Here is a 49,502-nt window from a genome sequence, read left to right as displayed (position 1 = left end):
TGTCATGTCCCCGACGATTGCATTGACCGCCGGCGCCGGGCACTGTTCACCAGTCGCGCCGTGATGCGGGACTTCCTGGACCAGCTACGGAGACGGGCCTGATGGACATCCGGTTGCACAAGAACGCGACCACCACGCCGGCCCGTCGGGCGGCCATCCAGGCCTCGGACAAGCCGGTCCGGGAGCTGGCCCGGGAGTTCGGGGTCTCCGAGGACACCATCCGCCGCTGGCGCAAACGAGAGACCACCGAAGACGGCTCGCATACGGCCCACCGGCTGCGTACGACCCTGACGCCGGAGCAGGAGGCGGTGGTGGTGGCCCTGCGCCGGACGCTGTGGCTGTCCCTGGAGGACATGCTCGCCGTCACCCGGGAGTTCCTCAACGAGAACGCCTCCCGCTCGGCGGTCCATCGGCTGCTCAAACGCCACGGGATCTCGACCATGCCCACCGAGGCGAAGCCGCGGCGGCCGTCCAAGCCCTTCCAGGCCTACGACCCGGGCTATCTGCATGTCGACGTGAAGTACCTCCCGCAGATGGCTGACGAGGACCGGCGGCGGTATCTGTTTGTCGCCATCGACCGGGCCACTCGCTGGGTGTTTGTGGACATCTGCGCTGACAAGAGCGCCTCGACGGCCCGGCGCTTCCTGCGCAAGCTGCACAAGGCCTGCCCGGTCCGTATCCGGACCCTGCTCACCGACAACGGCAAGGAGTTCACCGACCGGCTGTTCGGGGTGCGAGCCAAGGGCGCCTCCGGTGACCACGAGTTCGACCAGCTCTGCGAGGCCCTGGGCATCGAGCACCGGCTGACCCGGCCGAAAACGCCGCAGACCAACGGCATGGTGGAGCGTTTCAACGGCCGCATTAGCGAGGTCCTGGCGACGCACCACTTCGACAGCCGGGCCAGTCTGGAGCAGACGCTCAAGCGGTACGTGCATCTGTACAATCACCACCTACCGCAGAAGGCCCTGGACCACCAGCCGCCCATTCAGGCGATGAAAAGCTGGTACGCCGAGCGGCCCGATCTATTTCATCGAAAGCCACGGAATCACCCGGGACCCGACAGCTACACCGAGTGAAACAACCCGCTTATAGAAGGGGAGTTCCTCTGGACCAAATACTCCAGAGAAAATCAGGGAAAATTGAAGGCCATAAACAAACATTACCACCATCATAAGATAGAACCATCCAATCATGAACCACGCCATAACACGATTGTCTTTGGTCTTCCGGTCGTAGGGTGATTTGTTAGCTTCCTTGGCTTTGGCAGTTACGGTTGCAACTAGGCGCTTTACATCGCTCCACAACTGTTGCACTGGACGTGAATAGAACGAAGAAGCTGAAATGGCTACTGTGCTCATAAAAAAAATAATAACTACTGAGATTTCTGCAAACCAAGGCAATTTCGACCCTGAAAGCCTATCAAACACAAACTGGAAGACCTCTATCATAACAGTCTCTCTCCTTTAGTCCGCCCAACAATCGCCGTGAGCCGCGCACCAAGGAGCGCAGTGTATTGGGCCACCTAGGTCGACGGCGTTGTTAGCGCTCAATTGAGTCTGCGACGCCATGGCGACCCGCCTTCCGAGTTTTTTTGGATATGATCAGCCATAGCGTGGTCTGTATCGACCACCGCCGAAACGATTTTTGCACGATATTCTTCTAGATCGTTTATTCGTATGTATCCCGCATCTCTGCCACGGTGTGCAATATCTCCACGGACTCTAACAAAGTGATCAACCTGTTCCCGTCCGATAGACCAGACCCCAGAGAGTCCCCTTATACCTATAATGCGTTCAAATAACGGATCTATGCGAGTGCTTTTTGGTGTGTTCAAGCTATTAGCGCTTGAGGTCGCGTGGTGGTCATAGACAAGCTCCCAACCGTCACCGGATAGTTCTAATGGCTTCAGTTCATGCTTAGCTTCCTTTACGAGCTTTGCTAACTCTTTCTGCACTGGAAGTGGAAGGTCCCGTGGTGCATCTGTTCGCTGAATGAGGAAACGGGCGCTTTCGACTAATACTTCCTCAAGATATAACTCCCAGGCAGCGCACAACGTCAAGATACCACTTCTGGTGATATGACCGAGGCCCCTTCGGCCCATACCATCGTGGTTTAAATCACCGTGGCTAGATATTAGACGGTCGACGTCTTCCAGCATGTTTCGCTCAAATTTCTGCAAGGCGGCTGACGGCATGGAGATCTCGCTAACGATAAATGGGCGGCCCAAACGCCGCATAACACCCAGACTTGAAAAGCTCTCGACGCAGAATGAGACTGTAGATCAAAGCCTTTTGACGAAGACTAAGACCCTCTCGAGGGGCGTTATACAGCGGTTCGGTCGCATAAGCCCGCACCCGGGCCACGAAAAACGCCCTTTACGTCCGTTAATCGCACGTACCGGAGCCTCAGCGCCTGCGCAGGCTTCGCGTGGCTCACCACGAAGGGGCCGCGTCAGGGCAGCCGGCAACATGACTAGGCCGTACCCATCATGCCCCCGGCACCAGCGGGGGAGCGGGAGGGCTGGTGATGGGGCTTATGGACTGTCCGGGGTTCGGCCGGGCGAATGCCAGCGATTGCAGATTCGGGATGCGGGGTTTGGCGCGCGACTGTTCGTGGGCTACAGGCAGCGTCCATGGTGGCCTCCATCCTTGCTCCATCCGCCATGCCCCTGGTGGTTCGCAATTTCCATCCGCGAGGCGAGGTTGAACCGTGGATTCACGGTACCGCTCGGGGCCCACGGTCGCAATGGGAGATAGACCGCCCATCAAGGCGGCCATCGGCGGTTCTCAGTCGTTCTGGAACCCGGCGATTCGGCGCAGGTCCTCGACGATGGCGTAGAGGCTGGGGATGAGCAGCAGCAGGATGGCGGTGGCGAAGAGGATGCCGTAGCCCAGGGAGATGGCCATGGGGATCATGAAGCGGGCCTGGCGGGAGGTCTCGAAGATCATGGGGGCCAGGCCGCCGAAGGTGGTCAGGGTGGTGAGCATGATGGGGCGGAAGCGTCGTGCGCCAGCCTCGGTCACCGCCTCGATGGGGGAGACCCCCTCCCGCCGCCGGGCGTTGGCGTAGTCGATCATGACCAGGGCGTCGTTGACCACCACGCCGCCCAGGGCGATGACGCCCATGATGGAGATGATGCTCAGGTTGTAGCCCATGAGCAGGTGGCCGAGGATGGCGCCCACCACGCCGAAGGGGATGGCGGCCATGATGATGAGCGGCTGGATGTAGCTGCGGAAGGGGATGGCCAGCAGGGCGTAGATCACCAGCAGCACCAGGGTGACGCTGGTGAAGAAGCTGTTGATGGCGTCCCGCATGCTCTCCTGGCGCCCCTGGAAGCTCCAGGTCAGGCCCGGGTGGTCATCGGTGAGCGCCGGTAGGAGCTCCTGGCGGAGGGTATCCAGGACGCGCTGGGTCTCGCCGGGGGGATCCACATCGGCGGTGACGGTCACTGTCCGCCGGTGATCGCGCCGGGAGATGGTGGTATAGCCCCGGCCGCGCTCGATCTCGGCCACCTCGGTGAGCGGCACCCAGCCGCCATCCGGGATCCGGATGAGCATGTTCTCCACGTCCTCCACGCCGCGGCGCTCCGCCTCGGGCCGCCGTACCAGGACGCGGACCTCGTTGCGCCCGCGCAGGACGCGCAGGGCCTCGGCGCCGTAGAAGGCGTGGCGCACCTGATCGCCGATGTCGGCGGCGGTGAGGCCGAGGCTGCGGGCCGCCTCGGTGATGTCGATGTCGAACTGGCGCTTGCCGGGGGTATAGCCGTCGTCCACGTCGGTGGTCGGCCCCAGGGTCTCCAGCTCGTCCGCCAGCCGTTCACTGGCCTGCTCCAGCATGTCGATATTGGCGTGGGCGAGCTCCACGCTCACCGCCGGTCCGCCCCCGGGGCCGCCGCGGTCCGATTCGTAGCGGACCGATTCCACCCCGGGGATGGTGCCGGCCTCCTCCCGCCACAGCCGCACCACCTCGGCGGTGGAGATGGGCCGCTCCGCCGGGGGGCGCAGGTAGGCGGCGAGGCGGACCCGGTTCTCGTTGATGCTGGCGTAGACGCCGGTGGCCAGCTGGTCGCCGCCGTTGGCGTCGATGACCCGGTGGACGGCCTCCACCATGCGGTCGCGGACGGCCTCAGCGCGATGCATGGGGCTTCCCACCGGTAGCGTGACCGTCGCGTCGGCGCGGTTGCCCTCCACCTTGGGCATGAGGATGAAGCCCATCTTGCCGGAGACCGGCACGGCGAGGGTGACGACGAGGATCGCGAAGGCGGCCGCCGTAGTGACGTAGCGCCAGCGCACGGTAATCGCCAGCAGGGGGCGGTAGCGCCGATCGATGAAGCGGCGGAAGGCGTCGGAGAAGGCCTGCTGCCGCCGATGCAACGCCTCCCGGCTGCGGCGCTCGTCGCGGGTGTGGGCCAGGTGCGCCGGCAGGATGAACAGCGCCTCCACCCAGGAGATGGCGAAGACGGCGATGACCACCGTGGGGATCACCGCCCAGATCTGGCCGAAGGTCCCCGGGATGAAGAGCAGCGGGGCGAAGGCGACCATGTTGGTGAGGATGGAGAAGGTGATGGGGACGGCGATGTCCCGCGCCCCCTGCACCGCCGCCGGGATGAGGTCCATGCCGCGCTGGCGGTACTCGTAGATGTTCTCGCCGGCGACGATGGCGTCGTCCACCACGATGCCCAGGGCGACGATGAAGGCGAACATGGAGACCATGCTGATGGAGACATCCAGCGCCGGCAGGAAGAGGAAGGCGCCCAGGAAGGCGGTGGGGATCCCCACGGTCACCCAGAAGGCGAGCTTGAACTCCAGGAAGAGGGAGAGCAGCACCAGGACCAGCAGCAGCCCCAGAAAGCCGTTGGTGAGCAGCAGGTTCAGGCGCTGGGAGTAGACGTCGGAGTTGTCGTCCTCGATGGTGACGTCGATGCTCGCCGGGAGATCCGCCAGCACCCGCGGCATGGCCGCGTGGACCGCCTCGGAGACGGTGATGGGGGTCTGGTTCTCGACCCGGAAGACCTCCATGCCGATGGTCGGCTCGCCGTTGAAGATCGCCGCCCGGTCGATATTCTCGAAGCCCTCGCGGATGGTGGCGATATCCCCGAGCCGCACCGGGGCGCCGGCCGTCCCGGTGATCACCGGGATGCTCCCGAACTCCCGGGCCCACTCCCGCCGCTCGGTGACCCTCAGGAGGATCTCGCCGCCGCTGGTCTCCACGGAGCCGCCGGCGCGGTCCCGGGCGTAGTCGCGGACGGTCCCGGCCACCTGGCTGCGGGTGAGGCCGTGGGCCCGCAGCTCGCGCTCGGGGATCTCGATGTGGATCTGCAGGCCGCGTACGCCGTCCAGCTCGGCCTGGCTGACGCCGTCGCTGTCCAGCAGCCGGTCGCGGACCTGCTCGGCGGCCTGGCGCAGGGTCCAGGGGTCCACGTCGCCGTGGATCTGGATATCCATGACGTCCACGCGCCGGCTGGAGAGGCTGATCTCCGGCTGGTCGGCATCGGCGGGCAGGGTCGTGATCCGGCCCACCGCCTGCTGGACATCCTGGTAGACGGTCTGGCGGTCGGCGCCGGTGCGCACCTCCAGGGTCACGGTGCCGGAGCCCTCGGCCGCCGTGGCGCGGATCTCCTCTATGCCGTCCAGGCCGGAGACCGCCTCCTCCACCGGCAGGACCACGGCGCGCTCCACCTCTTCGGGGGTGGCCCCGGGGTAGGCGACGGAGACGGCGACGGTATCCAGCTGGAACTCGGGGAAGACCTGCTTCTGGATCTGCAGGCTCATGATGAGCCCGCCCACCAGCAGGGCGAGCATGAGCAGATTGGGGGCCACCCGGTGGCAGACCATCCACCGCAGCGGGCCGGGCGGGATCTCGCTGAGCTTCACGAGCCGGCGGCCTCCCCGTCCTCGCGCCGCAGGGCCATGCCCTCTACCGGTACCGAGAGGTCACTGGTGACCACCCGGTCGCCGGGGGTCAGCCCGCCGCGGACGAGGGCCATCCCGCCGCTGCGATGGAGGACCGCCACCTCGCGGATGGCCAGGGTGTCATCGGCCGCCATGACCCAGACCGTATTACCCTCGCGCAGCCAGCCGGCGTCCAGGCGATAGACGCCGTCGAGCTCGCGGCCGTGGATGGTCCCCTCCACAAAGCTGCCCAGGAGCAGGCGGGGGCCCGCCTCACCGGCGCGATCCAGGGGATCGGGGACGGCCACCAGCACCCGGGCGAGCCGGCCGCCCGCCTCCACGTCGGCGCGCACGCGGATCACCCGGCCCTCGCGGTAGCCATCATCAGTCCAGGAGGCATGCCGGATCCGGACGGTGGAGCCCGGGCGGTCCGGGCCCTGCGGCGCCTCGATCCAGCGCAGGCTCGACTGCGGCAGGGCCAGCTCCACCCACCACTCCTCGGTGCCCACCAGGCGCACCAGGTCGGTACCGGTGGTCGCCCGCGTCCCGCGGTCGACCATGCGCTCGGTCACCCGGGCATCGAAGGGGCTGCGCACGGTGGTCCGCGCCAGGTCCAGGCGCGCCTGATCGCGCTCGGCCTCGGCGCTCGCCACGGCGGCCTCCGCCGACTCTAGCTGGGGCAGGCGCAACATGAGCCGGCGCTGCTCGGGGCGGATGTCCTCCGGCGCGGCGCGCTGGAACTCCGCCTCCGCCACGGCCTGGCGACCGGCCTCCCGGTCGCGCTCGCTGCGCGCCTGGGTGAGTGCGCTCTCCGCCCGCTTGAGGGCCAGCTCGTAGTCGGCCGGGTCGATTCGGACCACGGTGTCCCCCTCGTCCAGGTGGCCGCCGGGCTCCACGCCCTCGCCCAGGGCCAGGACCTCGCCGCTCACCCGCGGGCGCAGGGTGACCTCCCGGGCCGGTGCCACCTCGCCGAAGGCCTCGATGCGCACCCGTTCCCGGCCCGGCTCCACCCGGGTGGTCTCCACCAGCCGCGGGGGCCGCTCGGTCGCGTCGCGCTCGGCGGTGGTGTCGGCCTGCATCATCCAGGCGGCGATGCCGCCGGCGCCGGCGAGGATCGCCACCACCGCGACGGCCGCCACCCAGCGCCGGGGGCCCGTGGGGGTCTCGCTCATGCCGCCTCCTCCTGTTCGTCCATCTCCCAGCCGCCGGCCAGGGCCCGCAGGAGCTGGATCCGATACTCCAGCCGCTGGCGCCGCGCCTCCAGCAGCGAGCGCTCGGCGGCGTGGACCCCGTCCTGGGCATCCAGCACCGCCAGGTGGTCGGCCTCGCCGAAGCGATAGCGCCGCTGCGTGTTCTCCAGCAGGGCGCGGGCGGCGTCGAGCTCGGCGGTCAGGTGGTCCACCCGCTCGGCCTCGCGCGCCTCCCGGGCCAGGGCATCCTCCACCTCGGCCACCGCCTCCAGCACTGCCTGACCGTAGTCTAGGGCGGCGGCCTCCGCCTCCGCCCGGGCGCGATCGACGTCCGCCCGGCGCTCGCCGCCATCGATGAGGGGGAGGGTGAGCTGGGCACCGAGGTTGATGAGCCAGGTGGCCACCATGGCGCTGGCCGACGGCGCCTCGCCGGTAAGCGAGGCCGAGAGATTCAGGCGCGGAAAGCGGCGGGCCACCGCCGCCGCGACGCTGGCATCGGCGGCGACCAGGTCGTGAAAGGCGCGCCGGAGGTCGGGCCGGCGCCGGACCAGTTCGGTCGGCAGGCCGGTCTCGGGGAGGGGGCCGAGGTTCGGAAGGCCATCCCCCTCGGGGGGCTCTAAGCGTATGGCCGGCTCGCCCAGGAGCACCGCCAGTTCGTGATCCAGCGTGGCCAGGCTGGCCCGGGCAGTGCTCACCTGGCCGCGCAGCGCCTCCAGGCTGCGGCGCTGGCGGTGGACATCGGCGATGGCCACCTGTCCCCGGCGATAACGGGTCTCGGTGAGCGCCAGCAGGTCCTCGGCGGTGGCGACCTGGCGCCGGAGGAGGTCCAGGCGGCGCTGCGCCTCCACCCGCCGATACCAGGTGGTGGCGACGTTGCCGGAGAGGCTCACCGCCGCCGCCTGCAGGTCCGCCCGCGCCGCGCCGATACTCGCGGTCGCCGCGGCCTGGCCGGCCCGCACCCGGCCCCAGAGGTCGACCTCGTAGCTCGCCGACAGGCCGGCGCTCACCGTCTCGGTGGCCCCGCTGCCCCGGGCCTGGTCCAGGTCGGTGCCGCGGCCCTGCTCCTGGATCCCGGCATTCGCCTCCACGGAGGGGATGAGCGGGGCGCCCTCCCGGCGCGCCACGGCGCGGGCGCGCTCCAGCCGGGCGCGGGTCGCCTCCAGCGAGAGGTTGCTGTCCAGGGCGCGCTCCACCAGCGCATCCAGGGCCGGATCCTCCAGGCTGCGCCACCAGCGCTGGGGCGCCTCGGCGACCCCGGCCTCGCTGAAGGAGTCGGGGAGTTCAGGGGTGTGGTCGGCGCGCTCCGGCGGTGTCACGGCGCAGCCACCCACCAGCAGGGCGAGCAGGGAGGCGAGGCCGGGCAGGAGCCGGTTCGGGCGCTGGGGAGGGGCGTTCACGGTCCGCTTCCTTGATCGTGGCGCGGGCCTCGTCGGCCCGGGATACAGCGGATTGGACGAGTCTTCCGGGGGGAAAGTTCAACGGTTGCTGCGTTCGGGAACTGTCCCTTCGTTTGGGAGGGTGTTCCACCCCCACAAACGAAGGAACCCCGCCCGGAGGCGGGGTTCCCACTTAGCGGGTCAAGCGGCGCCTATTCGGCGACGACGTTCGCCGCCTGAGGACCCTTCGGGCCCTCCTGGACTTCGAAGTCCACCTTCTGGCCCTCGGTCAGCGACCGGAAGCCGGAGCCCTGGATGGCGGAGAAGTGGACGAAGACGTCGCTCTCGCCGTTATCCCGGGCGATGAACCCGTAGCCCTTGGAATCGTTGAACCACTTGACGGTACCTGTAGCCATTTTCTGCTTACCTTGCTTACGTAGATTAAAAACCAGCGTACTGCCGGAAGGAGGGGCTAGGGGTTCGGGGCGAAAACACCGAGGGTGGGAACGTCCGTAAACTGACCTGCTGCCTTGCTCGCGCAGTACGACACCATGTATAGCAGCCGCCGGAGCACGATACAAGGAAAAGGGGCAAAAAAAGTTCGTCAGCCGGTACCGCCGCCGGCGGCCTCCACGGCCTCTCCGGCCGCCAGCCATTCCTCTTCCGCGTCCGCCAGCTTGCGGGCCAGTTCCCCCTCCCGGCGCTGGAGATCGGCGAGCTCGTCGGCGCGGGCCGGGTCGGTATAGAGCTCGGGCTCGGCCAGCGCCTGCTGGACCCGCTCCCGCTCCTCCCCGGCCTCGGTGAGCGCTCGCTCCGCCTTGCGCAGGCGGTTCTGCAGGGCCTTGAGATCGCCTCCCTTGCCGGCACCCTTGCCGTTGCCCTTGCCACCGCCCTTGCCCTTGCCCGGATCGGGCCCCGGAGCCTTGCCACCCCCGGCCGCCTTCTCGCTGCCGGCGGCCGGGGTGGCGAGGGATTCCCGCAGCCAGCGCCGGTAGTCCTCGAGATCCCCGTCGAAGGGGCGGACCTTCCCGCCGTGGACCAGCAGGAAGTCGTCCACGCTGTCGCGCAGCAGGTGGCGGTCGTGGGTGACCAGGACCACGGTGCCGGAGAACTCCTGCAGCGCCATGTCCAGGGCGTGGCGCATCTCCAGGTCCAGGTGGTTGGTGGGCTCGTCCAGCAGCAGGAGGTTGGGCCGGCGCCAGGCGATGAGCGCCAGGGCCAGCCGGGCGCGCTCGCCGCCGGAGAAGTTCACCACCGGGCTGGTGGCCATGTCCCCGACGAAGCCGAAGCCGCCCAGGAAGTCGCGGTAGCGCTGGTCGGTGGCGCCACCCTCCTGGCGCAGGTGCTCCAGGGGCGAGGCATCGGGATTGAGCGCCTCCAACTGGTGCTGGGCGAAGTAGCCCACCGCCAGGTGTTCCCCGGCGACGCGTTCGCCGTCCAGCAGGGTGCTGCCCTCGGCGATGGCGCGCACCAGGGTGGACTTGCCCGCCCCGTTGGGGCCGAGCAGGCCGATGCGCCGCTCCGGCAGGAGGGTGAGGTCGACACCGGAGAGGACCGGCGTCTCCGGATAACCCAGGGTCGCCTCCTTGATGGCCAGCAGCGGGTTGGAGCTGCGCTCGGAGGCCGGGAAGCTGAACCGGAAGGGCGAGTCGGCGTGGGCCGGGGCGATGGTCTCCATGCGCTCCAGCTCCTTGAGCCGGCTCTGGGCCTGCCGGGCCTTGCTCGCCTGGGCGCGGAAGCGGGCGACGAAGCGCTCGATCTCGGCCACCCGCTGCTGCTGCTTCTCGTACATCGCCTGGCGGCGGGCCATCTCCTCGGCACGCTGACGCTCGAACTCGCTGTAGCCGCCGTTGTAGAGGGTCAGCTCGCCGCCGTCGAAGTGGAGGATGTGGTCGCAGACGCTGTCCAGGAAGTCGCGATCGTGGGCCACCAGCAGCAGGGTGCCGGAGTAGCCGCGCAGCCACTGCTCCAGCCAGTCCACCGTCTCGAGATCCAGGTGGTTGGTGGGCTCGTCCAGCAGCAGGAAGTCGGAGGGCCGAATGAGGGCCCGGGCGAGGTTGAGCCGCATCCGCCAGCCGCCGGAGAAGGAACCCACCGGGGCCCCCATGGCGGTCTCGGAGAAGCCCAGCCCCGCCAGCAGCTGCTCGGCGCGGTTGCGGACCGTGTAGCCGTCGATGGCGTCGAGATCGGCGTAGAGGTGGGCCAGGCGGTGATCATCCCCGGCCGCCTCGGCGGCGGCGATGGCCTCCTGAATGGCCACCCACTCGAAGTGGCCGGCCAGGACATACTCCACCGCCGTCGCCTCCAGATCGGCGATCTCCTGGGCCATCCAGGCGATCCGGGCCCCGTCGGGGAGGGTGACCCGGCCGGCATCGGGGGAGAGTTCCCCCAGCAGCAGGGCAAAGAGGGAGGACTTGCCGCTGCCATTGCGGCCGACCACGCCCACCTTCCACCCGTCGTGGAGGGTGGCCGAGGCCCCCTGCAGCAGCGGCTCGGCCCCCCGGCGGAGTTCGACCTCCTCCAGGGCGAGCATAGGGATCCCCCGCTAGGCGGCCTTGGAGTTGCGCTGGCGCTTGCGCTCGTTCTCGGTGAGGAGCTTCTTGCGCAGCCGGATGCTCTCCGGCGTGACCTCCACCAGCTCGTCGTCCTCGATGAACTCCAGGGCCTGCTCCAGGGTCATGCGCACCGGCGGCACCAGGTCCAGGGCCTCGTCGGTCCCGGCGGAGCGCATGTTGTCGAGCTTCTTGGCCTTGGTGGGGTTCACCGTCATGTCGTCGGGCCGGGAGTTCCCGCCGATGATCATGCCCTCGTAGACCTCCACGCCGGAGTCGATGTAGAGGCGGCCGCGGTCCTGGAGGGTGAACAGGGAGTAGGCCAGCGCCTTGCCGGTGGCCATGGAGACCAGCACGCCGTGGTGGCGCGAGGAGCCGGCCTCCTCCTTGAGCGGACCGTAGTGGTCGAAGCGGCTGTTGAGGATGCCGCTACCGGAGGTCAGGGTCAGGAACTGGCCGCGGAAACCGATGAGGCCGCGAGAGGGGATGATGTAGTCCATGCGCACGCGGCCGTGGCCGTCGGGCTCCATGTTCTTCATGTCGCCCTTGCGCTGGCCCAGCTCTTCCATGACCGCGCCCTGGTGCTGCTCCTCCACGTCCACCATGAGGTCCTCGTAGGGCTCCTCGGGGCCGTTCTCGCCCTCGCGGACGATGACCTCGGGGCGGGAGACGCCCAGCTCGAAGCCCTCCCGGCGCATGCTCTCGATGAGCACGGAGAGGTGGAGTTCGCCGCGGCCGGAGACCTTGAACTTCTCCGCCTCCTCGCCCTGCTCCACGCGCAGGGCGACGTTGTGGACCAGCTCCCTCTCCAGCCGCTCCTTGATGTTGCGGCTGGTGACGTACTTGCCCTCGCGCCCGGCGAAGGGGGAGTCATTGACCTGGAAGGTCATGGAGACGGTGGGCTCGTCCACGGTGAGCGGCGGCCGCGCCTCCGGCTGGGCCGGGTCGCAGAGGGTATCGGAAATGAACAGGCCGTCGATGCCGGTGATGCCGATGATGTCCCCGGCCATGGCGGCGTCCGTCTCCACCCGCGCCAGACCCATGTGGGTCATGACCTTGCCCAGCTTGCCGCGCCGGGTATTGCCGTCGCGATCCACCACGGTGACCTGCTGGCCCGGCGAGGCCTGGCCGCGGGTGATCCGGCCGATGCCGATGACGCCCTGGTAGGTGGAGTAATCCAGGGCGGAGATCTGCATCTGCAGCGGCGAATCGGCGTCCACGTCCGGCGCCGGGACGTTGTCCACGATGGCGTGGAAGAGCGGCTCCATGGAGTCGGTGAGCGCCTCGGCGTCGGTGCCGGCGATACCGCTCAGGGCGGAGGCGTAGATCACGGGGAAGTCGAGCTGCTCGTCGCTGGCCCCCAGGGCGTCGAAGAGGTCGAAGACCTGCTCCACCGCCCGCTCGGGGTCCGCGCCGTCACGGTCGACCTTGTTCACCACCACGATGGGCTTCAGCCCCCAGGCGAAGGCCTTCTCGGTCACGAACCGGGTCTGCGGCATGGGGCCATCCACGGCGTCCACCAGCAGCAGCACCGAGTCCACCATGGACATGACCCGCTCCACCTCGCCACCGAAGTCGGCGTGGCCGGGGGTGTCCACGATGTTGATGCGGTACTCCCCCCACTCCAGGCCGGTGTTCTTGGAGAGGATGGTGATGCCGCGCTCGCGCTCCTGGTCGTTGGAGTCGAGGATGCGGTCGGAATCCTGGTCGCGCCGCTCCAGGGTATTGGACTGGCGCAGGAGCTGGTCGACCAGGGTGGTCTTGCCGTGGTCGACGTGGGCGACGATGGCGATGTTGCGGAGCTTGTCGATCAAGGGAACCTCGGAGGGTGATAACCGGTTAACCCGACCATGATACGCGAGTTTTTCTCCGCTTTCAGCCATCCCGACAGAACGGCAGAGTCGTTCCCGCGACGGCGGGAACCTCGGTGACGAAAAGCCCCCGGCCCGGATCCGCACTACCGGCCTGTTCTCGAGGTTCACGGAGCCTCGGAATCCGGCCGGGTTCACGCTAGGCTTGGGCCATGCGCCTGTTCGCCCTGCTCCTCCTGTTCACCAGTACGGCCGCGACCGCGGACCCCGTCGACGTCCGGATCCCGGCGGGGGAACCGCCGGTCCTGGCGGTCACCGCCGAGGTGGCGGAGTCCCCGGCCGAGCGGCGGGAGGGGTTGATGCACCGGGAGAGCCTGGCGGCCGAAGCCGGGATGCTCTTCATCTACGAGCCGCCCCGGGCGGTCACCATGTGGATGGCGAACACCCTGATCCCGCTGGACATGGTCTTCATCGCCCCCGACTGCCGGGTGCTCCGCGTGGCCCGCGATACCGAGCCGGAGAGCCGGGAGCGGATCCCGGCCGGAGGCGAGACGCGGCTGGTTCTCGAGGTGAACGCCGGCGTAGCGGCGAACGTCGCGCCAGGGATGCGGGTGGTGGTCTCCCCATGGTGTCCGGGGCCCGGGTAGGCCCCACGGGCGACCCCGCGAATGGGCCCGTCAGGTATTGGCGTCGTGGATCAGGGTCTCCAGGTCCACGGTGTACTCGCCGCGACCGGACTGGACCAGGGTCCGCCCCTTGTGGCCGTAGACGCGGCCCACGTCCCGGGCGATCCGGAAGGCAGCGGATTCGTTGTCCGCCGTGGCCACGTGGCGGGCATAGCCCGAGGGGGCGTAGTAGACCACCTCCCAGCCAAAGGGGTACTGCTGGATCTGCAGCGGGAAGTCGGCGGCGTGCGCCTCGGTGATCGCGGGGGTGCTGGCCTGCTGCTCGTCGGACATCCTTCCTGACCTGGACGCTGGGACACCACTCTCAGTCTAGCAAAGGGAGCCGCCCTCATGTCCCGGCCGGGTGGCGGGACTCGAAACGCCGTCATTCCCGCGCAGGCGGGAATCTCGAGAACGCAGCCACCCGGGCCGGGACACCCCGCTCGGGCCTGATCTCGGGGTTCCGGACTGGCGCTGCGCGCCATCCGGAACGACAGGGGGCTAGACCAGGTAGCGGCCGCCGGCGCCGATGGCGATGACGAGGATGCCGAGCAGGGTGTTCCAGCCGACGATCATCCGGATCTGGGCGAGGTGGCGGCCGCCCTCCTGCCAGTCCTCGGCGGCCACGGCGCGGGCGAGCCGGCGATAGGGGGCGAAGAAGACGTGGAGGAAGAGGGCGATCATCACGAAGCCCAGGCCGTTCATGGCGTGGACGTAGAGCCCGGCGCTCCCCATTCCGCCGAAGATCAGGAAGATGTAGCCGTAGCCGCTCACCAGGATGGCGATGATGGTCGCCCAGACCCAGGGGAAGAAGCGGCGGAAGATCCCGTTCCAGAGCTTCAGCCGCTGGGGCGGCTCCAGCGCCTCCACGGCGGCGGGACGGGTGAACATCCAGGCGAAGAACATGCCGCCGACCCAGATGACGACGGAGAGGACGTGCAGGACGATGAGAAGCGACTGGAGCACGGTGGCACCTCCTTCAGGAAGGGATTGGATGGGGCGCGGAGTATGCCACAGGCGACCGGCTACTGGCCGCCCCCCTGGCCTTCGCCGCCATTGCTCCCGGGCGGTGTGAAGTAGCGCTCCAGGTCGTCGGGCCGCTGCTGCCCCTCGCCCTCCTCCTCCGGGGACTCTTCCACCGGCTCCTTGCCGGCGGCCTCGCGCTCGGCGCGGCGGCGCTCGGCGGCCCGCGCCCGGGCGGCCGCCTCCTCCCGGGCGGTACCCAGCCAGCCGGCCACGCGGGTATTTAGCGTGGCCGGGTCCCGGCGGAAGTCTACCAGGCCCTGGATCCGGTCCTGGCGGTAGGCGTCGTTGCCGCCGGCCCGCGCCCGGCGGCTCCGCTCGTCGGCGGTGGTCACCACCTCCCGGCGCCCGGCATCGCCGTAGATATCCAGGACCGGGACGTCGATGGCCTGAAAGGCGCGCAGGACCGCCTCCCCCTCATCTCCGGGCCGGACCAGGGTGTTCACCGCCACCAGGGCGCCCACCGCCGGCTCGCCATCCCGGTTGCCCGCCAGCCAGGTCGCCGTCGCGGCGGCCCCGTGCCCACTGCCGCCCAGGACCAGGAAGGGCTTGCCGCCATCCGGCTCCAGCCGCTGGGCGAGCCATTCCAGGCCGGCCTGGATCCGAGCGTCGTTGCCCCCCCGGTCGCCAGTGGAGGCCATGGACAGCGTCAGCCAGCCCGCGTCGGCCAGCCCGCGGCGCAGGGGGCCGACCGCGCCGGCGGCATTGGCATGCTCCCCGAGCCCGGCCAGCAGGAGGACCCCGCCCCGCGCCCGGGGACGGGCCGGGGCGCGGGCGATGGCGGCGAGGGTCTGGCCGTCGGCCTCCAGCTCCACCACCCGGCCGGCCTCCACCCGCCCGGCCTGGGGGTGGAAGTCGGCGGCCGGGGCCGGGAGGGCCAGCAGCAGCGGCAGGAGCAGAACGGGGAGTGCGGGCATGGCGCGGGCCGATTGGGGTTTGGTGGCCAGTATACGGCCGCCGGTGCGGGTGAAAAAACGCCCCTCTTCGGGTAGAGTACGCGACCATTCGAACCATCATCCGAGGTAGGCAGCCATGGCCCAGCAGGAACCGCTCATCGCCCCCTCCATCCTCTCGGCGGACTTCGCCCGCCTGGGTGAGGAGGTGGACAACGTCCTCAACTCGGGCGCCGACATCGTCCACTTCGATGTCATGGACAACCACTACGTGCCGAACCTGACCATCGGCCCGCCCATCTGCAAGGCGCTGCGGGATCACGGCGTCACCGCGCCCATCGATGTGCACCTGATGGTCAAGCCGGTGGACCGGATCATCCCCGACTTCGCCGAGGCCGGTGCGAGCTACATCACCTTCCACCCGGAGGCCAGCGAGCACGTCCACCGCAGCCTGCAGCTCATCCAGCACCACGGCTGCAAGTCCGGCCTGGTCTTCAATCCGGCCACGCCGCTGGACTACCTGCGCCACGTCATCGACGAGATCGACATGGTCCTCATCATGTCGGTGAACCCCGGCTTCGGCGGCCAGGCCTTCATCCCCGAGGCGCTGAACAAGCTCCGCGAGGCGCGCAAGATCATCGACGACTCCGGCCGCGACATCCGCCTGGAGGTGGACGGCGGCGTGAAGGCGGAGAACATCGGTGAGGTCGCCGCCGCCGGGGCCGATACCTTCGTCGCCGGCTCCGCCATCTTCGGCAAGGATGACTACGCCAAGGTCATCTCCGAGATGCGGTCCGAGATCGCCTCGGCGAAGTAGCCCTTGGCGACCCCGACGATGGATCCGCGACTGGTCATCTTCGACCTGGACGGGACGCTGGTGGACAGCGTCCCCGACCTGGCCCACTGCGTGGACGAGATGATGGCCACCCTGGGGCGCGAGCCCCGGGGCGAGGCCATGGTCAACGAGTGGGTGGGCAACGGCGTGGAGCGCCTGGTCCGCCGCGCGCTCATCGGCCAGCTGGAGGGCGAGCCCGACGAGGACGAGTTCCAGCGCGCCTACCCGCTCTTCCTGGAGTGCTACGCCGCCAACAGCAGCCGCCACAGCCGGGTCTACCCCGGGGTGATGGAGGGGCTGGCGGCCATCCGGGACCGCGGCCTGCCCATGGCCTGCATCACCAACAAGGCGGAGCGGTTCACCACGCCGCTGCTCACGGAACTGGGCCTGGCCCCCTTCTTTGGCCAGGTCCTGGCCGGGGACAGCCTGCCCCGGAGCAAGCCGGACCCGCTGCCGCTGACGCAGACCGCCGCCGATTTCGGCGTGGAGCCGGGACAGGCGCTGATGGTGGGCGACTCGGTCTCCGACGTGAAGGCGGCCCGGGCGGCCGGCACCCCCATCGTCTGCATGACCTACGGCTACAACCACGGCCGGGACATCCGGGAGATGGAGCCGGACGCGGTCATGGACCGGCTGGACGAATTGCCCGCGCTGCTGGATTCCGGCAGACTCCGGTTCTCATGAGGTACGCATTCGGGATCCAGCCCTTCGGGATCCACTCCTCCGGGGGGCAGACAGTACGGCGATGGCGGGGCCGGTAACGACCCCCGCTCGTTGTCGTGTCCGTCCATCGGAGATCCCGCATGAACCCGCAAGCGTTTGATCGTCTCGCCCGCGAGGGCTACAACCGGATCCCCCTCGTCCGCGAGGTCCTCGCCGACCTCGAGACCCCCGTCTCCACCTACCTGAAGCTGGCCGCCGGCCCGTGGACCTATCTCTTCGAGTCGGTCCAGGGGGGCGAGAAGTGGGGGCGCTACTCCATCATCGGCCTGCCGGCCCAGGCGGTGATCCGCGTTACCGGCCACACCGTGGAGGTGGAGGAGGCCGGCGCGGTCATCGAGCGCGCCGAGGTCGCCGACCCCCTGGCCTGGATCGAGGACTACCGCGGCCGCTACCGGGTGGCCGAGGCCGAGGGACTGCCGCGCTTCTTCGGCGGCCTGGTGGGCTGCTTCGGCTACGACACCGTGCGCTACGCCGAGCCGCGTTTGAGCGGGGTGGAGAAGGACGATCCCATCGGCAATCCCGATATCCTGCTCATGCGCTCCGAGGAGGTGGTGGTCTTCGACAACCTCCGGGGCAAGCTCTACCTGGTGGTCCACGTGGACCCGTCCCGGTCGGGGGCGCACGAGGCCGGCGAGGCGCGGCTGGATGAACTCGCCGAGCAGCTCACCCGGCCGCTGACCCCGCCGGAGGCGTCGCCGGGCCGCGCCCGGGTGGAGGAGACCGACTTCGTCTCCGGCTTCTCCCGGGAGGGCTTCGAGGCGGCCGTGGAGCGGGCCCGACAGTACATCGTCGACGGCGACATCATGCAGGTGGTCCTCTCCCAGCGGCTCTCCATCCCCTACGCCGCCGGGGCGCTGGACCTCTACCGCGCCCTGCGCACCCTCAATCCCTCCCCCTACATGTACCTGCTGGACCTGGGGGAGACGCAGGTGGTGGGCTCCTCGCCGGAGATCCTGGCGCGCCTGGAGGACGACACCGTCACCGTGCGCCCCATCGCCGGCACCCGCCACCGCGGCGCCGACGAGGCGGAGGACGCGGCCCTGGCCGACGAGCTGCTGGCCGACCCCAAGGAGCGCGCCGAACACATCATGCTCATGGACCTCGGCCGCAACGACGTGGGCCGGATCAGCGAGACCGGGTCGGTGCGGGTCACCGAGTCCATGGCCATCGAGCGCTACAGCCACGTCATGCACATCGTCTCCAACGTCACCGGCCGGCTGCGGTCGGGGCTGGGGCCCATGGACGTACTCAAGGCGACCTTCCCGGCGGGGACGGTGAGCGGGGCGCCCAAGATCCGGGCCATGGAGATCATCGACGAGCTGGAGCCGGTGAAGCGGGGCCTCTACGCCGGCGCGGTGGGCTACATCGGCTGGGCGGGGAACATGGATACCGCCATCGCCATCCGCACGGCGGTGATCCGCGACGGCCAGCTCCACGTCCAGGCCGGGGCCGGCATCGTCGCCGACTCCGTGCCCGAGCGGGAGTGGGAGGAGACCATGAACAAGGGGCGCGCCCTCTTCCGGGCAGTGGCCATGGCCGAGTCCGGCTTCACCGACCCGCGGCGGCGGGAGGAGTAGGCCATGCTGGCGATGATCGACAACTACGACTCCTTCACCTACAACCTCGTCCAGTATCTCGGCGAGCTCGGGGCGGAGGTGGAGGTCTTCCGCAACGACGCCATCACGGTGGACGAACTGGCCGCCCGGGCGCCGTCGCATATCCTGCTCTCCCCGGGCCCCTGCACGCCGGACGAGGCCGGGATCTCCCTGGAGGTGGTCCGCCGCTTCGCCGGCCATACCCCGATCCTCGGCGTCTGCCTGGGCCACCAGGCCATCGGCCAGGCCTTCGGCGGGCGGGTAGTCCACGCCCGGGAGGTGATGCACGGCAAGACCTCCCCCATCCACCACGACGAGCAAGGGGTCTTCGCCGGCCTGGAGAACCCCTTCGAGGCCACCCGCTACCACTCCCTCGTCGTCGCCCGGGAGGGGCTGCCCACCGAGGAGCTGGTGGAGACGGCGTGGACCAGCGAGGCCGACGGCGGCGAGATCATGGGGCTGCGCCACCGCCGCTATACCGTGGAGGGGGTCCAGTTCCACCCCGAGTCCATCCTGACCCGCCACGGCCACGACCTGCTGCAGAACTTCCTCGCCTTCCGCGGCGGGGAGTGGAATCGGTAACTCGCGCCCACGTTGACCCGAGCGCGGCCGGGCCGGAGAATCCAGCCGAGCCGCGCCGTAACGGGCCCGTCACGGAGAATCATCATGGATATCAAGGAGGCCATTCGCGCCGTCACCGAACACCGCGATCTGGACGTCGAGTCCATGACCGCGGTGATGCGACAGGTGATGACCGGGGAAGCGACGCCGGCGCAGATCGGCGCCTTCCTGGTGGGCCTGCGCATGAAGGGCGAGACGGTGGGCGAGATCGCCGCCGCCGCCGGGGTCATGCGGGAGCTGGCCACGCGGGTGGAGGTCGGCGACGTACCCCACCTGGTGGATACCTGCGGCACCGGCGGGGACGGCGCCAGCACCTTCAACATCTCCACCGCCGCGGCCTTCGTGGCCGCTGCCGCCGGGGCCCACGTGGCCAAGCACGGCAACCGCTCGGTCTCCAGCCGCACCGGTAGCGCCGATGTGCTGGAGGCCGCCGGCATCAACCTGGACATCGACGCCGCCAGCGTCGCCCGCTGTATCCGCGAGACCGGCGTCGGCTTCATGTTCGCCCCGGCCCACCACGGCGCCATGAAACACGCCGTGGGCCCGCGCCGGGAGATCGGCGCGCGGACCCTGTTCAACGTCCTGGGGCCGCTCACCAACCCGGCCAACGCCCCGTACCAGCTTCTGGGCGTCTACGACGAGTCCTGGCTGGAGCCCCTGGCCCAGGTCCTGGGCCGGCTGGGGAGCCGCCACGTCCTGGTAGTCCACGCCGAGGACGGCCTGGACGAGATCTCCATCTCTGCCCCCACCCAGGTGGCGGAGCTGCGCGGCGGGACCCTGGAGCGCTACGCCATCACCCCGGAGCAGTTCGGCCTGGAGCGCGGCGATCTGCAACGGCTGGTAGTGGACCGGCCGGAGCAGAGCCTGGCCATCACCCGGGAGGTCCTTAATGACCAGCCCGGCCCGGCGCGGGATATCGTCATCCTCAACGCCGGGGCGGCGCTGTACGCCGCCGACGTGGTGGAGACACTGGCCGAGGGGGTGGAGGCCGCCCGCGCGGCCATCAGCGACGGCCGGGCGCGGGAGCGGATGGAGGCCCTGACGCGGCTGTCCACGGAGATCGCGGCTGCATGAGCGACCAGACCCCGGACATCCTGCGCCGGATCGTGGCGCGCAAGGAGGAGGAGGTCGCCGCCGGCAGGGCGCAGCGGCCCCAGGCCGAACTCCAGGCGGCGGCCGCCGACGCCCCGGAGCCGCGCGGCTTCGAGACCGAGCTGGCCGAGGCGGAGGCCACCGACGGCCCCGGGATCATCGCCGAGATCAAGCGCGCCTCCCCCAGCCGTGGCGTGATCCGCGAAGATTTCGACCCGGCGGCCATCGCGGCCTCCTACGCCGCCGCCGGGGCCACCTGCCTCTCCGTCCTCACCGACCGCGACTTCTTCCAGGGGACGCCGGACTACCTCCAGCAGGCCCGGGAGGCCTGCGACCGGCCGGTGCTGCGCAAGGACTTCATCATCGACCCGTGGCAGGTGGTGGAGTCCCGCGCCATGGGGGCCGACTGCATCCTGCTCATCGCCGCCATCCTCAGCGACGCCCGGATGGACGAGCTGGCCGCGAAGGCGGAGGAGCTGGGGCTGGACGTGCTGGTGGAGGTCCACGACGAGGCGGAGCTGCGGCGGGTACTGGACCGGCCGCTGCCGCTGGTGGGGATCAACAACCGCGACCTGCGCACGTTCGAGACCCGGCTGGAGACCAGCCTGGAGCTGGCCCCGCTCATCCCCGGCGACCGGCTGGTGGTGAGCGAGTCGGCCATCCATGCGCCGGCGGATATCGAGCGGCTGCGCGCCGGGGGGATCGGCGCCTACCTGGTGGGCGAGGCCTTCATGCGCGCGCCGGACCCGGGGGAGGCGCTGCGGACGCTGTTCGCGGAGTGGTAGCGCGCGCCTAGCGCGTCCCGTGGACCACCATGGTCTTGCCGCGGGCGGTGATGAGCCCCTGCTCCTCCAGGTCCTTGAGGACGCGGCCGACCATCTCCCGGGAGCACCCGACAATGCGGCCGAGTTCCTGGCGGGTGATCCTGATCTGCATGCCGTCGGGGTGGGTCATGGCATCCGGCTCGTGGGCCAGATCCAGGAGGGCACGGGCGACGCGACCGGTTACGTCCAGGAAGGCGAGGTCGCCCACCTTGCGGCTGGTCTTGCGCAGGCGCAGGGCCATCTGGGAGGCGAGGGCGAAGAGGATCTCCGGCATCTCGGCAGCGAGCTGGCGGAAGCGGCTGTAGCCGATCTCGGCGAGCTCGCACTCGGTGCGAGTCCGGATCCAGGCGCTACGGCGACCATCGTCGTCGAACAGCCCCATCTCGCCGAAGAAGTCGCCTTCATTGAGATAGGCGAGGACGATCTCGCGGCCCTCGTCATCCTCCATGAGGACGCTCACCGAGCCGGAGACGATGTAGTAGAGCTGGTCCGAGAGCTCACCGGCGCAGACCACCGAGGCCTTCGCCGGATAGCGCCGCCGGTGGCAGTGCTCCAGGAAGCGCTGTATGGAGGAGTCGTCGGGCTCCAGGGTGGCCATGTTCGGTCTTCCTTGTCGTTCAGGCGGCGCGAGAGTTGCCACAGGTTTTCATCATAAGCCATTGCGGGGAGGCGCGAGAATGCACGCACGGATCAAATGGGCGGAAAAGGCACGCTTTATCGGCGAATCGGGCAGTGGTCACGCAGTGGTCATGGATGGCCCGGCCGAGTCCGGCGGCGAGAACCTCGGTCCCCGCCCCATGGAGATGATGCTGCTCGGTATGGGGGGATGTACGGCCTATGACGTCGTCCACATCCTCAAGAAGGCGCGGCAGCCGGTGGTGGACTGCGTGGCCGAGATCGAGGCCGAGCGGGCGGAGGAGGAGCCCAAGGTCTTCACCCGGATCCATGTGCGCTTCACCGTGGTCGGGCGCGGCCTGGCCGAGAAACACGTGGCGCGCGCGGTGGAGCTCTCCGCGGAGAAGTACTGCTCCGCCTCCATCATGCTCGGCAGGACGGCGGAGATCACCCACGAATTCCGGATCCGCGAGGCGGATGAGGATTGACACCAGCGGCGGTATTCGGTAAGAAACGCCGCCCCTTTTCAGTAACCAACCCCGATACGGTGGAGGATGCCCGATTGGCGGAGCAGGGCAAGAATCGGCTGCGGCTGCACGGCTTCAACAACCTGACGAAGACGCTGAGCTTCAACATCTACGACATCTGCTACGCCAAGACGGCGGAGCAGCGCGAGGCCTATATCGAGTACATCGATGAGGCCTACAACGCCGAGCGGCTGACGCACATCCTCACCGAGGTCACCAAGATCATCGGTGCCAACATCCTCAATGTCGCCTACCAGGACTACGATCCCGAGGGGGCGAGCGTGACCATCATGGTCTCCGAGGAGCCGGTAGTCTCCGAGGGGCTGTCCAACTCGGAGTCGCCCGGGCCGCTACCGGAATCGGTGGTGGGCCATCTGGACAAGTCCCACATCACGGTACACACCTATCCGGAGAGCCACCCGGTGAACGGGATCTCCACCTTCCGGGCGGATATCGACGTCTCCACCTGTGGGCGGATCTCGCCGCTGAAGGCGCTGAACTACCTCATCCACTCCTTCGAGTCGGACATCGTCACCATGGACTACCGGGTGCGCGGCTTCACCCGGGACGTGAAGGGCAAGAAGCACTTCATCGACCACGAGATCAATTCCATCCAGAACTACGTGGCGCCCGACACCAAGGACCTGTACCAGATGATGGACGTCAACGTGCCGCAGGAGAACATCTTCCACACGAAGGCGATCCTCAACGACTTCGAGCTGGACAATTACCTCTTCGGGATCAGCGAGGAGGATCTCACCCGGGAGGAGTCGGACGAGATCCGCTCCTACCTCAAGCGGGAGATGATGGAGATCTTCTACGGCCGGAACATCTCCAAGAAGGTGCCGCTCTACTAGAACGGCGCCTCAGAAGCGGTAGGCCAGCCCCGTCATCACCTTCGAGACCGGCCCCATGATCCGGCGCACGGGCCGGGGCAGGCGTTCACCACCGGCGGACAGGGCCACCGTGGCGTGGTGGCCCTCGTCCTCCTTCATCTGCTCGAGGATGGCGCGGCTGCGCTGATCCTGCTCCGGCAGCTGGGCGAGATGGCCCTCCAGGTGGCGGATGACCTGGTGCTCGGTCTCGGCCACGAAGCCGAGGCTCCAGCGGTCGCCCGCCGCCCCGGCCAGCGCCCCGATGGTCAGCGACCCGAAGTACCAGAGCGGATTCAGGTAGCTGACGTGGGTGCCCAGCTCCTTCACCCGCCCCTCGCACCAGGCCAGGTGGTCATTCTCCTCCTGCGCCGCGCGCTCCATGCGTTCACGGACCTCCGGGAGTCGGGCCGTGAGCGCCTGGCCCTCATAGAGCCCCTGCGCCGAGACCTCGCCGGCGTGGTTGATGCGCATGAGGCCGCCGACGTGGGCGCGCTCGGCATCGGAGAGTTCCGCGTCGGCCACCCCTTCGGCCGGATCGGCCCGCTCGGTGACCTGGGGCCGACCGAAGAGGGTGCGCAGACCGACATCCACGTGGCGGAGGAAGTGGTCGGCGGGGGTGTAGTGGCGCGCGGTCATGGCAGCCCTCCCGTGGGCGTGGTTCGGCTCGGGCTACTTTGATACCAGCCGCACTACTGCGCGACAAGTTTTAGTCCGCTCTTCAGATCCCCCAGCGCCGGTGCCGGGCGGCATTGGCGACCCGCCCGGGCCAGGCGATGGCATTGATGATCCCCTGCATATAACCGGGCAGCGCCTCCTGCCAGGCGTCATCCGGGCGGATGGTGCTGCCCTCGGTCTTGTTGAGGACATCGGCGGCCCCGATATTGTGGTGCACCTGCTCTGCCCAGGCGAGCTGCTCCGGCTCGGCCTCGAGCCCCAGGCGGGCCATGAGGCGCTCCAGCTGACCCTGCGGATCGGCGGCCAGTGCCTCGTACTCCACCGCGATATGGGGGTAGTTACCCAGAAGCCGCCAGGCCCGCAGGGAACGCCAGGTATACGCGAAGGTGGGTACGTACCGCTGGCCCTTGCGCTTGCGGATGGACTGGGCCCGCCCTCGCGGATCCCGATGGACGAACACCGGGATCACGTCGAGGTCCGGGACCGCCAGCAGCCGTGCCAGCCGACCGGCGGACTTGGAGTTGTCCGTGACGAACGGCGTACCGCCGGCCGCAGCGGCGGCTCGGAAGAGCGCCGTATTCTCCTCGGCGAAGCGGTCGGGATCCCGCGCATGAACATCCACCGTCTCCAGCGTCCGGCCCCCGTCGGCCCGGAGATTCGCCTCGACCCGGGACCAGAATGCACACTCGCGGAAGGAGGGCGCCCCGCAGGGGCAGGGTTGCTTACGCGCATAGTGGGCGAGCCGGCGCACACCGCCCAGCCCCTGGATACCGCTGTGGGCATCCAGCAGGATATCGGTCAACGTCGAGCCACTGCGGCCCATGCCGACAAGGTAGATGACAGTGGGATTCAAGTCGGATCTCCTTCGTGGGGCTTATCCGGTGCGTCCGCTGCCGGCTCCCGCAGCCCCATGGTCTCCAGGTATTGCCGTGCCACCGGACCGCTACGGAAACGCTCGAGACTGCGTTCACGCTCGTCCGCCGGCGGCGGGCGGTTGAGGGTCCGCTCCATCGCCTCCGCCAGCGCATCGACATCATCCACCGGCACCAGCGGACCGAGTTTCCCGTCCTCCAGAATCTCCCGCGGGCCAGAGGGACAGTCGGTCGACACGACGGGGGCGCCAGCAGCCAGGGCCTCAACTAACACGTTGCCTAGACCCTCATAACGTGAAGAGAGAACAAAAAGTGATGCATGAGCCATCCACGGAGCTGGATCGGACACGAACCCAACTAGTTCTACTAGAGGAGCGATTCCAATGAGCTCCGCCTTCTTTTTCAAAGACTCTCTTTCGGGCCCATCTCCAAGAATAATCAGTCTGACCCTCCTTTTCTGACTCACCTTTTCAAATGACTCCAAGAGGACATCAAACCCTTTCTGCTCCGTCAGCCGGCCCGCCGCAACCACGACATCACATGTTTGATCGCCGAACCATTCGTGTCCGGGATGCGATAACGACCGCTCATGAAAGTCACTCGGGAGGGAGGGATTATAAATCGTACAAACCTTCTCTGGGGAGACATGGAAGTGCTTCGTATAATCCGCGGCCACGCCGCGCGAGATCGCAATGGCCAGGTCCGCCTTTGGATAGATCAATTTCGCGAATTTTCTTTTAACGAACCGGCGCAAGACCGCACTTTGATGGTTCGTTAACTTAATGTAAACGGGAATTCTCTTGCCGGATAGGTAACGAGCTACGATACTTGCTTTAATCGCATGATCCTTTGCCGCTAACACCGCATCTGGTTGCTCCCTTTTCAGAATTTTCGCAACTTCAATAGCTGTATTTACCTTCCGGTTACCCTTCAGACGCTTAATCGCAACATCCTGAGGCAACCGGTCAGGATAAGGCGTCTCGCTCCCCCTTGGCAAATACAAGCTCACCGAAACACCTAAGGTAGAAAACTCTCTACATAGAGTAACTATTTTACCTTCTATCCCACCCCAAGATTTCATAGGCGCAATTATGGCAAGGACAGGCTTATACATGACGATAACCGCTAAGCTCACTTCGGGTCGCCATGGTCTGTTTCCAAGCGACAATTCGCCTTATATGCCTAGCTCGCATACCCTTACCTGCAGTTAATTGCACCTTTGACATGGGAGAACTTCCCGCGCGACGATGAAAGCAAGAGGAACCCAAAACTCCAACCACACGAGATCAGGGTTATCATAGATCCACCTACTAATCGAAAAACCATTTACTGCAAAAAACAAGATAACTCCAAACCCAGCAGCAATAGCAACACTATTCTTAACCGCTCCAAGACCCACGTAGAGCGCCCGTAATAACAATGCAACAAAAAGGAGAAACCCTAGTAGCCCCCCTTGCAAAAGCACTGCAAGATAGACGTTGTGGGGTTGATGGTACCGCCCCCGAACAAGCTCAGAAACGCTTTGTGGGCCGACCCAACCCGTTCCAAATATGGGGTTTTTCCACCAGTCCCCTAATGCTGCCTCCCAGATCGCAATCCGCACCCAGACAGTGTCCGCATATAGTGGGTCTCGGTACTCAATTAATGAGTTAACTATGGACAAAAAACCGACCCCTACTAACACTATCAAACCGCTTGCCAGGCGCCACCTTTTAAACGCCACCAACAGCACAATTGTCGTAACAAAAAGGGCTAAGATTGGCCCGCGACTTTGAGAAAGAAAAATCGGAATAGCACAGAGAGAATAAACTGCCGACCAGAAGATTTCCCTCCTTCGAGAATATGCGCTATGCAAACTTAAAGCCAGTGCGCTTATGGCCGCCACAGCATATAACTCAGCCATTTTAATCGGATGGCCGGCATAGGCAAGAACTCCATCCATACGCCCGCCAACCGTGAGTGCACCTTCTTCGTTAAAATAGTTAGTTACAGCTATGAGCGCAGATATTGCAGCACCTAAAGCGAAGGCCCGGCAGAGATAATCAAGGTATTGATTTCCCCGAGACGCAACAAACACGGTGATGCTAATTGTTCCCAAGAGCAAGACGCCATACCGGATGCTATCGAACAGATTCGTGATATCCCCGGTCGACAACAGCCGCACGAAAGACGACGCTATCGCAAATAGAGACAGGATAACCACCAAAGAGAATAGTCGGGAAGACAGCATTAAGCGTACGTTTTGCCATCTCAACCCATACACGATCAAAAACGGAGCAAAAACCAATATATAGTATAAACTCCGGTGGATCCGAATATCACCGGAATAGAAAAAAACGCTAACCACGAAAACAGAAAAGGACGCCCAAAGATAGCGTGAGAACCATTCTTCAAATATGCCACCCGCTTTCAACGGCAGGAAGCACGCCCTTTTCCCAGACTGTATCAACGAACTCATCTCACCCCCTTTATCAGTAATAGCCGAGGCCTTTTAGGTCCCGATTTATCAAAGCGGCAAGTTTCTGATTGCTTTCATAATAGGCTTCTCGAATCTGGTTGCTCAATGTTTCGGATAGCACGATCTGGTTTGCTTCACTCGGTCTCGACAAGTCGAGCCTACGCTTCCCACCAAAAATTGGACGGATCAATTTTGGCACCCTAACCTTTCTCGATCGCTTACGTAATTGCCATGAGGTGTTGGACTTGCTCCTAACATTAGAATGGTGCATGGTGTCCTCATCGATTGGTAACGACGTTAGCCGTCCTCCAACTCCGGAAGATAAACTTTCAAGGAAACGTTCTCTGTCATAGCGCACCTCCTCATAAGGAAGAAACGTGACCCCGCCTGCGCCAACAACCTCCGACAGAATTCGATACAACCGATCGTATTGGAGTCGGAAGCCGTGTAAATCGAAACCTTTGCCAATCAGATATTTTACGGCACTTTCAAAGTCGTTTTGCGATCCGTCTGCCCGAAACGCACTGGATTGCGCATAGCGCGACGCGAGCCAATGATCTTGCCTTCGCACCAGAACCAAAAGACGCAAATAATCAAAGCCGGCCTTCTGTGCATGAATCCGGAGCCGCTCTAGATGTTCAGCGAGCAGAAAATCAAGACCATCTTCTGCGGTGGCGGATTCGGCAAAAAACCGTGGAAGAATAATCTTTTCCTCTGATATCAGAACGCTCCCTCTTTCGAACGAGCTACGGCCATCGATCAACTCACGGAAGATAAAATCACCAAACTTATCCCAAACGCGAGGGTGCATCCGAAAAATCTTGTCTAAACGCGTCTTTCTGTTACGAGGCGGAATACGAATAGATTTCCAACTCATATGCCCCAAATAATCTATACCCCCCATCGCCGGGAACACCGATTTTTGTAACCAAGTGCTCGCTGTCTTTGGCAGCCCCAAATGGAGGGTCAGAACCCCGTCGCTGGGATTATTCATACTCTTAATGCCTCGTCACAGAATTACGTCTTTTATCAAGCTTCTTTCTAAACTTAAGGACTTTTTTGGTAAAAGGAACAAACTTCGCAGCATCTGAAAAATTCCACACAGACCGCCCCTCTAATCCTTGAGGGCTTAACCAGTCCTCTGCGTAAGGGAACTCCTCAGGGCCTCGCGACAAGAGGTTTTCCACTTCCGCGGAAGTCATTGGACGGTATGGATAAAAACCCGCTGCCGTCTTCCATTCGGCATACCTCTGCAAAATCCCCTTCCTCTTGAACTTCGACGTCTCAGAAAAGGGCAGCCACATCATCCAAGGGTATGGCGTGATACCCATTCTGGTATACTGCTGGCCAATGATTTCGTCATTTTGCGCCTCAAAGGGACGAAATTCAAACGAATCTCGTTTTAATCGACCCACGTTTATCACACCAACGGCGGAAAAATTAACAGAGCCTTTACCGCCAGGCGCGCGAAAATAAAATGGCCCATTTTCGTCAATCTCAAGGACTTCGCCGTCCTTCGCCCTTTGGCGACCTTTTAGAAAGGCATTATGTAGCTCGATAGAATCCGGATACTTATCAAAAAACCTCTTCACGTGTTCGATATCTTGCTCGTTAACATCTCTGACGAGCTGCATGTCTTCTTGAATGAATAACGCGAACTCTTCTTGCGCACTAGCTAATGCCTTATTCATGTTATCATAAAGCCCACCAACGTAGTGGCCATTATTCACTTTGTCTGTAACAACCACTTGGTACGCTTCACTATACTCCGCGAGCGCGTCCTGTGTTTCCGGATCGCTACTGCCGTCATCGAAGATTGTTACCTTCAGGTTAGGGGCATGCTTCTTTATTGAATCTAGGCAGTTTTTCAGGTACTTGCCGCGATTGTACGAGAACAAAAATATTTCTAACATCTCAATTAACCTCCAATAATTTCGTTAGCATTACATTCTAAAAAGCTTGCCTCAAGTGCGACATTGCTTCGCCTACCGCTCAAAATGTTGCGATGTAATTGTCAGGTCCCCGATGATTGCATTGACCCGCCGACGCCAGGCACTGTTCACCAGTCGCGCCGTGATGCGAGACATCGTTGCCAGCGACGGAGACGGGCCTGATGGACATTCGCTTGCAAAGAACACGGCCACCACGCCGGGCCGACGAGCGGCCATAGAGGCTTCGGACAAACCGATCCGGGAGCTGCCCCGGAAGTTCGGCGTCTCCGAGGACACCATCCGCCGCTGGCGTAAGTGAGAGACCACCGAAGACGGCTCGCATACCGCCCACCGACTGCGCACAGCCCTGACGCCGGAGCAGGAGGCGGTGGTGGTGGGCCTGCGCCGGACCCTGTGGCTCGCCCTGGAGGACATGCTCGCCGTCACCCGGGAGTTCCTCAACGAGAACGCCTCCCGCTCGGCAGTCCATCGGCTGCTCAAGCGCCACGGGATTTCGATCATGCCCACCGAAACCAAGCGCCAGCGGCCGTGGAGGCACTTCCAAGCGATGGACAGCTCGTATGCCGAGCGGCCTGATCTTCTTTATCAAAAACCACGGAATCACTCCGGACCCGCCAATTACCTACTCCGCGTAACCGGGTCCCTCAATGCCGTTGACCAACACCAGACTATCTGCTGCGAACGCAGGAGCATCTCGAACAAAACCCAGGATCGCCTACTCTCTATTCAGGGCTTGATTTCGCGCCATTTTCTTCTTTCTTTTTTTCAATCGCCTATGGATCCAACGGATCGATTTAGTTGCGTCTTCAAAAAGCCAGTCCTGATTTGGTTTTAGACCTAAAGGATGCAATATATCTTGCGCATAGGGCAATTTTTCTATAGATCTATATTTTAACCAATTGACCTCGTCAGACGTCATGTCTCGGTACGGATAAAAGCCAGAGCAGCGATACCACTCTGCGAGAGCATGAAGATGCCCTTTTCGCTGAAACTTAGAACTCTTCGCGTTCGGCAACCACATCATAAAAGGATATGCTGAAAAACCCAACGAGAACTTTTCGTCGTGTGCTTTAAGATTGTTCTCACCTTCGGTAGCCCCAAATCGCCAGCTGACTTTTCGCATGCGGGCCACATTAAAAATCCCCGTAGCCGTGAAATAGGCTCGTTTGCTCACGCGTGGATCTCGAAAGTAAACTCCCGTTGCACAGTCAATAGTTATCCCATCGGAATCAGCCTTCGACCCTCGTTTTAGGAAGGTTGTACCTAGCTCATGAGCAGTCGGATTACGCGAAAAGTAATCGTCCCAATGTTTTTCGTCAAAACGCTCAATGGGCCGCACAATTTGTTGGTCGTCTTGAATAAAAAGGGCGAGGTCGCAATTTACGGATGAATCTAGGGCGAACTGCATATTATTGTATAGGCCACCTAGATAAGACTTCTCCTCTCTATCGTTTACGATCACGTCTGCGTACCCGCGGACACAGTCAAGCGTTTCTATCACTTCAGGATCTGTACTTCCATCATCAACGATTGTTATCGGGTAGTTAGGCATATGCCGCCAAAGAGATTGGATGCAGTTTTTGAGGTATTGCCCTCTATTGTAAGAAAAAACAAACACTCGCATAATAACTCCTGACCAAATGAGGTCTTACCTTTAAAACGTCGAGTCCTGAGAGAGCAGTCCCCAGTTTAACAACCTCGCCTAAATATATTAGAAAGTATAGCCAAACGCCTCTATCTCATTCCTACAGACACGCGCGATGATCTCTCTGTCAATTTCGGAAAGCACCTCCTGGTACGGCCGCTTATCTTCTCTGAAGCCACTTTTAGCGTGCACGCTCGGGAGACTCAACAAGCCTTCCGAAAGACCAAGGCAACGTTCAAGATCCGAAAGCCCCTCGTTAAGGCTTTCGTAAAAAATTACTTTATCCGCAATAACTGTATCTTTTATTGTATACAAACCCCAATTCGACAAAAGGGCAGGCTTTTCTTTCTCGAGTTTCAGCAGGAAATTCGTGATTGAAGGGAACTCTTTTTCTCCGGCTTCGAGTGCCCTTGCTTTCATCCAGTAATATCTAGATATAGCCCTATCCCAAGGATTTCGCTCTATGGTGACCTTCAAATACTGATCCCACTTTTTCTTGCCTATCCCTCTACGGATGTGGTGGGGGCGACTATGAGTTTTCCAAGGGGCTCGTTGCGCCTTAAGGAGAAGACGTTGCCACTCTTTGCGCCCATAATGCTGGAGAGGTTTTTTTAAAGCGTTGACTGGCCCATACCCGCCCTCTGCCTTCCTTAACTCTTCTTCTCCCCGCTTTTCTATCAAGGGGGTTACAATGTCGTTGGTGTCGCAGAGACGGGAAAGAGCGATCTCGGTGCTACTACCCGCAGTCTTTCTCGTTTTCAGGAAGATGAATCTGTTCCGATGCGATACAATCATGGCGCCCTTTTTGTGTAATGTTACCGGAAGCATCAAGCGTGTGCTCACGGATTGACACTAAATCGTTCTGAGCTAATCAGAAAGCTCTCGCATAGCTCGTTATCATATGATTCAATACCCATTGGTAATTGCAACTGGATTCTCCTTTGTGACTGCGATTGTTCGCCGCCGCGGTCCCGTCCGCCGCGCCGTCCAGCTTGCTCGCCGCCGCTGGCGCAAGTGGCGGGCCGGGGCACACCTGATCTCGTACCCGAAGTGCGGTCGGACCTGGCTGGTCATGCTCATCGGCAAGGCGCTGGAGGGGCACCTGGGCAAGCGTGTACGGAATCCCATGAAGCTCCGGCAATTCGTCCGTCCCTGGCGAGATGTGCCCTTTATTCTACAGCATCACGACGGCGGACCGGAGTTCTGCGAGCCGGAGGAGCTGCCCCGGGACAAGTCGGAGTACGCCGGTCGCAAGGTCCTGTTCATGGTCCGCGACCCGCGTGACGTGCTGGTCTCTTCCTACTTCCAGAACACCCGGCGCAACGCGAACTTCTCCGGCTCCATGGACGAGTTCGTCCATCAGCGCCGGGGCGGCATCGAGACCATCGTGACCTTCTACAACATCTGGGCCGCGAATCGGGAGGTCCCCTCCGGGTTCCACCTGGTCGCCTATGAGGATCTCAAGGCCGACACCGCCGGCGGGCTGCGGGCGGCCCTGGAGTTCCTCGGCATCCACGGCGTCTCCGATTCCGTCATTCAGGAGGCCGTGGAGTTCTGCGACTTCAACAACATGCGCAAGCTCGAGGCCAGCAACGCCCTGGGCACCAGCCGCCTGGCCGCACGGGACACCAGTGACCCGGAGAGCTTCAAGACGCGCAAGGGCGAGGTCGGCGGCTATCGAGACTACCTCCAGGGCGAGAACCTCGCCCACGTCGAGCGGGTCATCAACGAACGGCTCGACCCCTTCTATCAGCGCTACCTCGGCTACACCGACGAATCGGCATCGTGAGCCGCAACCGCCTGGCCCTCCTCTTCGCCACCTCCGGCCACAGCGGCGTGGATCGGATCGTGGCGAATCTGCTCCCGGAATTCGGCCGAACGGCTCACGAATTCGATCTCCTCCGGATCAAGGGGCACGGGCCGTACCTGGAGAAGCTACCGTCCAATGCCCGGGACATTCGCCTCCCGGCGGCCCATCGCAACACGGTCCTCCCCGGCCTGGTCGGCTACCTCCGGCGGGAACAGCCGGCAGCCCTGCTCACCGCCAGCCATCGGCTCAACCGCGCCGCTCTCCAGGCGCGCTGGCTGGCGCGCGTGCCGACGCGGGTCGCCATCCGCATGGGCATGACCCTCACCGGACAGCAGGAGATCCTGGGACCGCGCAAGGGGCGGCGACTCATCCGGTCCATGCGGTTCTGGTATCCCCGGGCCGACGCCGTGATCTGCCCCTCGGAGGGGCTTGGCCGGGAGCTCCACGAGCTGGCCGGCGTCCCGCGAGAGCGGCTGCACGTCATCCCCAACCCCATCGTCACCGACTCCTTCCTGGAGCAGGCCAGAGAGCCCCTGGACGACCCCTGGTTCACCGACGAGGGTCCGCCGGTCATCCTGGGCGCCGGCTCCCTGGAGCCGCGCAAGGACTTCGCGACGCTGATCCGCGCCTTCGCCCGCCTCCGCCAGCAGCGCCCGGCCCGGCTCGTGATCCTGGGCGAGGGCCGGGAGCGCGGTCGGCTGGAGGCACTGGCAGCCGAGCTCGGGATCAGTGACGACGTCCGGCTCCCGGGCTTCGAGGCCAACCCCTACCGCTGGATGAGTCGCGCCGATGCCTTCGCCCTGACCTCGCTCCGGGAAGGCTCCGGGGCCGTGCTCGTCGAGGCCCTGGCGTGCGGCACCCCGGTGGTAGCCACCGACTGCCCGGTAGGGCCGGGCGAAATCCTTCAGGGCGGTGCTATCGGCCCCCTGATCGCGATGGGCGATGAGGCGGGCATTGCAGCGGGACTGGAGCAGGCTCTGAGCCAGCCTCCAACGGCGGGAGCCCTGCGTGCCGCGGCGGAACCATTCCGCGCAGGCCATTCGGCAACGGCCTATCTCGCCGCACTGGGCTAGACGCCCGGAGGGAACTGCTCAGGCTTTTTCCGTTGGCTCACAGGAGGGGTAATACATCGGGATCTGTTCCCGGGTGCAGGTGCGCAGGCTCTCGAGATCGGCGCCCTTGCAGGCACGCTGCCAGGCTCGATGGATGTAGCGGACCTCGGCCGTCACGCAGTCCAACCCGAGCATCCGGGCGACGGCAAACCGGTGCTGGCCCCCGGGAGCCTTGAGGAGCGTCCCGTCGCGAGCAATGGCCACGCCGATCTCGTCCCGGGCCAGCCCGGGCTGGTAACCGGTGTCGGCCATGCCTCTCGCCAGCTCGGCGTAGCGCCAGAGGATTTCCGCACCCTTGCGCTCGGCCTTGTCCCGAGCCTTCAGCGGTGAAAGGCCACGTTCCCCGAAGTACTGCTCCAGTGCCACCATCCCCGTCGGCAGGTCGTAATCACTCTCGTAGAGCCGGCGGATGAGGCGGAAGGTGGGGTGGTCCTCCATGGGGTAGGTTTGCCGATCCCAGCTCCCCCGCCGAACCGGCTGGGGCAGGAAGAGGCCGCTCAGGTTGAAACGGGCCTTCTCCACCGGCGTCCGGATGGAGATGTATTCAGTGATGGACGCGGGGTCGAGGTTCAACAGGAGGCGTTCCATGCGGCCGATCCCCATATACTGACTGAGCGGTAAGTATGACAAACGCGTTACATCCGCGCCACCCCGCGGCCGTGCTACCCTCCTGCTGCCGACACCATACCCAGGTACCCATGACCCCACGCCCCCCCATCCTCCTCATCGGTATGCACCGCTCCGGCACCAGCATGCTCACCCGCACCCTGCAGGGCTTCGGTCTCTGGATGGGGCGGGGGACGACGCGCAACGAGGAGTGCCGCTTCACCAATCGGCTCAACTACTGGGTCTTCGGCCAGGCCAGCGCCACCTGGGAGCGGCCGGAGGGGATCGACGCCCTGCTGGCGGATGACGAGGTCCGCCCCTGGGTCGTCGACTACCTGGCCGGCGTTACCGACGGTCCGGCCGCGGCCCGCTATCTGGGCCTCCAACGCTTCCTGCGCTATCGCTCCATGCACCGCATCGCCGAGCCCTGGGGCTTCAAGGACCCGCGCACCACCTACACGCTGCCGCTGTGGCGCGCGGTCTTCCCGGATCTGCGGGTGTTACATATTACCCGCCACGGCGTGGATGTCGCCGAGAGCCTGCGGGTGCGGCGGGAGCGGGCGGTGGCCGCCTCCATCCACCGCTACCGCCGTCGGCGCCGGAGCTACGTGAACAATCCGCTGGCACCCAAGCGCGGCGGCTTCGGCCACTCCCCGTCGGTAGGGACGCTGGAGGGGGGACTGGACCTCTGGGCGGCCTATACCGCTCGGGCGCGGGCCCATGTGGCCGAGATGGGCGAGCAGGCCCTGGAGCTGCGCTACGAGGACCTGCTGGCCGACCCGGAACCGGGTCTACGGCGGATCGTCGACTTCTGTGGCCTGGAGGTGGGGGATGCCGCCCTGCGGGAGCAGGCGGCGCGCTTCGATCCCTCCCGCGCCTTCGCCCATCGCGGCGACCCGGCGCTGGCCAGCTTCGCCGACGGCCACGCCGCGGCCCTGGCAGAGCAGGGATACTGAGCCGGCGGTTATCCGCCCGGCGACGCCTTACCGACCACCGCCGCCAGCTGCTGATGCGCGATCCGCTCCAGCTCGGCATTCTCCTCGGCGTAGTGGTCCTCGATCCTCGCGCGCATGCCGTGGCGGGCGAGGAGATCCCAGTCCTTGTAGACCACCTTGTCGAAGGCGTGCTGGATGAGACTCCGGCGGATGCGGCGGAAGGGGCCCAGCAGGTCGTTGAGCCACTGGGGGATCCGCCGGCCGTGGACGTCCTCGGGCCCCGGCGCCGGGTAGTGGCGCAGCACGGTGGGGTGGAAGAGGTGGATGGCCAGGGCGGAGTAGCTGCGGTTGTGGCCGCGCTCCTTCGGCGGCTCCGGTAGCGCCTCCAGCCCCAGGGCGCGGGCGATGAGCGCCTTCACCGCCGCCGGGCGCCGGCGCAGGTCCTCCTGGCGCAGCAGGTAGACGCTCTCCTCGCCGTAGGCCTCCGCCCAGGCGCGATAGATCGCCAGAAAGCGCAGGGTCAGCGCCTCCACGTTGCGGGCCCCATAGACCTCCCGCCCCAGCCGGGAACGGAATTCGCCGTCGTAGAAGTTCAGGAAGACCTCAATGGGCACCGGCCTGCCCTTGGCCAGGTGCTGGCGGTAGGCCGACTGCAGCCAGTCCGACTGCTTGCGGACGAAGAACATCGCCCGCGCCTCGGGGAAGAACTCCCGCATCAGCGCCAGGTTGTCGGCGTAGTCGTGGTGGCTGCCGTACATGTCCCCGGAGATGTGGGGCTCGGAGATCACCAGGGTCCGGTCGTCGCCGGAGGCCCGCCACTCGGCCACCGCCTGCCGGGCGGCCTCCACCCGCTCCGGGTCGTCGGGATGGCGGACCGCCTGGCGCACCGCCGGCCAGAGCGGCTCGGGGTTTACGTTGAACTCGGCCGGGTCGAGCTGGCCGAAGACCTCCCGCTGCAGGAAGCGCGTCCCGGTCTTGTGCAGACCGATGTGCAGCAGGACCTTGGGTCGCCCGGTATTCATGCCGCTCCCCCGTCAAAGGTGTAGCCCAGGATCTCGATATCCCGCCGGTAGTGCTCCGCCACCCGCTCCGCCAGTTCGTCGGTGTAGTAGGCGCGGTAGTCCTCGCGCTCGGTGGCGCGGCGCAGGTGGGGCAGCTCTGGCTGCCGGATCCCGATCCGCTGGCAGATCTCGGCGAAGTCGTCGCCCAGGCGCTCGTAGCGGCCGATGTAGTCGACGATGACCTCCCCGTTCAGGTCCACCAGGTATTCGTGCTGCCGCTCGGCAGAGATATCGAGCATGTAGTCGTAGTCGCGCTCGGGGTCGAACTTGTAGCGCAGGAAGTCGGCGAAGGTGTCGATGCCCGCCAGCACGTGGGGCTTCTCCCGGCGGATGTGGTGCCAGGAGCTCACCTGCAGGTCCCAGGGATTGCGCACGATGGTGAACTTGAAAAAGCCCTGGTAGACCGGCTCCGGCAGCATCTCCTTCGCCGCGATGGCCTTGCCGTGGCGGGGGAACTTCAGCCCCAGCTTGTGCCTCGGCCGGGTGATCTGGTCCACCTGGGCGGCCAGCCATAGCGGGAGGGAGTACCAGCCGCCCCAGCGATAGCGGCGCAGGGCCGCGCGCACGCTGGTCCCGCCGGTCTTGGCGATGTGAACGAAGAGGAAGTTGTGCGAATAGGAGATGAGCATGCGGACGGACCCTGTCAGCGAGGCGCCATTCTAGCAGCCGCCAGCCGGCGGGGCATCGCGGCCCAGCAGGGTGTCCAGGTAGCGCCGGCTGCTCTCGGCCACGGTGTGGTCGGCCACCGCCGCCTTGAGCGCCTCGCCGTCCGGCGGCGCCGCCAGGACCCGATCCATGGCCGCCGCCAGCGCATCGCTGTCGCCCACCGGCACCAGCGGCCCCAGCTCACCACCGCGCAGCAGAACCCGCGGCCCGCTGGGGCAGTCGGTGGCCACCACCGGCGTGCCCACCGCCATGGCCTCCACCAGCACGTTGGGGGAGCCCTCGTAGCGGGAGGAGAGGACGAACAGGTCCGCCGCCCGCATCCAGGCGTAGGGATTGTCGGTGAAGCCGGGCAGGTCCACGGAGTCGGTGAGCCCCAGCTCACCGCGCAGCCGCTCCAGCGCCTCGCGATCCGGCCCCTCGCCCAGGATGATGAGCCGCGCCGGCCGCTTGAGCGCGGCGAAGGCGCGCAGCAGGGTGGGGAAGTCCTTCTGCCCCTTGAGGCGGCCCACGGCGACGATCACCGGCCGGTCCCGCTCCGTTCCGAGGCCAGACCCCATCCAGGGATGGTCCACCGGCTCCCGGCTCCGGGCCGCCAGCTCCGGGGTCACCGTGGGGTTGGCGATGACGGCGAAGCGCTCCCGCGGGATCCCGCCGATGGCGGCCAGGTCGTCGACCACCGGCCCGGCCACGGCGACGATGGCGTCGGCCTCGGGATAGAGCCGGCGCACCGGCCGAAAGCGCGACCAGCGCCGCAGGGCCGACTTGTCCGCCAGGGAGCCGGAGAGGTGCATGCCCATGCGCGGGACCACGCGGGTCGCCACCCCCGCCCAGCGCCGGGCGCGCAGCGCCACCCGGGCGGCGCGGTCCTTGGCCGCCAGCAGGGCATCCGGCCGCACCCGGCGCAGGTAGCGGACCACCGCCGGCAGGGCGAGCAGGGAGGTGCGGGCGTTGAGATAGTGGGTATTCACCTCCGGCGGGATCCCCGCCACATGACCTCCACGCGCCTTGAGGAGGAGCAGGTCCACGGTCACCCCGGCATCCACGAAGCCGCGCAGGAGGTTGTTGACCATCTTCTCCACGCCGCCATCGCCGGTGTAGGCGATGAGCACCGCGACCCGGGGGCGCGCCGTCGATGGCTCACCCATTGCCGGCCCCTCGATAGTATCCGCGCTCCAGCGCCGGCCACCCCTCGTGGATGGAGCGCTCCAGCAGGGCGGTATTGCTGCCCGCCGGATGGCTCTTCACCTCCTTGTCCAGGGAGCGGCGCAGCCGGCGGAGATTCGCCCGCAGGGGACCGGCCCGGCGCACGCCCAGCCGCCCCCGGTCCCAGTCGATGAGCCAGATCCCGGAGGCGTCATCCACCAGGATGTTGCGGACGTTGAGATCGGCGTGCCAGGCGCCGGCGGCGTGGAAGCGGGCGATGGTCGCCCCCACCCACTCCCACAGCGTCAGGGAGGCGTTACCGGCCTCCAGCAGATCGGCCAGCGGCACGGCCCCCTCCAGGCGCTCGGTGATGAGGTCCCCGCGGTAGATGAGCCCCCGCGGGGCCACCCGCACCGCCACCGGCGCCGGCACCGGCAGCCCCTGCCGACGCAGCTCCCGCATGAGCCGCCACTCCCGCACCGGGCGGCTACGCGCCAACCCGTTGCGGATATAACGATCCCCGAGCATCCGGCCCAGCAGGCCGCCCCGGCGGAAATGGCGCAGGACCAGCGCCACCTCCTCCTCGCCGGCCTCCGTCTTCCGGGTGGCCGAGAGGAAGACCGCCTCGCCCCGCCCCGTACCGCCGCCCTGGATGGCCGCGGCCTCCGGGCGGAAGAGTTCGGCGGGAAAGACCGCACCCAGCCGGCCATCGTGGAGGATGACCCCGTCGCCCTCCCCCTCCCGATCCCGAACCGGGTCGCGCTGGTAGATCTCGTCGTCGCTTGCCTGGATCTGCATGGTCCCAGTCTACCGGTCCCGCCTCCGCGGCGGCAGTGGCATCATGGCCATTCCCCCTAGTAGAGTCGCGCCATGACCGCCGAGACCCCGCCGCTTTTCACCGAACCGCCGGAATCCCTCTGCCTCCTGCGGCTCTCCGCCATCGGCGACACCACCCACATGGTGCCGATGGTGCGCACCCTGCAGCGGGCGTGGCCGCAGACGCGGCTGACCTGGGTCATCGGCGGGACCGAGGCGAAGCTCCTCGGCGATCTCGACGGCGTGGAGATGGTGCCCTTCAAGAAGGGCAGCGGCCTGGCCGGCTACCGCGCCCTGCGCCGCCAGCTGGCCGACCGGCGCTTCGACGCCCTGGCACTCATGCAGGTGGCCCTGCGCGCCGGCGGCCTCTCCACCGCCGTGCGCACCCCGCTGCGCCTGGGCTTCGACCGGGCCCGCAGCCGCGACGGCCACGGCGCCTTCATCAACCGGCGCATCGCCCCCAACCCCCGCACCCACGTGCTGGAGGGCTTCTTCGACTTCCTCCGCGCCCTGGGTGTGGAGGAGCGCCACCTGGTCTGGGACATCCCGGTCCCCGAGCCGGCGGCCGAGCGGGCCGCCCGGGTCATCCCCGACGACCGCCCGGCGCTGGTGATCAGCCCCTGCTCCAGCCAGCGGATCAACAACTTCCGCAACTGGTCGCCGGAGGCCTACGCCGCCGTGGCCGAGCACGCCCACCGCGCCCACGGCCTGCAGACGGTCCTCACCGGCGGCCCCACGGAGGAGGAGCGCCGCTACGCCGAGGCCATCACCCGGCTGGCGGATGCCCCGGTCACCGACCTCATCGGTGCCACCGATCTCAAGGAGCTCCTGGGCCTGCTGGGCCGGGCCGACGCCGTCCTCTGCCCCGATTCCGGCCCGGCCCACATGGCCACCGCCGCCGGCACCCCGGTCATCGGCCTCTACGCCACCAGCAACCCCGATCGCACCGGGCCCTACCTCAGCCGCCGCTGGGTGGTGAACCGCTACCCCGACGCCCTCCAGCGGACCCTGGGCAAGGGGGTGGACGAGGTGGCCTGGGGTCAGCGCGTGCGCGACCCCGCCGCCATGGATCTCATCACCGTGGCCGACGTTACCGGCCGGCTGGACGAACTCCTGGCCACCCCGGCCGACCAGCGGCTGGCGCCGCCGCAGCCATGATGCGGGCGCTCTACACCGCCCTGCTGGGGCTGGCGCTGCCCCTGATCTTCGCCCACCTGGCCCGGCGCGGCCTCCGCGAGCCGGCCTACCGCCGCGGCTGGGGCCAGCGGCTGGGCTGGCTGCCACCAAGCGCGCGAACACAGACCCCGCCCCTCTGGGTCCACGCCGCCTCGGTGGGCGAGGTCCGCGCCATCGCCCCCCTCATCCGGCAACTGCAGACCGACCACCCCGACACCCCGCTGCTGCTGACCACCACCACCCCCGCCGGGGCGGAGCAGGCCGCCGGCCTCCTGCGCCCGGAAGACCGTCAGACCTACCTCCCCCTGGATTGCCCCGGCGCCGTCGCCCGCTTCCTGGATCGGGCCCGCCCCCGGCTGGCGGTCATCGTGGAGATGGAGCTCTGGCCCAACCTCTTCGCCGCCCTGCGGCGGCGGGAGATCCCCGTCCTCCTGGCCAACGCGCGAATGTCGGCGCGGAGCGCCCGCCGCTACGCCCGCCTGCGCCGGCTCATCGCCCCGGTGCTGGCCACGCCGACACGGATCCTCGCCCAGGCCGAGGACGACGCCTCACGGCTCACCGAACTGGGGGCCCCCGCCGGGCGCGTGGAGGTCGCCGGCAATCTCAAGTTCGACCTGGCGCTGCCGGCCGACCTGGCCGAGCGCGGGGCCGAACTCCGCGCCTCCCTGGGGGCGCGCCCGGCCTGGATCGCCGCCAGCACCCGGGAGGGGGAGGAGGAATCGATCCTGGCCGCCCACGCGACCGTCCGCCGGACCCACCCCGACGCCCTGCTGCTGCTGGCCCCGCGTCACCCCCAGCGCTTCGACGAGGTAGCCGACCTCATCCGTGATCACACCGGCGAACCGGCCCGCCGCAGCCGGGGCGAGGTCCCGGACGCCGACCAGCCGGTCTACCTGGCCGATACCCTGGGCGAACTGCCGCTGCTCTACGCCGCGGCGGATCTCGCCTTCGTCGGCGGCAGCCTGGTCCCCCTGGGCGGGCAGAACGTCCTGGAGCCGGCGGCGGTGGGCCGGGCGGTAATCACCGGGCCATCGCGCTACAACTTCGCTACCATCACTCGAGGACTGGAGGCCGCCGGCGCCCTGACGGAGGTCGCCGATGCCGACGCCCTTGGGCGGACGGTAACCGAGCTGCTGACCGACCCTGAAAGCCGGGCGGCCATGGGCGCCGCCGGGGCCGAGCTGGTGGCCGCCCATCGCGGGGCGACCCAGCGTCTGGCGGCACAGGTGGCCGCAATACTGAAAACCGGGGCCGCACCCCGGGAGGAGGGAGGATGATCCGCTGGTGGCACCATCTCGTCCGCATGCCGGGCCGGCCCTTCCGCCTGCTCTGCCACCTGGCGGGGCTGGCCCGCGGGGGCCATCGCGCCGACGCCCGCCAGCGGCTGGGTCTGGTGGCCGACCTGCCCGAGCAGCCCTACTGGTTCCACGCCGAGGAGGCCGGCGACCTGGGGCTGGTGGAGCCGGTCATCCGCGCCCTGCGCGAGGCGGAGCGGGGCGCAACCTTCCTGGTTACCACCGGCGAGCCGGCCGCCGTCGCCCGCGCCGAGGCCCTCTTCGAGGACGAGGAGGAGGGCGCTGCCGTCCTCGCCCCGGATGACGACCCCGGCCCGGTCCGCCGCTTCCTCCGCCGGGCCGATCCCCTGGCCGCCCTCTTCGCCGGCCTGCCCAACCGGTCCGAACTCCTCTTCGCTGCCGCCGATGCCGGCCTCGCCCCACTCATCATCGACCCCGACGACCCGCCGCCCCGGCGCCGCCGCGCCCTGCGCGCCGCCCTGGCCGAGAGCGGCGGCGTCTGGGTGGCCGACGGCGAGACCGCCGAGGCCTTCGCCGACCTCGCCCCCGGGGGCGAGGCGCGGGTCATCGGCGACCTGCGCCTGGACGCCCCGGCGCCCACCACCCAGCAGGCCCAGAAGGGGGACGAGCTGCGCGAGACCTGGGGCCCGGCCCGGCCGGTGTGGCTGGCCCTGGCCACCGAGCCGGGGGAGGAGAAGGCGGTCTTCGAGGTCTTTCAGAGCCTGCGCGGGCGCTGGCACAACCTCCTGCTGGCCCTGGCCCCGCGCGACCCCGGCCGGGCGGAGGAGGCCGTCGCCCCGGCCACGGACGCCGGCTACCGCGTCTACCACCGCAGCAAGGGGGGCGAGCCGCGCATCGACACCGACGTCTACCTGGAGGACCGCCCCCACGACTGGCCCCTGGCCTGCCACACCGCCGACCTGGTCTTCATCGGCGGCAGCCTCCACCACGGCGGTAACAACCCCGCCCCGGCGGCGGCCGCCGGCCGGGCCCTCATCTCCGGGCGCAGCCTCGCCGCCATCACCCCGGCGGCGGCCGCATTGCACGACGCCGGCGCCCTACTGGTGGTGGGCGGCCGCGACTACCTGGAAGAGGGGGCGGCCACCCTGCTGGCGGACAAGGAGCGCCGCCAGACCATGGGCCAGGCCGCCCAGGCCGTCGCCGCCCCCCACGCCGGCGCCGTCGCCGCCGTCGTAGAGGCCCTGCGCGCCACCGCCGACGACCGGTGAAGCACTACTCCTCCGCCACCAGGTCGCGGTAGGCGTGCCAGGTGGCGTGGCCCAGCAGCGGCATGGCGACGACGAGCAGAACGAAGTAGGGCGCCATGCCCACCAGGGTGATGGCGACGATGGTCACCGCCCACAGGGCCATGGGGCCAGGGTTGGCGCGCACCGTGCGCAGGCTGGTGACGATGGCCGTGGCGATGTCAACGTGGCGGTGGACCATCAGGGGCAGGGCGACCACGCCGATGGCGAAGAGCAGTCCGGCCACCGCCGCCCCGGCCGCCAGGTAGGCGGCGGCGAAGGCGAGCCCGCCCGGGCTGTCGAGGATCCCGCCGACCAGCTCGCCCAGGGTAGCCGCCTCCCCGATCATTAGCGACCGGCTGGTCTCCAGAAAGAGGCTGGCCAGGATCCCGGAGAGCATCAGCCAGGCGGCCATCATGATGAGCACCAGGCCGGAGAAGGCGACGATACTGGCGATGTTGCCGCTCCAGGCGCGCAGCTCCACCCCCAGGCCGGCGCGCTCGCCAACCTCCAGCCGCCGGCTGATGTCGTAGAAGGCAGCGGCCAGGATGGGGCCGACCAGCAGGAAGCCGCCGAGCAAGGCCACGGTGGTCAGCGCCCGGTCGGCCAGCCAGCCGGTGAGCAGATGGCCCACCACGACGAAGAGCAGCCCCCAGAACAGGGCCGGGACCGGCGCCGCCCGCAGATCGGCCACCCCGCGGGCGAGCCAGTGGCCGATGGCGCCAACCCCCACGTGGCGGATGGTGAGATGGGACCCCACGGGTCCGGTCAGGGTCTCGGTGGTCATGATCACTCCTCCTCACATCCTCGTTCTCCATCCAATTGCCTAGTAGCAGGGTGGGATAAAGACAAGGGTGTGGCGGAGGGCCGCCGGCCTGCTAGGCTGCGAATCACCCAAGGCGATCACGGGAAGCCCCATGGAGACGGACCCGCTGGTCCCCATCGAGATCTACTTCCAGACCTCGGATCTGGTAGTTACCTTTCTCCTCACCCTGCTGGGCATCGCCTTCGGCAACCTCACCATCAAGGGGGTGGGCTTCGGCTCCAGCGGGGTCCTCATCGCCGCCATGGTCGGGGGGTACCTCTACGGGTTCGAGCCGGTGCCCATCCTGGCGGACCTGGGCATCGTGCTCTTCCTGCTCTGCGTGGGGCTGGAGGCGGGGCCGAGCTTCTTCCGCGCCTTCAAGCAGCACGGCCGGCGCTACATCAGCAACGTCCTGGTGCTGCTGGCGGTGGCCGGGGTCACCGTGGTGGGCCTTATCGCCATCACCGGCGTCGCCACCGGCATCGGCCTGGGCCTCTTCGCCGGCTCCTTCACCTCCAGCCCGGCCCTCATCAGCGCCATGCAGTTCTCGCCGGAGGAGGAGGTCATCTTCGGCTACGGGATCGCCTACCCCTTCGGTCTGCTGGGGGTCATCCTCTTCATCAGCATCTCCGTCCACCTCCTGCGCGACCGCATGGCCCGGGAGCTGGCCGGTCGCAGCCAGCTCCACGCCGCCGTCTACAAGCTGGACACCCCCGAATTCCACGGTCTCCAGGTACGCGACGTGCCGCTCTTCCAGGAGCACGACGTGGTGATCTCCGGGCTCCTGCGCGATCTCTCCGTGCGCACCGCCAGCAGCAGCACCGTCCTCCAGCAGGGAGACATCCTGCGCCTGGAGGGGGAGCCGGAGGCGGTGGCCACCGTGGGGGAGCAGCTCGGCGAGGAGGTGCAGGAGGCCTTCGACGAGGGCTCGGAGCTGGACAGCCGTTCCATCGTGGTGGAGAACACCTCGGTGGTGAACCGGACCCTGCGGGACCTCGGCATCCGGCTGCGCTTCAACGCCACCGTCACCCGCGTGGTGCGCGCCAACGTGGAGTTCGTCCCCGCCGAGGACGATGCCCTGGCCCACGGTGACGTGGTCATCGCCGTGGGCACCCCCTACCAGCTCGACCAGCTGGAGCTCTTCCTGGGCCACGAACACCACACCGTCCAGCGCCGGGTGGACATCGGCTCCCTGGCCGCCGTCCTCTTCCTGGCCTTCTCCATCGGCGGGCTTGTCGTGCCCATCCCCGGGCTGGGGCCGTTCTCCCTGGGGATCGCCGGCGGCGCCCTGGTAGCCGGCCTGCTCTTCGGCCACTTCGGGCGGATCGGCAACTTCATCGGCCGCTTCCCGCGCAACGCCACCGCCGTGCTCAAGGAGCTGGGACTGGCGCTCTTCTTCGTCCAGGTGGGGCTGGAGACCGGCCAGAGCTTCGTCGAGTCCCTGGACTGGAACGCCATCTACTACGCCTTCTACGCCGTCCTCTTCGCCGTGATCCCCATGGCCGGCAGCTTCCTCGTCGGCCACTTCCTCATGAAGATCCCGGTGAGCGAGTGCTTCGGCGTGATCTGCGGCGGCATGACCTTCACCCCCGGCCTGGACATCATCCGCCAGGTGGACAGCTCCGACCGGCCGGTGGTCGCCTACTCCTCCGTCTATCCGGTCGCGCTCATCCTGGTGATTGCGCTAGTGCAGGGGATGCACCTGGCGCTGGTGAGTCTGGGGGCGGCTTGAGCGGTCAAGGGGAATTGGCCCCTGCCCCTTACTGGAAGGGCCCGCCGTTCTTTCGGTTCACGGGGATGAACCACGCCACGTCGATGTCGGCCCAGTCCGTACCCCGGTTATCGGCGAGATAGGCGGCCGGATCGAGCGCAACCGCGCCCTCCGGCGCCCGGGTGAACACCGTCCAGTGCCAGAAGGGCCGACCTTTCTCGTAGTGGTGCTTGGTGGCGAGCAGGGCGCAATCGGGTAGCTCCGCCCAGGAAGTGAAGGGCCGCTCTCCCGGGGCCGCCTCGATGCCGTAGTGGGCCAGTAAGCGGCGCACGTAGTCGGTATCGGACCACAGGGCCTCGTCGCTGGCATGGATGCCCAGGCCGACGGCCGTCTCCCGTACCGCCTGGTAGCTCTCCCCGGCCAGCATGGCCACGCAGGCCAGCCCGCAGCCGGTCTCCTCTTCCTGCACCACCGGCTTCATGTCGCTTCTCCCCTTTCCAGGGTCCCGGCCGACTTGTGGGTGAAGAGGCGATCGGCAAAGGCGTCGACCTGATCGTGGGCGATGGGCATAGTACTCCGTCCTGAAAAGGGTCTCGCTGGAAGACAGCCTACCGCTACTGGAAGGAGCCGCCCATGGCAGATACCCCCTCGCGCCCCGCCATCCCCGCCGAAGAGGTGCCGCCGCGCACCCGGCCCTCCAACTATCCCGAGCCCTTCGCCTCGCGCATGGCGGGCCGGGAGAAGCGGCCGCTCGGTGACTTCTTCGGCCTGGGCCATTTCGGGGTCAACCTCACCCGCCTTGCGCCGGGGGCGATCTCCGCCCTGCGCCACGCCCACTCCGAGCAGGACGAGTTCCTCTACATCCTCGAGGGCCGGCCCACCCTGGTGACCGATGCGGGTCGAACCCCGCTGGAGCCGGGCATGTGTGTCGGCTCCCCCGCCGGCACCGGGGACGGCCACCAGCTGGTCAATGAGTCCGACGTGGAGGTGGTCTACCTGGAAGTGGGCGACCGCTCCCCGGGCGACCGGGTGGTCTACCCCGATGACGATCTGCAGGCGGAATGGGTGGATAGCGCCTGGCGCTTCACCCACAAGGACGGGACACCCTACTGAGGCTCCGCCCCGTTAAGCCGCAATCGGCTCGAAGGAGAATCGGGGCATATCGGCTCGGGTGCTGGCATGTTCGATGGTCATGGCGCAGATCGCGCCGTCCGCATCCAGCTCGAGCAGGGTGTTCTCATCCAGATCCCGGCTCTCGGCGATCTCGCCGGGCCTGAACTCGATATAGAGCGTGTCGGTATCCTGAAAATACTGGACCTTCATGGCCTCATGCTCCGATCGAAAAAGGCGTTGTGAACCGTCTCCCCGTCGTCCAGAAGGATGACCCGCAAGTAGCGATCACCGGCTTCGGCGATGGGAGCCCAGCGCCGTATCCGACCATCCTCCTGCACAACCTCCCGGACGGGATCTCGCACCACGCGCTCGATCCACTCCCACTGGATAGTAGCGCGATCGGGTCGCTTACTGACCTCGGCAAAGTAACGCGTCGTCTTCATGCACTTCCCTGTGCAGATTTCACGCCCCTCTACTGCAAGGCTTGCAGAGACCGCGAGGGAATTCCAGTCCCCATCCAATGGCTCCTCCTGACCCGGGCAAGTAGCTGCCTCGTACTACCCCGGCTCCGCCCGCGTCACCAGCCAGCTTCCCAGAACCACGAAGAAGGCCGCCAGGCCGACCAGTAGCCAGGGGTGGAGGCCCTGCCAGTAGAGGATCGACCAACTCGCCAGCAGCAGGGTCACCGCCAGCGCCTTGCTGCGGCGGCCGATGGCGCGGCGGTCCCGCCACTGGATGAGCGGCGGGCCCAGGCGGGGGTGGTTGTAGAGCCAGCGATGGAAGCGCGGCGAGCTGCGGCCGGCCGTCCACGCCGCCAGCAGCAGGAAGGGGACGGTGGGCACCCCCGGCAGCGCGACCCCGAGCATCCCTAAGCCGACGAAGAGGTGCGCCAGCCCCAGCAGCAACCAGCGGACCGGCCGTGGCGGCAGCGAGTCATGACCTTCTCTCTCCTCATCCATGGCCTCAGGGTAGCCCGATCCCGGCTACTGGACAGCCGGGGGAATATAGCTTGTCATGTAGGAGAAGACCGGACGGAGTACCGAGGCATGGACCGAAACGAGATCCTGAAAGTACTGGCCGAGCACCGGGACGAACTCCACGACCGATTCGGCGTGGACTCCCTTGCTCTGTTCGGTTCCGTGGTCCGCAACGAGGCGACCCTCGGGAGCGATATCGACATCCTGGTCCGGTTCGATGGCCCGGCCACGTCCAGTCGCTACTTCGGCGTGCAATTCTACCTCGAAGACCTGCTGGGCAAGCCAGTGGATCTGGTGACGGACAAGGCCCTCCGGCCGGAGCTACGCCCGTTCATCGAGCACGAGGCCATCCGTGCCTGAGCGCGAATGGCGCTTCTATATCGATGACATGCTGCGTTTTGCCCGCGCGGCACAGAGCTATACTGCCGAACTGGACCAGGCGGGATTCGTGAATAACCAGCTTATCTATGATGCTACGCTCCGGAATCTGGAGCTTATCGGGGAGGCCGCCACTCATGTCCCCGAGGCCGTTCGAAACAACCATCCGGACATCCCGTGGCGACAAGTGATCGCGACTCGTAATCGCCTCATCCATGGTTACCTGGGAATTGATGACGACACCCTCTGGAGCATCATCCAGGATGACCTCGCGCCACTGATTACAGCGCTGGAAGCTCTTCAGCGCCCGGCAACATGATCACCTGATACCGGCGCTTCCCGCTCAGCGTCATCCCCCCTCGGTCGCCCTTAGCAGCCGACGCACGGCGTCCGCGGCCACAGTGAGGCGGGCGAGGTCCCCGGGGGTGGCACTCAACTCCTCCATGCGGCCGCGCAGGCGTTCCACCGGGCCGGCGTGGGTCTCGGTCCAGCGGGTCAGGATGGTCTCGGCGTCCCCGGCGTCGCCGGCCTCTTCGAGGGCCGCCTGGGTCACCATGCGGTGCAGCCGGGCGGTATCGTCGCGCAGGGCATTGCGGGCCATGCGCTCCCAGTAGGGCTCGGCGGGGAGTTCGGCAATCCGGTCGCGGAGCCAGTCCAGCCCCAGATAGTGGCCCAGGCGGAAGTAGAGGGTGCCCACGATGTCCGCTGCCAGCCCGTGGGCCCCGGCCAGCTCGGCGATGTCCAGTCCCGGCAGCAGATAGGGCAGGCCGGCGATGCGTCCGGCCAGCCCCTCGGGGACGCCACGCTCGATGAGTGCCGCGCGTTCCTGCTCCATGCGGTCGGCGGCGGCGGGATCGGCGCAGCCGGGCAGCTCGTTGACCAGGGCGGCAACGGTGGCTCGCAGGGGCTCGGCGGTCTCGCCGATGGGGGGACTGTCGGGCCGGTTGCGCAACAGCCAGAGGGTGGCGCGGCGGCCGAGCTGGCGCAGCGCGCCCAGCAGGTCGTAGATCACCGCCGCCGGCAGCTCACCCTCCAGCGCCTCCACCTCCTGCCACAGGGCGGAGAGATCGAAGACCTGCCGGGCGACCAGGAAGGCGCGCGCCACCTCCGGGTAGCTCGCACCGGTCTGTTCCGCCATCCGCAGGGGGAAGGAGGGGCCCATGCGATTGATGAGCTGGTTGGTCACCATGCAGGCGGCGATGGCGTTGCGCAGGCGGTGGCGCGCCCCGACGTCGGGCAGCCGCGCCACGATGCCGCGAGGGAAGTAGGCGCTCACCTCCTCGTCCAGGTCCGGATCCCCGCAGAGGGCGTCGGCGGCCAGTGCGTCCTGGCACTCCTGCCGGGCCAGGGCCATGAGGACCGCCAGCTCCGGGGCGGCCAGGGCCTCGCCGTCGCGGCGACGATCGGCGATCTCGGCCTCGTCGGGGAAGGCCCAGCCGCGCCGGTCCAGGTAGCCGGCCCGCTCCAGGCGCCGCGCCAGCCGGGCATGGACGTCCAGCCGGTCCACGGCGGTGTGGGCTGCCACGCCCAGGGCCTGGGCCTGGTCCCGGCAGTTGGTGAGGACCTGCTCGGCCACCTCGTCGGCGACCCCGCCGACGAGGGGATCGCGCTCGGCGGCCGGCAGCTCCCCGGCGGCCACGGCGCCATCCACCCCGATCTTCACGTTCACCTCGTGGTCGGAGGTGTCCACGCCGGCGGCGTTGTCGATGAAGTCGGCGAAGACGCGGACGCCGTGGCGAGCCGCCTCCACCCGGGCGCGCTGGGTCATCCCCAGGTTGCCCCCCTCGCCGATGACGGTACAGCGCAGCTCGGTGGCGTCCACGCGCAGGGCGTCGTTGGCCCGATCGCCGGTGGCCTCGTGGCCCTCGTCCACGGCCTTGATGAAGGTCCCCACGGCCCCGTTGAACAGGAGGTCCACCGGCGCGGCGAGCAGGGCCCGGATCA

Annotated in this window: 50 protein-coding genes (1 of these 50 cut by a window edge); 20 read left to right on the top strand and 30 right to left on the bottom strand. The window is 66.8% G+C overall.

What is annotated here, in order from left to right:
* The first annotated feature begins 101 nt into the window (after positions 1-101).
* Complete coding sequence (locus tag BM272_RS07795; RefSeq protein ID WP_093428206.1) at positions 102-1,076, top strand: IS481 family transposase; 975 nt, start codon at positions 102-104, stop codon at positions 1,074-1,076.
* Here the strand turns inward: BM272_RS07795 and BM272_RS13570 are convergent.
* From BM272_RS13570 to typA, 8 genes are all read right to left on the bottom strand, one after another.
* A complete protein-coding gene (locus tag BM272_RS13570; RefSeq protein ID WP_143613209.1) occupies positions 1,023-1,448 on the bottom strand; it encodes a hypothetical protein in 426 nt (141 codons plus the stop codon). The genes BM272_RS07795 and BM272_RS13570 overlap by 54 nt on opposite strands.
* Positions 1,449-1,546: 98 nt before the next feature.
* Entirely contained in the window at positions 1,547-2,158 is a 612-nt protein-coding gene (locus BM272_RS07790; RefSeq protein WP_205407777.1) for a HEPN domain-containing protein, read from the bottom strand.
* Positions 2,159-2,786: 628 nt separating this feature from the next.
* Positions 2,787-5,834: an efflux RND transporter permease subunit gene (locus BM272_RS07785; protein WP_093428220.1), complete on the bottom strand. Its 3,048-nt coding sequence runs from the start codon at positions 5,832-5,834 to the stop codon at positions 2,787-2,789.
* A 35-nt stretch (positions 5,835-5,869) separates the two neighbouring features.
* Positions 5,870-7,063, bottom strand: coding sequence for an efflux RND transporter periplasmic adaptor subunit (locus tag BM272_RS07780; protein ID WP_093428205.1), 1,194 nt, complete (start codon positions 7,061-7,063; stop codon positions 5,870-5,872).
* A complete protein-coding gene (locus BM272_RS07775) occupies positions 7,060-8,478 on the bottom strand; it encodes an efflux transporter outer membrane subunit (protein ID WP_159433042.1) in 1,419 nt (472 codons plus the stop codon). Before BM272_RS07775 ends, BM272_RS07780 begins: the two co-directional genes overlap by 4 nt.
* Before the next feature lie 191 nt (positions 8,479-8,669).
* Positions 8,670-8,873, bottom strand: coding sequence for a cold-shock protein (locus BM272_RS07770; protein WP_093428203.1), 204 nt, complete (start codon positions 8,871-8,873; stop codon positions 8,670-8,672).
* A 188-nt stretch (positions 8,874-9,061) separates the two neighbouring features.
* Entirely contained in the window at positions 9,062-10,990 is a 1,929-nt protein-coding gene (locus BM272_RS07765) for an ABC-F family ATP-binding cassette domain-containing protein (protein ID WP_093428202.1), read from the bottom strand.
* Positions 10,991-11,002: 12 nt separating this feature from the next.
* Positions 11,003-12,823: a translational GTPase TypA gene (gene typA / locus BM272_RS07760; protein ID WP_093428201.1), complete on the bottom strand. Its 1,821-nt coding sequence runs from the start codon at positions 12,821-12,823 to the stop codon at positions 11,003-11,005.
* 209 nt (positions 12,824-13,032) lie between these two features.
* On the opposite strand from typA, the gene BM272_RS07755 reads away from it, so the two are divergent.
* Positions 13,033-13,467 carry a DUF192 domain-containing protein gene (locus BM272_RS07755; RefSeq protein WP_093428200.1) on the top strand — a complete coding sequence of 145 codons (435 nt, stop codon included), beginning with the start codon at positions 13,033-13,035 and terminating at the stop codon, positions 13,465-13,467.
* A gap of 30 nt (positions 13,468-13,497) precedes the next feature.
* Here the strand turns inward: BM272_RS07755 and BM272_RS07750 are convergent, their stop codons facing one another.
* The 3 genes from BM272_RS07750 to BM272_RS07740 form a co-directional block, all read right to left on the bottom strand.
* On the bottom strand, positions 13,498-13,779 hold the full coding sequence (locus BM272_RS07750) for a hypothetical protein (protein ID WP_093428199.1): 282 nt from the start codon (positions 13,777-13,779) through the stop codon (positions 13,498-13,500).
* A 207-nt stretch (positions 13,780-13,986) separates the two neighbouring features.
* Positions 13,987-14,391, bottom strand: coding sequence for a CopD family protein (locus BM272_RS07745; protein ID WP_093428219.1), 405 nt, complete (start codon positions 14,389-14,391; stop codon positions 13,987-13,989).
* Between the two features lie 119 nt (positions 14,392-14,510).
* Positions 14,511-15,425: a DUF3530 family protein gene (locus BM272_RS07740; RefSeq protein ID WP_093428198.1), complete on the bottom strand. Its 915-nt coding sequence runs from the start codon at positions 15,423-15,425 to the stop codon at positions 14,511-14,513.
* Between the two features lie 115 nt (positions 15,426-15,540).
* On the opposite strand from BM272_RS07740, the gene rpe reads away from it, so the two are divergent.
* From rpe to trpC, 6 genes are all read left to right on the top strand, one after another.
* On the top strand, positions 15,541-16,218 hold the full coding sequence (rpe, locus tag BM272_RS07735) for a ribulose-phosphate 3-epimerase (RefSeq protein ID WP_093428197.1): 678 nt from the start codon (positions 15,541-15,543) through the stop codon (positions 16,216-16,218).
* A gap of 18 nt (positions 16,219-16,236) precedes the next feature.
* Positions 16,237-16,920 (top strand): phosphoglycolate phosphatase, encoded by a 684-nt coding sequence (locus BM272_RS07730; RefSeq protein WP_093428196.1) that lies wholly within the window; start codon positions 16,237-16,239, stop codon positions 16,918-16,920.
* A gap of 119 nt (positions 16,921-17,039) precedes the next feature.
* Complete coding sequence (gene trpE / locus BM272_RS07725) at positions 17,040-18,536, top strand: anthranilate synthase component I (protein ID WP_093428195.1); 1,497 nt, start codon at positions 17,040-17,042, stop codon at positions 18,534-18,536.
* A 3-nt stretch (positions 18,537-18,539) separates the two neighbouring features.
* A complete protein-coding gene (locus BM272_RS07720) occupies positions 18,540-19,136 on the top strand; it encodes an anthranilate synthase component II (protein ID WP_093428194.1) in 597 nt (198 codons plus the stop codon).
* Between the two features lie 84 nt (positions 19,137-19,220).
* Complete coding sequence (gene trpD, locus BM272_RS07715) at positions 19,221-20,249, top strand: anthranilate phosphoribosyltransferase (RefSeq protein WP_093428193.1); 1,029 nt, start codon at positions 19,221-19,223, stop codon at positions 20,247-20,249.
* Positions 20,246-21,052, top strand: a complete 807-nt coding sequence (gene trpC, locus BM272_RS07710) for an indole-3-glycerol phosphate synthase TrpC (RefSeq protein ID WP_093428192.1) — start codon at positions 20,246-20,248, stop codon at positions 21,050-21,052. Before trpD ends, trpC begins: the two co-directional genes overlap by 4 nt.
* Before the next feature lie 7 nt (positions 21,053-21,059).
* Here trpC and crp read toward each other — a convergent pair whose 3' ends face one another.
* The gene (gene crp / locus BM272_RS07705; protein ID WP_093428191.1) at positions 21,060-21,689 is read right to left on the bottom strand and encodes a cAMP-activated global transcriptional regulator CRP; all 630 of its coding nucleotides are present in this window, start codon (positions 21,687-21,689) and stop codon (positions 21,060-21,062) included.
* 79 nt (positions 21,690-21,768) lie between these two features.
* Between crp and BM272_RS07700 the strand changes: the two genes are divergently transcribed.
* Positions 21,769-22,194 (top strand): OsmC family protein, encoded by a 426-nt coding sequence (locus BM272_RS07700; RefSeq protein WP_093428190.1) that lies wholly within the window; start codon positions 21,769-21,771, stop codon positions 22,192-22,194.
* Positions 22,195-22,268: 74 nt separating this feature from the next.
* The gene (speD, locus tag BM272_RS07695; protein WP_093428189.1) at positions 22,269-23,090 is read left to right on the top strand and encodes an adenosylmethionine decarboxylase; all 822 of its coding nucleotides are present in this window, start codon (positions 22,269-22,271) and stop codon (positions 23,088-23,090) included.
* 9 nt (positions 23,091-23,099) lie between these two features.
* On the opposite strand, the gene coq7 is transcribed toward speD, so the two are convergent.
* The 8 genes from coq7 to BM272_RS07660 form a co-directional block, all read right to left on the bottom strand.
* Entirely contained in the window at positions 23,100-23,744 is a 645-nt protein-coding gene (gene coq7 / locus BM272_RS07690) for a 2-polyprenyl-3-methyl-6-methoxy-1,4-benzoquinone monooxygenase (protein WP_093428188.1), read from the bottom strand.
* An 82-nt stretch (positions 23,745-23,826) separates the two neighbouring features.
* Positions 23,827-24,636 carry a sulfotransferase family protein gene (locus BM272_RS07685; RefSeq protein WP_240308059.1) on the bottom strand — a complete coding sequence of 270 codons (810 nt, stop codon included), beginning with the start codon at positions 24,634-24,636 and terminating at the stop codon, positions 23,827-23,829.
* Positions 24,633-25,769: a glycosyltransferase gene (locus BM272_RS07680; RefSeq protein WP_093428217.1), complete on the bottom strand. Its 1,137-nt coding sequence runs from the start codon at positions 25,767-25,769 to the stop codon at positions 24,633-24,635. The genes BM272_RS07685 and BM272_RS07680 overlap by 4 nt, the downstream gene beginning before the upstream one ends.
* 93 nt (positions 25,770-25,862) lie before the next feature.
* Positions 25,863-27,113 (bottom strand): O-antigen ligase family protein, encoded by a 1,251-nt coding sequence (locus tag BM272_RS07675; protein ID WP_093428187.1) that lies wholly within the window; start codon positions 27,111-27,113, stop codon positions 25,863-25,865.
* Positions 27,114-27,126: 13 nt separating this feature from the next.
* Complete coding sequence (locus BM272_RS13565) at positions 27,127-28,107, bottom strand: hypothetical protein (RefSeq protein WP_143613207.1); 981 nt, start codon at positions 28,105-28,107, stop codon at positions 27,127-27,129.
* A 4-nt stretch (positions 28,108-28,111) separates the two neighbouring features.
* Complete coding sequence (locus BM272_RS07670; protein WP_093428186.1) at positions 28,112-29,026, bottom strand: glycosyltransferase family A protein; 915 nt, start codon at positions 29,024-29,026, stop codon at positions 28,112-28,114.
* Positions 29,027-29,780: 754 nt separating this feature from the next.
* Complete coding sequence (locus BM272_RS07665; protein ID WP_093428185.1) at positions 29,781-30,689, bottom strand: glycosyltransferase family A protein; 909 nt, start codon at positions 30,687-30,689, stop codon at positions 29,781-29,783.
* An 87-nt stretch (positions 30,690-30,776) separates the two neighbouring features.
* Positions 30,777-31,505 (bottom strand): sulfotransferase family 2 domain-containing protein, encoded by a 729-nt coding sequence (locus BM272_RS07660; protein WP_093428184.1) that lies wholly within the window; start codon positions 31,503-31,505, stop codon positions 30,777-30,779.
* A gap of 148 nt (positions 31,506-31,653) precedes the next feature.
* Between BM272_RS07660 and BM272_RS07655 the strand changes: the two genes are divergently transcribed.
* Together BM272_RS07655 and BM272_RS07650 are read left to right on the top strand one after the other, a co-directional pair.
* The gene (locus BM272_RS07655; protein ID WP_093428183.1) at positions 31,654-32,499 is read left to right on the top strand and encodes a sulfotransferase domain-containing protein; all 846 of its coding nucleotides are present in this window, start codon (positions 31,654-31,656) and stop codon (positions 32,497-32,499) included.
* The gene (locus BM272_RS07650; protein ID WP_240308058.1) at positions 32,496-33,593 is read left to right on the top strand and encodes a glycosyltransferase; all 1,098 of its coding nucleotides are present in this window, start codon (positions 32,496-32,498) and stop codon (positions 33,591-33,593) included. The genes BM272_RS07655 and BM272_RS07650 overlap by 4 nt, the downstream gene beginning before the upstream one ends.
* Positions 33,594-33,611: 18 nt before the next feature.
* On the opposite strand, the gene BM272_RS07645 is transcribed toward BM272_RS07650, so the two are convergent.
* The gene (locus tag BM272_RS07645; protein ID WP_143613206.1) at positions 33,612-34,220 is read right to left on the bottom strand and encodes a hypothetical protein; all 609 of its coding nucleotides are present in this window, start codon (positions 34,218-34,220) and stop codon (positions 33,612-33,614) included.
* A gap of 110 nt (positions 34,221-34,330) precedes the next feature.
* On the opposite strand from BM272_RS07645, the gene BM272_RS07640 reads away from it, so the two are divergent.
* On the top strand, positions 34,331-35,194 hold the full coding sequence (locus BM272_RS07640; RefSeq protein ID WP_093428181.1) for a sulfotransferase family protein: 864 nt from the start codon (positions 34,331-34,333) through the stop codon (positions 35,192-35,194).
* Positions 35,195-35,202: 8 nt separating this feature from the next.
* Here the strand turns inward: BM272_RS07640 and BM272_RS07635 are convergent, their stop codons facing one another.
* Genes BM272_RS07635 through BM272_RS07620 form a run of 4 tightly spaced genes read right to left on the bottom strand, consistent with a single transcriptional unit; the run spans position 35,203 to position 38,841 of the window.
* Positions 35,203-36,195, bottom strand: a complete 993-nt coding sequence (locus BM272_RS07635; protein WP_093428180.1) for a hypothetical protein — start codon at positions 36,193-36,195, stop codon at positions 35,203-35,205.
* Positions 36,192-36,863 (bottom strand): sulfotransferase family 2 domain-containing protein, encoded by a 672-nt coding sequence (locus tag BM272_RS07630; RefSeq protein WP_093428179.1) that lies wholly within the window; start codon positions 36,861-36,863, stop codon positions 36,192-36,194. The genes BM272_RS07635 and BM272_RS07630 overlap by 4 nt, the downstream gene beginning before the upstream one ends.
* Positions 36,864-36,893: 30 nt before the next feature.
* Positions 36,894-38,045 (bottom strand): glycosyltransferase, encoded by a 1,152-nt coding sequence (locus tag BM272_RS07625; protein ID WP_093428178.1) that lies wholly within the window; start codon positions 38,043-38,045, stop codon positions 36,894-36,896.
* Positions 38,038-38,841, bottom strand: coding sequence for a 3-deoxy-D-manno-octulosonic acid kinase (locus BM272_RS07620; RefSeq protein ID WP_093428177.1), 804 nt, complete (start codon positions 38,839-38,841; stop codon positions 38,038-38,040). Before BM272_RS07620 ends, BM272_RS07625 begins: the two co-directional genes overlap by 8 nt.
* A gap of 72 nt (positions 38,842-38,913) precedes the next feature.
* Between BM272_RS07620 and BM272_RS07615 the strand changes: the two genes are divergently transcribed.
* Genes BM272_RS07615 through BM272_RS07605 form a run of 3 tightly spaced genes read left to right on the top strand, consistent with a single transcriptional unit; the run spans position 38,914 to position 42,559 of the window.
* Positions 38,914-40,017, top strand: a complete 1,104-nt coding sequence (locus BM272_RS07615) for a glycosyltransferase family 9 protein (RefSeq protein WP_093428176.1) — start codon at positions 38,914-38,916, stop codon at positions 40,015-40,017.
* The gene (waaA, locus tag BM272_RS07610) at positions 40,014-41,312 is read left to right on the top strand and encodes a lipid IV(A) 3-deoxy-D-manno-octulosonic acid transferase (RefSeq protein ID WP_093428175.1); all 1,299 of its coding nucleotides are present in this window, start codon (positions 40,014-40,016) and stop codon (positions 41,310-41,312) included. The genes BM272_RS07615 and waaA overlap by 4 nt, the downstream gene beginning before the upstream one ends.
* The gene (locus tag BM272_RS07605) at positions 41,309-42,559 is read left to right on the top strand and encodes a 3-deoxy-D-manno-octulosonic acid transferase (protein WP_093428174.1); all 1,251 of its coding nucleotides are present in this window, start codon (positions 41,309-41,311) and stop codon (positions 42,557-42,559) included. Before waaA ends, BM272_RS07605 begins: the two co-directional genes overlap by 4 nt.
* Before the next feature lie 4 nt (positions 42,560-42,563).
* Here BM272_RS07605 and BM272_RS07600 read toward each other — a convergent pair whose 3' ends face one another.
* Positions 42,564-43,361, bottom strand: a complete 798-nt coding sequence (locus BM272_RS07600) for a DUF2189 domain-containing protein (protein ID WP_093428173.1) — start codon at positions 43,359-43,361, stop codon at positions 42,564-42,566.
* A 130-nt stretch (positions 43,362-43,491) separates the two neighbouring features.
* Between BM272_RS07600 and BM272_RS07595 the strand changes: the two genes are divergently transcribed.
* Positions 43,492-45,111 (top strand): aspartate:alanine exchanger family transporter, encoded by a 1,620-nt coding sequence (locus BM272_RS07595; protein WP_093428172.1) that lies wholly within the window; start codon positions 43,492-43,494, stop codon positions 45,109-45,111.
* Between the two features lie 28 nt (positions 45,112-45,139).
* On the opposite strand, the gene BM272_RS07590 is transcribed toward BM272_RS07595, so the two are convergent.
* Positions 45,140-45,571, bottom strand: a complete 432-nt coding sequence (locus BM272_RS07590; RefSeq protein ID WP_093428171.1) for a hypothetical protein — start codon at positions 45,569-45,571, stop codon at positions 45,140-45,142.
* Between the two features lie 152 nt (positions 45,572-45,723).
* On the opposite strand from BM272_RS07590, the gene BM272_RS07585 reads away from it, so the two are divergent.
* Positions 45,724-46,203, top strand: coding sequence for a cupin domain-containing protein (locus tag BM272_RS07585; RefSeq protein WP_093428170.1), 480 nt, complete (start codon positions 45,724-45,726; stop codon positions 46,201-46,203).
* Between the two features lie 12 nt (positions 46,204-46,215).
* On the opposite strand, the gene BM272_RS07580 is transcribed toward BM272_RS07585, so the two are convergent.
* Positions 46,216-46,413 (bottom strand): DUF2283 domain-containing protein, encoded by a 198-nt coding sequence (locus tag BM272_RS07580; protein WP_093428169.1) that lies wholly within the window; start codon positions 46,411-46,413, stop codon positions 46,216-46,218.
* 347 nt (positions 46,414-46,760) lie between these two features.
* Entirely contained in the window at positions 46,761-47,162 is a 402-nt protein-coding gene (locus tag BM272_RS07570; RefSeq protein WP_093428167.1) for a YbaN family protein, read from the bottom strand.
* An 87-nt stretch (positions 47,163-47,249) separates the two neighbouring features.
* Between BM272_RS07570 and BM272_RS07565 the strand changes: the two genes are divergently transcribed.
* Both BM272_RS07565 and BM272_RS07560 read left to right on the top strand, forming a co-directional pair.
* The gene (locus BM272_RS07565; RefSeq protein WP_093428166.1) at positions 47,250-47,540 is read left to right on the top strand and encodes a nucleotidyltransferase family protein; all 291 of its coding nucleotides are present in this window, start codon (positions 47,250-47,252) and stop codon (positions 47,538-47,540) included.
* 28 nt (positions 47,541-47,568) lie between these two features.
* Positions 47,569-47,877, top strand: coding sequence for a HepT-like ribonuclease domain-containing protein (locus tag BM272_RS07560; RefSeq protein WP_093428215.1), 309 nt, complete (start codon positions 47,569-47,571; stop codon positions 47,875-47,877).
* A gap of 30 nt (positions 47,878-47,907) precedes the next feature.
* Here BM272_RS07560 and BM272_RS07555 read toward each other — a convergent pair whose 3' ends face one another.
* On the bottom strand, positions 47,908-49,502 hold the 3' end of the coding sequence (locus BM272_RS07555) for an NAD-glutamate dehydrogenase (protein WP_093428165.1). Its footprint extends 3,160 nt past the window's final position; the window shows 1,595 of its 4,755 coding nt (coding positions 3,161-4,755); the start codon falls outside the window, past its right edge; the stop codon is at positions 47,908-47,910.

Source organism: Thiohalospira halophila DSM 15071, assembly GCF_900112605.1.
In the GTDB taxonomy this organism is placed as follows: domain Bacteria; phylum Pseudomonadota; class Gammaproteobacteria; order Thiohalospirales; family Thiohalospiraceae; genus Thiohalospira; species Thiohalospira halophila.
This window is presented reverse-complemented; position numbering and strand designations above follow the sequence as displayed.

Coding starts and splice junctions, on each gene's coding strand:
- crp (WP_093428191.1), bottom strand. CDS start 21,689: ATGGCCACCCTGGAGCCCGACGACTCCTCCATACAGCGCTTCCTGGAG.
- BM272_RS07645 (WP_143613206.1), bottom strand. CDS start 34,220: ATGGAACGCCTCCTGTTGAACCTCGACCCCGCGTCCATCACTGAATAC.
- BM272_RS07570 (WP_093428167.1), bottom strand. CDS start 47,162: ATGGATGAGGAGAGAGAAGGTCATGACTCGCTGCCGCCACGGCCGGTC.
- BM272_RS07740 (WP_093428198.1), bottom strand. CDS start 15,425: ATGCCCGCACTCCCCGTTCTGCTCCTGCCGCTGCTGCTGGCCCTCCCG.
- waaA (WP_093428175.1), top strand. CDS start 40,014: ATGATGCGGGCGCTCTACACCGCCCTGCTGGGGCTGGCGCTGCCCCTG.
- rpe (WP_093428197.1), top strand. CDS start 15,541: ATGGCCCAGCAGGAACCGCTCATCGCCCCCTCCATCCTCTCGGCGGAC.
- BM272_RS07770 (WP_093428203.1), bottom strand. CDS start 8,873: ATGGCTACAGGTACCGTCAAGTGGTTCAACGATTCCAAGGGCTACGGG.
- BM272_RS07620 (WP_093428177.1), bottom strand. CDS start 38,841: ATGCAGATCCAGGCAAGCGACGACGAGATCTACCAGCGCGACCCGGTT.
- BM272_RS07785 (WP_093428220.1), bottom strand. CDS start 5,834: ATGGTCTGCCACCGGGTGGCCCCCAATCTGCTCATGCTCGCCCTGCTG.
- BM272_RS07720 (WP_093428194.1), top strand. CDS start 18,540: ATGCTGGCGATGATCGACAACTACGACTCCTTCACCTACAACCTCGTC.
- BM272_RS07615 (WP_093428176.1), top strand. CDS start 38,914: ATGACCGCCGAGACCCCGCCGCTTTTCACCGAACCGCCGGAATCCCTC.
- BM272_RS07790 (WP_205407777.1), bottom strand. CDS start 2,158: ATGCTGGAAGACGTCGACCGTCTAATATCTAGCCACGGTGATTTAAAC.
- BM272_RS07730 (WP_093428196.1), top strand. CDS start 16,237: ATGGATCCGCGACTGGTCATCTTCGACCTGGACGGGACGCTGGTGGAC.
- BM272_RS07795 (WP_093428206.1), top strand. CDS start 102: ATGGACATCCGGTTGCACAAGAACGCGACCACCACGCCGGCCCGTCGG.
- BM272_RS07765 (WP_093428202.1), bottom strand. CDS start 10,990: ATGCTCGCCCTGGAGGAGGTCGAACTCCGCCGGGGGGCCGAGCCGCTG.
- coq7 (WP_093428188.1), bottom strand. CDS start 23,744: ATGACCGCGCGCCACTACACCCCCGCCGACCACTTCCTCCGCCACGTG.
- BM272_RS07625 (WP_093428178.1), bottom strand. CDS start 38,045: ATGGGTGAGCCATCGACGGCGCGCCCCCGGGTCGCGGTGCTCATCGCC.
- BM272_RS07580 (WP_093428169.1), bottom strand. CDS start 46,413: ATGAAGGTCCAGTATTTTCAGGATACCGACACGCTCTATATCGAGTTC.
- BM272_RS07675 (WP_093428187.1), bottom strand. CDS start 27,113: ATGAGTTCGTTGATACAGTCTGGGAAAAGGGCGTGCTTCCTGCCGTTG.
- BM272_RS07560 (WP_093428215.1), top strand. CDS start 47,569: ATGCTGCGTTTTGCCCGCGCGGCACAGAGCTATACTGCCGAACTGGAC.
- trpD (WP_093428193.1), top strand. CDS start 19,221: ATGGATATCAAGGAGGCCATTCGCGCCGTCACCGAACACCGCGATCTG.
- BM272_RS07595 (WP_093428172.1), top strand. CDS start 43,492: ATGGAGACGGACCCGCTGGTCCCCATCGAGATCTACTTCCAGACCTCG.
- BM272_RS07665 (WP_093428185.1), bottom strand. CDS start 30,689: ATGCGAGTGTTTGTTTTTTCTTACAATAGAGGGCAATACCTCAAAAAC.
- BM272_RS07670 (WP_093428186.1), bottom strand. CDS start 29,026: ATGTTAGAAATATTTTTGTTCTCGTACAATCGCGGCAAGTACCTGAAA.
- BM272_RS07585 (WP_093428170.1), top strand. CDS start 45,724: ATGGCAGATACCCCCTCGCGCCCCGCCATCCCCGCCGAAGAGGTGCCG.
- BM272_RS07635 (WP_093428180.1), bottom strand. CDS start 36,195: ATGAATACCGGGCGACCCAAGGTCCTGCTGCACATCGGTCTGCACAAG.
- BM272_RS07630 (WP_093428179.1), bottom strand. CDS start 36,863: ATGCTCATCTCCTATTCGCACAACTTCCTCTTCGTTCACATCGCCAAG.
- BM272_RS13565 (WP_143613207.1), bottom strand. CDS start 28,107: ATGAATAATCCCAGCGACGGGGTTCTGACCCTCCATTTGGGGCTGCCA.
- BM272_RS07605 (WP_093428174.1), top strand. CDS start 41,309: ATGATCCGCTGGTGGCACCATCTCGTCCGCATGCCGGGCCGGCCCTTC.
- BM272_RS07700 (WP_093428190.1), top strand. CDS start 21,769: ATGCACGCACGGATCAAATGGGCGGAAAAGGCACGCTTTATCGGCGAA.
- BM272_RS07565 (WP_093428166.1), top strand. CDS start 47,250: ATGGACCGAAACGAGATCCTGAAAGTACTGGCCGAGCACCGGGACGAA.
- BM272_RS07755 (WP_093428200.1), top strand. CDS start 13,033: ATGCGCCTGTTCGCCCTGCTCCTCCTGTTCACCAGTACGGCCGCGACC.
- BM272_RS07640 (WP_093428181.1), top strand. CDS start 34,331: ATGACCCCACGCCCCCCCATCCTCCTCATCGGTATGCACCGCTCCGGC.
- BM272_RS13570 (WP_143613209.1), bottom strand. CDS start 1,448: ATGATAGAGGTCTTCCAGTTTGTGTTTGATAGGCTTTCAGGGTCGAAA.
- BM272_RS07780 (WP_093428205.1), bottom strand. CDS start 7,063: ATGAGCGAGACCCCCACGGGCCCCCGGCGCTGGGTGGCGGCCGTCGCG.
- BM272_RS07680 (WP_093428217.1), bottom strand. CDS start 25,769: ATGTATAAGCCTGTCCTTGCCATAATTGCGCCTATGAAATCTTGGGGT.
- trpE (WP_093428195.1), top strand. CDS start 17,040: ATGAACCCGCAAGCGTTTGATCGTCTCGCCCGCGAGGGCTACAACCGG.
- BM272_RS07660 (WP_093428184.1), bottom strand. CDS start 31,505: ATGATTGTATCGCATCGGAACAGATTCATCTTCCTGAAAACGAGAAAG.
- BM272_RS07750 (WP_093428199.1), bottom strand. CDS start 13,779: ATGTCCGACGAGCAGCAGGCCAGCACCCCCGCGATCACCGAGGCGCAC.
- BM272_RS07590 (WP_093428171.1), bottom strand. CDS start 45,571: ATGAAGCCGGTGGTGCAGGAAGAGGAGACCGGCTGCGGGCTGGCCTGC.
- trpC (WP_093428192.1), top strand. CDS start 20,246: ATGAGCGACCAGACCCCGGACATCCTGCGCCGGATCGTGGCGCGCAAG.
- BM272_RS07745 (WP_093428219.1), bottom strand. CDS start 14,391: ATGTTCTTCGCCTGGATGTTCACCCGTCCCGCCGCCGTGGAGGCGCTG.
- BM272_RS07600 (WP_093428173.1), bottom strand. CDS start 43,361: ATGACCACCGAGACCCTGACCGGACCCGTGGGGTCCCATCTCACCATC.